This window comes from Pseudomonas sp. BRM28 (genome assembly GCF_002939405.1).
Taxonomy (GTDB): domain Bacteria; phylum Pseudomonadota; class Gammaproteobacteria; order Pseudomonadales; family Pseudomonadaceae; genus Aquipseudomonas; species Aquipseudomonas palmensis.
Window position 1 is genome coordinate 451,272 of sequence record NZ_PEFV01000001.1, and the last position, 57,074, is coordinate 508,345.

Below are 57,074 nucleotides of genomic sequence, written 5' to 3' on the forward strand. Positions count from 1 at the left end.
ATACTATTCAGGCAGCAGCCTTAGCAGCATCTTTCAGCAGTTTTGCAACGCGCTCGGATGGCTGTGCGCCAACGCTCAGCCAGTGAGCAACGCGATCCTGCTTAACGGACAGGCGAACTTCCTGGCCACGAGCGATAGGGTTGAAGAAACCAACCTGCTCGATGTGCGAACCGGTAACCGGGTTACGCGAGTCGGTCACGGTCAGGGTGTAGAATGGGCGCTTTTTGGAGCCGCCACGGGCAAGACGGATGGTTAGCATAGAACATCGTTCCTGTAGTCGGTGCTGCAAATCATAATGCACAGCGGGCACACGGGTGCCCGAAAGGCCGCATATTCTCAAGGAATACACGGACTTTTGCAAATGCCTTTTAACGGCGAGCGACAAGCCGCCGTGCTGATCTGCGAATGAGCCGCTTCTGTATATAGAAGGCGGCACGGGTCCCGCCAGCGGCGGGGTTCCGGTCGGTGCCCCACGGGAGGCACCGGCCTGAATGTGGTTACAGCTTGGGCATGCCGCCGCCAGGCAGCATGCCGCCAAGGCCGCGCATCATCTTCGACATGCCGCCCTTGGTGGAAAACTTCTTCATCATCTTCTGCATCTGCTTGTGCTGCTTGATCAAGCGGCCGATGTCCTGCACCTGGGTGCCCGAGCCCATGGCGATGCGGCGCTTGCGCGAACCGCTGATCAGCTCGGGGTCGCGGCGCTCGGCCGGGGTCATGGAGTTGATGATCGCCTCCATCTGCTTGAACTGCTTCTCTGCCGCGCCCTGGGCATTGCCCATCTGCGACAGGTTGACGCCGCCGATGCTCGGCATCTTGTCCATCAGGCCGCTCAGGCCGCCCATGTTCTTCATCTGCTGCAGCTGGTCGCGGAAGTCCTCGAGATCGAAGCCCTTGCCCTTCTTCAGCTTCTTGGCCAGCTTGTCGGCCTTTTCCTTGTCCAGGGTCTGCTCGGCCTGCTCGATCAGGCTGAGCACGTCGCCCATGCCCAGGATCCGCGAGGCAATGCGGTCCGGGTGGAACGGTTCGAGCGCTTCGCTCTTCTCGCCCATGCCGATGAACTTGATCGGCTTGCCGGTGATCGCGCGTACCGACAGCGCGGCACCGCCACGGGCATCACCGTCGACCTTGGTCAGGATCACGCCGGTCAGCGGCAGCGCCTCGCCAAACGCCTTGGCGGTGTTGGCGGCGTCCTGGCCGGTCATGGCATCGACCACGAACAGGGTCTCGATCGGCTTGACCGCAGCGTGCAGCTGCTTGATCTCGCCCATCATCTCGGCATCGATGTGCAGACGCCCGGCGGTGTCGACGATGACCACGTCGATGAACTTGAGCTTGGCTTCGCGAATCGCCGCCTCGGCGATGGCCACCGGCTTCTGGGTGATGTCCGACGGGAAGAAGGTCACGCCGATGTCGTTGGCCAGGGTTTCGAGCTGCTTGATGGCCGCCGGACGGTACACGTCGGCCGACACCACCATCACGCTCTTCTTCTTGCGCTCCTTGAGAAAGCGCGCCAGCTTGCCGGCGGTGGTGGTCTTGCCCGCACCCTGCAGGCCGGCCATCAGCACCACGGCAGGCGGCGCGCTGTTGAGCGCGAGGTCTTCGTTGGCCGCGCCCATCAGCTCTTCGAGTTCGGCCTGGACGATCTTCACGAACGCCTGGCCAGGCGTCAGGCTGCGCGACACCTCGGTGCCGACCGCGCGTTCCTTGACCTTGTTGACGAAATCCTTGACCACCGGCAGGGCGACGTCGGCCTCGAGCAACGCCATGCGCACTTCGCGCAGGGTGTCTTTAATATTGTCCTCGGTGAGCTTGGCTTTACCGGTGACATGGCGCAGCGTCTGTGACAGACGGTCGGTCAGGTTTTCAAACATGGGGATCCTTTCAGGCTCTGTAGAACCGAGGTTTATCAGCTGCCCCTGGCGCATTCGGCCAGCCTTGGGCAAGGGCAGGCCGGCGATTATAGCGAAGACTCGCGCACGCGCACACCATGGCGTCGGCCACCAGTCTTCCTTGGCAGGCGCGTTGTATGCCAAACTCAGGGCCTTTCGGGCTTGCCTAACAGGACTTATGCTCCCCTTGTCACCCAGCTTGCTACCCAATCTGATCGCCGCCTGCCTGTACGCCGCCGCGATTTTCTATCAAGGCACCCGCCTGGCCCGAGGCACCAAGGCCGACAAGCGGCTGCTCGGAATGCTCGGCGCCTTCGCCGTGGTCGCTCAGGGCACCGCGTTGTGCTGGCAGCTGCTCACGCCGCTGGGCCTGAGCCTGGACTTCTTCAGCGCCGCCAGCCTGATCGCCACCGCAGTGATTGCCCTGACCCTGGTCGCCACCCTGCGCATCCCGGTGGAGAACCTGTTGCTGCTGCTGTTCCCGCTGGGCCTGCTGACCGCGCTGATGGCGCAGTTCGCGCCCTCGGGCACGGTGCCGCTGGTCAACGAGGAGCCCGGCATCCTGGCGCATATCCTGCTGTCGATCCTGGCCTACGGGCTGTTCACCATCGCGGTGTTCCAGGCCTTGCTGCTGCTGGTGCAGGATTACCAGCTCAAGCACAAGCACCCCTCGGGCCTGATCCGCAACTTCCCGCCGCTGCAGACCATGGAGAGCCTGCTGTTCGGCTTCCTGTGGGCCGGCTGGGCGCTGCTGTCGCTGTCGCTGATCTCCGGCTGGCTGTTCCTGGACAACCTGTTCGCCCAGCACCTGGTGCACAAGACCCTGCTCGCCTGCGTGGCCTGGATCGTCTTCGGCGTCCTGCTGTGGGGCCGCACCCGCCTGGGCTGGCGCGGTCACAAGGCGATCCGCTGGACCCTGGCCGGTTTCTGCCTGCTGATGCTGGCGTATTTCGGCAGCAAGCTGGTACGCGAATTCATTCTGCATATCTGACAGGCGACCTATGAACACTCTGCCGTTAGGCCCACAGGTCGCGGTACTGGCACTGACCCTGGTGTGGTCGGCGCTGTTCAGCGCAGTGGATGCCGCCCAGCAGCAACAGGGCGGCACCCGCCGCAATGGCCCCAGAAGCGAACGTGCACTGATGCTGGGCGCCACCCTGGGCAAGCTGCTGGTGTTCGCCCTGGCCTCGCTGCTGGGCTTTGCCCATGCCGGCGAGCGCGGCTTCTGGCTGGCCTGCGCGGCAGCGGCACTGGCCGTGCTGGTGCTCACCGACTACCTCCCCCGCCAGCTGGCCCGACGCTACCCCGACGCCCTGCTGGGCCTGGGCGAGAGCCTGCTCAAGGTGCCGCTCATGCTGCTGCAGCCACTGGCCTGGCTGCTCGATGGCGTTGCACGCCTGTTGCTGCGCCCCTTCGCGGGCAAGGTCACGGCCGTCACCCAGCATGACAATCGCCACGACACCCCCGGCGCCTCCGGTGCGCCGGACGAGGAACATGCCCAGCACAGGAGCGACCTGCTCGGCAGCCTTCAGGCGCTGGACAAGGTGACGGTCAACGACATCCTGGTGCCGCGCAACGATGTCGACGGGATCAACCTCGACGAGCCGATCGAAAAGATCATCGAGCAACTGATCGTCAGCCGTCACACCCGCCTGCCGGTGTTCCACAGTGATATCAACCAGGTCGAGGCGATCCTCAACACGCGCCAGATCAGCCACCTGCTGCCCAAGGCCGAGCTGACCCTGGCCAACCTGCTGGCGGCGTGCTACGAGCCATACTTCGTGCCCGAAAGCACCCCGCTGCAGCTGCAGCTGCTGAACTTTCACAAACAGCAGCGGCGCCTGGGCGTGGTGGTGGACGAATATGGCGAAGTGCAGGGCATCGTCACCCTGGAAGACATTCTTGAAGAGATCGTGGGCGAGTTCGAGGAAGAGCACAGCCTGGACAACCCGCACATTCACCCGCAGCCCGATGGGCGCTACGTGATCGAGGGCAACATTTCGATCCGCGAGCTCAACCGCAGCTTGGGCTGGCACCTGCCCAGCGACGGCCCGAAAACCCTGAACGGCCTGGTGACCGAGGCGCTGGAAAGCATTCCTGCCAGCGCGGTGTGCCTGAAAATGGGCCGTTATCGCATGGAAATCCTCGAAACCGAGGACAATTGCGCCAGCCGCATACTGGTCTGGACCGTTTCCCGCTAGCTATACTCGAGCCCGCCGGCGCTTGCCCGCGGCAGGTGCCGGAGCCTTCGCAGCACTCGACAGGGAAACGTTCATGACGACCAGCAGCACCTATAACAACAACGATGAAACCGCAGCGCCCCCAGTCAACTCGCCCGCCCGGGTAGCCACGGCCAGCTTCATCGGCACCGCCATCGAGTTCTACGACTTCTACGTATACGCCACGGCAGCGGCCCTGGTGATCGGCCCGGTGTTCTTCCCGCAGACCTCGGGCACCGCGCAGATGCTCTCGGCCTTCCTCACCTTCGGCATCGCGTTTCTGGCGCGCCCGCTGGGTTCGGCGCTGTTCGGCCATTTTGGCGACCGCATCGGCCGCAAGTCGACGCTGGTGGCCTCGCTGCTGCTGATGGGCATCTGCACCACGCTGATCGGCGTGCTGCCGGGTTACGACAGCATTGGCGCCTGGGCGCCGATCCTGCTGTGCCTGCTGCGCTTCGGCCAGGGCCTGGGGCTGGGCGGCGAATGGGGCGGTGCAGCGCTGCTGGCCACCGAGAACGCGCCCAAGGGCAAGCGGGCGTGGTTCGGCATGTTCCCGCAGCTGGGCCCTTCGATCGGCTTTCTGGCGGCCAACGGCCTGTTCCTGACCCTGGCCATGACCCTTTCCGACGAGCAGTTCCGCAGCTGGGGCTGGCGCATTCCGTTCCTGCTCAGCGCCGCGCTGGTGATCGTGGGGCTGTATGTGCGGCTCAAGCTCGAGGAGTCGCCGGTGTTCGCCAAGGCCGTGGCGCGCCACGAGCGGGTGAAGATGCCGGTGGTCGAGCTGTTCGCACAGTACTGGGCGCCGACCCTGCTGGGCGCGGCGGCGATGGTGGTGTGCTACGCGCTGTTCTACATCTCGACGGTGTTCTCGCTGAGCTACGGGGTATCGACCCTTGGCTACAGCCGCGAGACCTTTCTGGCACTGCTGTGCTTTGCGGTGGTGTTCATGGCCCTGGCCACGCCGCTGTCGGCCTGGCTGAGCGACCGATACGGACGCAAGCCGGTGCTGATCGTGGGTGGGGTGCTGGCCATCCTGTCGGGGTTCACCATGGAGCCACTGCTGACGTCGGGGTCGACCGCAGGCGTGGCGCTGTTTCTGGCCATCGAACTGTTTCTGATGGGGGTGACGTTCGCGCCGATGGGGGCGCTGCTGCCTGAGCTGTTCCCCACGCACGTGCGCTATACCGGGGCCTCGGCGGCGTACAACCTGGGCGGGATCGTCGGGGCCTCGGCGGCGCCGTTCTTTGCACAGAAGCTGGTGGCCATGGGCGGCTTGAGCTGGGTGGGCGGGTATGTGTCGGCGGCGGCAGTACTGAGCCTGATTGCAGTGCTGTGCCTGAAAGAGACCCGGCATACGGAGCTCTGAAGACAGGCTGCTGCGCAGCTATCGCGGGTCAGGCCAGCTCCCACAGGCATCATCACTGTCCCTGTGGGAGCGGGCCTGACCCGCGATGACGTACTAAAGCCTTACAGCTCTACGCTGACTGCCTGCGAAGCCCGGGTCGCCTTGGCCCGCGCGGCTTCGATCGACTCGTCACGCGCCAGGCACACGCCCATGCGCCGCTGGCCATTCACTTCTGGCTTGCCGAACAGGCGCAGCGCCGTGTCCGGCTCGCTCAGCGCCGCGCCGAGGTTGGCGAAGGCGGTCTGCTGCGAAGTGCCTTCCACCAGAATCACTGCCGAAGCCGACGGCCCGAACTGGCGAATCAGCGGAATCGGCAGGCCCAGGATCGCCCGCGCATGCAGCGCGAACTGCGAAAGGTCCTGGGAAATCAGGGTCACCAGGCCAGTGTCGTGCGGGCGCGGCGAAACTTCGCTGAACCACACCTGGTCGCCCTTGACGAACAGCTCCACGCCGAACATGCCGCGACCACCCAGGGCCTCGGTCACCGCACGCGCCACGCGCTCGGACTCGGCCAGCGCCTTGGGGCTCATCGCCTGCGGCTGCCACGACTCCTGATAATCGCCCTTCTCCTGGCGATGCCCGACCGGCGCGCAGAAGGTGGTGCCGCCCACATGGCGCACGGTGAGCAGGGTGATCTCGTACTCGAAGTCGATGAAGCCCTCGATGATGACCCGGCCCTTGCCGGCACGCCCGCCTTCCTGGGCATAGTCCCACGCGGCCTGCACGTCATCGACGCCCTTGAGCAGGCTCTGGCCCTTGCCCGACGAGCTCATCACCGGCTTGACCACACACGGGAAGCCGAGGTCTTCGACGGCCTTGCGGTAGTCTTCGAAGGTGTCGGCAAAGTGGTACGGCGAGGTTGGCAGGTCCAGCTCCTCGGCGGCCAGGCGGCGGATGCCCTCGCGGTTCATGGTCAGCTGCGCGGCGCGTGCGGTCGGCACCACGGTAAAGCCTTCGGCTTCCAGCTCAACCAGGGTGGCGGTGGCGATGGCTTCGATTTCCGGCACGATGTAGTGCGGCTGCTCGGCCTCGATCACCGCGCGCAGGGCGGCGCCATCGAGCATGTTGATCACGTGGCTGCGGTGCGCCACCTGCATGGCCGGGGCATCGGCGTAACGGTCCACGGCAATCACTTCAACGCCCAGGCGTTGCAGCTCGATCACCACTTCCTTGCCCAGTTCGCCACAGCCACACAGCAGTACTCGGGTCGCGGTCGGCGACAAGGGGGTTCCGATACGGGTCATCTCAGGTCCTCAGAGGGAAGGAATCCAGGGCCGCCCCAGCACGGTGCAACCCGGTGAAAAGAAGCGCCATTTTACATGGCGCAGGCGTTCTTGCGTGCGCGCCAGGCCATCGCCAGCCACACCACCGTCACCCCGGCGAACTTGGAGCCCAGCGCTGTACCGACCACGGCCGGGGTCAGTGCGCCGATCATGCCGAAGAAGATGAAGGTGTCCAGCGGGATGCTCAGCGCCGAGCTGAGCCACAGGCGGTCACGCAACGGGCGCTTGGTGATGCTGAACACCAGCCAGTCGATCAGCTCCGATACCGCGAACGCGGTGGCGCTGGCCAGGGCAATGGCAGGCTCGGAGGTGATATAGGACAGCACCAGGGCGCCAAGCATGGCCAGCAGGGCGCCGTGGCCGAAGCGGGTCTGCACCATGTCGCGCAGGATGAACACCAGCCCGCCCCAGGCGGACCAGATGACGTCCAGGTGCGGGGCACTGGAGAACGCGTAGTTGATCAGCACCACGCTGGCGATATAAGCAATCAGAAAGAACATAGAAACACCGGTTGGCAAGCCGTACAGGGTACTTGAGTGCCCCCGCACGGCCAAGCCCGGGATCAGCCGGCGGCCTTGCCCACCGTCATCACCAGCCCCGCCGCCACGGCGCGCTCATGGCACAGCACCAGCACCTGGCGCCGTTCGTCGTTGGCCATGCGGCCCCAGCGCGTGATCTCGCTGGCGGTGCGCTGGCAGCCGGTGCAGATATCCTGCTCGTCCAGCGCGCAGATGTGCACGCAAGGCGAGGCCACCGGTCGTTCAGGGCTGCTCATCAGTCCTCCTGGGGTACAAGGTCACGGGCATAGCGCTGGGCGTTGTGCACATAGTGGGCAGCACTGGCCTCGAGCAGTTGCTGCTGCGCCGGGGTCAGTTCGCGCACCACCTTGCCCGGCGAGCCGACCACCAGCGACCCATCGGGAATCTCGCGCCCCTCGGGCACCAGCGCATTGGCGCCGATGATGCAGTGCTTGCCGATGCGCGCACCATTGAGGATCACCGCGCCGATGCCCACCAGGCTGTAGTCGCCGACCGTGCAGCCATGCAGCATGGCGTTGTGGCCGACCGTCACGCCCTTGCCCAGGGTCAGTGGCCAGCCCATGTCGGTGTGCATCACCGTACCGTCCTGCACATTGCTGTTCTCGCCGATGTCGATCAGCTCGTTGTCGCCGCGCAGCACCGCGCCGAACCAGACGTTGGCCCCCGCCTGCAGGCGTACCTTGCCGATCAGCGTGGCGGTGGGCGCTACCCAGCTCTGTGGGTGGGTTTCGACGCGCAGGTCGCCCAGACGGTATTTCATGCGTGGTTCCTCACGGTGGGAAGGCGGCGGGTGGGCCCGCTCATCTTGTAGGGGTGCGCTCAGGCGGATGGTGCAGGCTGATGCGCGCATCGTAAAGCAGGTTGACCAGCTCGACGATCATGATCGCCGACAGGCCCCAGATCTTGTACTCGCCGAAACGGTAGCTGGGCACGTACCAGCTGCGGCCCTGGTAGTCGATGCGGTGGGTATGGTCGCGCGGGTCCTGGCGGAAGAACTCCAGCGGCACGCTGAACACCGCGGCAATCTCGGCATCGTTGGCGCGGTACTCGACATAGTCGGGAATCAGCCCGACAAACGGCGTGACCTTCAGCCCGTGCAACGAAACCAGCGGACTCAGCGGGCCGATGACTTCGACCAGCCCGGGCGGCAGGCCGATTTCCTCCTCGGCCTCGCGCAGCGCGGTGAACACCAGGTCCGGATCTTCGGGGTCTCGCCGCCCGCCGGGGAAGGCCACTTCGCCGCCATGGGTCGAGAGCCCCTTGGCGCGCAGGGTCAGCACCAGTTCGGGCGACTCGCTGCGGGTGATGGGCAATAACACGGCAGCCTCGGGGAACCGACGATCGGTCTCCAGGGTGCCCGGCGTGTGACTGCTCATTCGGCGAAGTAACTCGTCCAGCATGGTCTCTCTCGTTCTGTCGGGTCTCTGCATGATGCACCAAAGGCGCAGCCCGCCCAAGCCCCCGCGACAATCGCGCTTGCGGGCCTGCGCGCACTGGCGCGAAGATAGGCGCAGCCACCAGGAAGATAAGCATGAATTACTGCAGTGCGTGCGGCAAACCGGTCACTCATCGCATCCCCGACGGCGACAACCGCCTGCGTCATGTCTGCGATCATTGCCATACCATCCATTACCAGAACCCCAACATCGTCGCCGGCGTGCTGCCCAGCCATGGCAGCCAGGTGCTGCTGTGCCGACGCGCCATCGAGCCGCGACGTGGCTACTGGACCCTGCCGGCCGGCTTCATGGAAAACGGCGAGACCATGGAACACGCCGCACGCCGCGAGGCCGACGAGGAAGCCTGCGCGCGCCTGGGGCCGATGGCCCTGTACCAGCTGTTCGACCTGCCGCACATCAACCAGGTGCACGTGTTCTACCGCGCCGAGCTGGCCGACCTGGCATTTGCGGTGGGCGTCGAGAGCCTGGAAGTGCGCCTGTTCGAGGAAAGCGAGATCCCCTGGGACGAGCTGGCTTTCAGGACCGTGAGTCGTGCCCTAGAATGCTACTATCTCGACCGCCAGGGGCAGCATTACCCGGTACGCACCGAATGCCTGTCCCCGCGGGTCGAACCGCTCACTTGAACCCATACGTCGCCACTTTCAGGGATACCGTTTCATGCGCTGGTTGCTTGCCCTCTTCTGCCTCGGTGTGGCGTCGGTGTCCCAGGCGGCGTTTACCGAAACCATTGTGCGAAAACCGCTTGGCCAGGTGACGCCCTCGACCCCGGCGCCCACCCCCTCCGGCGCCCCGTTGATCGACAAGGTGCTGGTGATCAAGTCCGAACGCCGCCTGCAACTGATGAGCGGCGACACCTCGATGAAGAGCTACCGCATCTCGCTGGGCAAGCAGCCCACCGGTGCCAAGCTGCGCGAGGGCGACAAGCGCACGCCCGAGGGGCTGTACTGGCTCGACTGGCGCAAGGTGTCCGACCGATACAACCTGGCCATCCACGTCTCCTACCCCAATGTCAGCGACTCGGCCCGTGCCCGCCGCGAAGGGGTGAAGCCGGGCAGCATGATCATGATCCACGGCACCCCGGACAGTGCGGACTACCCCGAGGCGCTGTTCCACACCCTGGACTGGACCGAAGGCTGCATCGCCATGACCAACCGCGACATGCGCGAAGTGTGGAACCTGGTCAGCGACGGCACGCTGATCGAGATTCGGCCCTGACCCCTGCCCCGGATCAACAGCCGGCCGCAGTGCCGGCTGTCATCAAAGCGCCCCTAAATCGTCATATTCGCCTTCTAAAGTGCCGGTCTGCATGACGCCACTTCAGCTGAAGGATATGAAGCAATGAGTCGAGACACCGGCGACAACCTGGACCGCAACGCCAGTGGCAACCTGCCGATGACGTCCGTACTGGACATGTATCTGAGCCGCCGCAGCGTGGTGCGCGGCAGCCTGGGCGCAGCCATCGCGATGATTGCCGGTGCAGGCCTAGGTGGCTGTTTCGACAGCTACGCCGCGGACAAAGCCGCCGCCCCTACCGCCTCGTCGCCGCTGGCGCTCGGTTTCGACTCGATCCCCGGCTCGCGCACCGATGCCTGCACAGTGGCCGCCGGCTACAGCGCCTATGTGCTGGCACCATGGGGTACCCCGTTGAACAGCGCCGCTAAACCCTGGCAGGCCGACGGCAGCAACAGCGCCGAAGACCAGGCAAACGCCATGGGCATGCACCACGACGGCATGCATTTCTTCCCCATCGGTGGCAGCTCCGACGACGGTCTGCTGGCAATCAACTTCGAATACATCGATGCCCAGGCCCTGCATTCTGCCGGCCCCACCCTGGACGCTACCGGCAAGCGGCCGCCCGAGGAGGTGCGCAAGGAGATCAACGCCCACGGCGCCGGCGTCGTGCGCCTGAACAAGCGCGGCGGGCGCTGGCAGGTGGTCGACAACGATCCGCTCAACCGCCGCTTCACCAGCGCCAGCGTGATGGACCTGGCCGGCCCGCTGCGCGGCACCGATCACGTCAAGACCGCGTTCTCCAGAAACGGCACGCAGTCGCGCGGCACCAACAACAACTGCGGCAACGGCCACACCCCATGGGGCACCTACCTGACCTGCGAGGAGAACTGGCCAGGTATCTTCATCAATACGACCACTGCGCTGCCGGCCGATCAGCAGCGCCTGGGCGTCAGCACCGGGACAAGCCTGTACAAGTGGGAAACCGCCGCCGGCGCAGCGGACGAAGTGGACGACGAATTCGCCCGCTTCGACATCACCCCACGCGGTACGTCGGCCACCGACGACTATCGCAATGAAGCCAGCACGTTTGGCTATATCGTCGAAATCGACCCGTATGACGCCAGTCGCCGCGCGGTCAAACGCACCGCCCTGGGACGTTTCCGCCACGAGGGCTGCTGCCCCGGCCTGGCGGTGGCAGGCCAACCGGTGGTGTTCTACATGGGTGACGACTCGAACAACGAATACCTCTACAAATTCGTCTCCAGCGCGCCCTGGGACCCGGCCGATGCCACCCCGCACGACCGCCTAGCCATCGGCGCCAAGTACATGGACCAGGGCAAGCTGTACGTGGCGCGCTTCGATGCCGACGGCAGCGGCCAGTGGCTGCTGCTCGATGCTGCCTCGCCCACCATCGATGGCAAGACCCTTGGCGCCCTCTACGGCGACCTGCCGGGCATCATCCTCAATACCCGTGGCGCAGCCGATGCATTGGGCGCCACGCCGATGGACCGCCCGGAGTGGACCACGGTCAACCCGCTCAACGGCGACGCCTACCTGAGCCTGACCAACAACAGCCAGCGCACCCCGACCAGCGTCGACCAGGCCAACCCGCGGGGGCCTAACAAGCACGGTCACATCATCCGCTGGCACGACGGCACGGATCAGCTGAGCTTCACTTGGGACATCTTCGTGTTCGGCGCCAATTCCGCAGCCAGCGCCGACATCAACCGCTCCGGCCTGACCGAACACAACCAGTTCGCCAGCCCCGACGGCATGAGTTTCGATAGCCGCGGTATCCTCTGGTTCGAGACCGACAACAGCGAACCGAGCGTGAGCGACTACACCAACGACCAGGTGCTTGCCGTGATCCCGGACCTGTTGCTCGATGCCCAGGGCAAGCGCAGCCCGATCAATGCGGACAACGCCCTGAACCTGCGTCGCTTCTTCGTGGGGCCCAATGGGTGTGAGGTGACAGGGATTGCGTTCACTCCGGACAACCGCTCGATGTTCGTCAACATCCAGCACCCGGCCAACTGGCCCAGCACCGGTGTAGCGACCACGGCAACGCCGGCCGGCAGCAAGGTGCGACCACGTGCGGCGACGGTGGTGATTCAGCGCAATGATGGGGGGGAGATAGGCGTCTGAGCAGCAGGGGACTGCTCGAAGGGTCGTGGGGCATGCCCCACGACCCTCAGAAATCAGCGAGCTGCCAGACCTCGTAGGCCGGGGTCTCGTAGGGGTGGCTCGCCTTCAGGGCCGCGACTACCGGCCCCACCAGCGCATCGTCCACCACCAGCTCGACCCGCCACTCCTCGACCTGCTCGACCACCCCGCTCTGCCCGATGAACGGCTGGCTGCCGCTCAACGGACGGAACTGGCCCTGGCCCAGCACCTGCCACGCACAGCTGTCGTAGGCGCCGATGCGTCCGCCACCGGCGGCGAACACAGCGGCCTTGACCTGCTCCACATGGCTGGGCGGCACGAAGAAGGCGAGTTTGAACACCCTCAGTTCACCCAGGCCCGCGCGTTGCGGAACATGCGCATCCAGGCGGCGTCTTCGTTCCAGTCATCCGGGCGCCACGAGTTCTGCACCGCACGGAATACCCGCTCAGGGTGCGGCATCATGATGGTGACGCGCCCGTCGCGGCTGGTCAGGCCGGTGATCCCGCGCGGCGAACCGTTCGGGTTGGCCGGGTAGGTCTCGGTGACCTTGCCGTGGTTGTCGACGAAACGCAGGGCCACGCAACCGGACAGGTCGGCTTCCAGCAGTGCCTCTTCGCTGGCGAACTCGGCATGCCCTTCACCGTGCGCGATGGCGATCGGCATGCGCGAACCGGCCATGCCCTGCAGGAAGATCGAGTTGGACTCCTGCACCTGGACCATCGCCACGCGCGCCTCGAACTGCTCGGAGCGGTTGCGCACGAAGTGCGGCCAGAACTCGCTGCCCGGGATCAGCTCGTGCAGGTTGGACATCATCTGGCAACCGTTGCACACACCCAGGGTGAAGCTGTCGCTACGCTCGAAGAAGCCCTGGAAGGCGTCGCGGGCGCGGCTGTTGAACAGCGCCGACTTGGCCCAGCCTTCACCGGCACCCAGCACGTCACCGTAGGAGAAGCCGCCGCAGGCAACCATGCCCTTGAACTCGTTCAGGTCGACGCGACCGGCGAGGATATCGCTCATGTGCACGTCGATGGCGTTGAAGCCGGCACGGTCGAACGCCGCAGCCATTTCCACCTGGCCGTTGACGCCCTGCTCGCGCAGTACCGCCACCTGTGGGCGAATGCCCTTCTTGATGTAAGGCGCCGCGATGTCGTGGTTGACGTCGAAGCCCAGCTTGACGCTCAGGCCCGGGTTGTCTTCCTCGAGCAGGCCGTCGAATTCCTGGTCGGCGCAGTCGGCGTTGTCGCGCAGGCGCTGGATCTGGTAGCTGGTCTCGGCCCACTGGCGCTGCAGCAGGCGGCGGTCGCCGGTGAACAGCACTTCGCCGTTCAGGCTGATGGCCACGTCGGCACAATTGACCGGCTTGCCGATCACCGCCACGCAGTCTTCGCCAAGGCCGGCGGCGCTGAACTGGGCCAGCACGTCCGGGGTGGCGTCCTGGCGCACCTGGATCACCGCACCCAGCTCTTCGTTGAAGAGGATGGCCGCGACTTTCTCGCGCTTGCCGGTCAGGGTGTCCAGTTCCAGGTTCAGCCCGCAATGGCCGGCGAAGGCCATTTCCAGCGCGGTGGCCAGCAGGCCGCCGTCGGAGCGGTCGTGGTAGGCCAGCAGGTGACCGTCGGCGTTCAGGCCCTGGATCACCGCGAAGAACGCCTTGAGGTCTTCGGCGTCGTCGACGTCCGGTGCCTGGCTGGCGAGCTTGCCGTGGGTCTGGGCCAGGATCGAGGCGCCCATGCGGTTCTGGCCGCGACCCAGGTCGATCAGGATCAGGTCGGTTTCGCCCTTGTCCATGCGCAGTTGCGGGGTCAGGGTCTTGCGGATGTCGGTAACCGGGGCAAAGCCGGTCACGATCAGCGACATCGGCGAGGTCACGGTCTTCTCGCGACCTTCATCTTCCCAGCGGGTCTTCATGGACATCGAGTCCTTGCCCACCGGAATGGTCAGGCCCAGCTCGGGGCACAGTTCCATGCCCACGGCCTTGACCGCGTCGTACAGGCGCGCGTCTTCACCGGGGTGGCCGGCAGCCGACATCCAGTTGGCCGACAGCTTGATGTCGGACAGCTTGCCGATGCGCGAGGCCGCCATGTTGGTCAGGGTCTCGCCGATCGCCATGCGCCCGGACGCCTGGGCATCGAGCAGGGCCAGCGGGGTGCGCTCGCCCATGGCCATGGCTTCGCCGGTGTACACGTCGAAGCTGGTGGCGGTGACGGCCACATCGGCCACCGGGACCTGCCATGGACCGACCATCTGGTCGCGGGCGACCAGGCCGGTGATGGTGCGGTCACCGATGGTGATCAGGAAGTTCTTGCTGGCCACGGCCGGGTGGCGCAGCACGCGCTGTACCGAGTCGGCGAGGTCCAGGGTGCTCGGGTCGAAATCGTCGCCCAGCTCGGCTTCGCGGCTGACCGAACGGTGCATGCGCGGGGCCTTGCCCAGCAGCACTTCCAGCGGCATGTCCACCGGGCTGTTGCCGAAGTGGCTGTCGGTGACGGTCAGTTGCGGTTCGGCAGTGGCTTCGCCGACCACTGCGAACGGGCAGCGCTCGCGTTCGCAGATGGCGGTGAAACGCTCCAGGTCCTTGGCGTCGACCGCCAGCACGTAGCGTTCCTGGGACTCGTTGCTCCAGATTTCCAGCGGCGCCATGCCCGGCTCGTCGTTGGGCACGTTGCGCAGCTCGAAACGACCGCCACGGCCGCCGTCGTTGACCAGCTCGGGGAAGGCGTTGGACAGGCCGCCCGCGCCGACGTCATGGATGAACGCGATGGGGTTGGCATCGCCCAGCTGCCAGCAGCGGTCGATGACCTCCTGGCAGCGGCGTTCCATTTCAGGATTTTCGCGCTGTACCGAGGCGAAATCGAGGTCGGCAGAGCTGGCGCCGGTGGCCATCGACGAGGCAGCACCGCCGCCCAGGCCGATCAGCATGGCCGGGCCGCCGAGCACGATCAGCTTGGCGCCGACGGTGATCTCGCCCTTCTGCACATGGCCTTCGCGGATGTTGCCCATGCCGCCGGCGAGCATGATCGGCTTGTGGTAGCCGCGCACTTCTTCGCCATGGGGGGTGTTGATCGACTGCTCGAAGGTACGGAAGTAACCGGTCAGTGCCGGGCGCCCGAATTCATTGTTGAACGCCGCGCCGCCCAGCGGGCCTTCGATCATGATGTCCAGCGCGGTGACGATGCGCTCCGGCTTGCCGTAGGGCTTTTCCCAAGGCTGTTCGAAGCCCGGGATCTGCAGGTTGGACACGGTGAAGCCGGTCAGGCCGGCCTTGGGCTTGGCGCCGCGACCGGTGGCACCTTCGTCGCGGATCTCGCCGCCGGAACCGGTAGAGGCCCCCGGGAACGGCGCGATGGCGGTCGGGTGGTTGTGGGTCTCGACCTTCATCAGGATGTGCACCGGCTCCTGCACCGCGCCGTACTGGCGGGTTTCAGGGTTCGGGAAGAAGCGCCCGGCGGTGGAACCGACGATCACCGAGGCGTTGTCCTTGTAAGCGGACAGCACGCCTTCGCTGTGCATCTGGTAGGTGTTCTTGATCATGCCGAACAGGCTTTTTTCCTGGCTCTGGCCGTCGATATCCCAACTGGCGTTGAAGATCTTGTGGCGGCAGTGCTCGGAGTTGGCCTGGGCGAACATCATCAGTTCGATGTCGTGCGGGTTGCGCTTGAGGCCCTGGAAGCTGGTGACCAGGTAGTCGATCTCGTCTTCGGCCAGGGCCAGGCCCAGCTCGACGTTGGCTTTTTCCAGCGCGGCGCGGCCACCGCCGAGGATGTCGACGGCGGTCAGCGGCTTGGGTTCGGCATGGCTGAACAGGCCGGCGGCCTCTTCGAGCCTGCCCAGCACGATCTGGGTCATGCGGTCGTGCAGCAGCTCGGCGACGGCGGCCACATCGGCCTCGCTCAGTTCACCGCCGACATAGAAGGCAGTACCGCGCTCCAGGCGCTTGACGTTCTCCAGGCCGCAGTTGTGGGCGATGTCGCTGGCCTTGCTCGACCAGGGCGAGATGGTGCCGAAACGCGGCATGACCAGGAACAGGCGACCGCTGGGCTCCTGTACCGGCACGCTCGGGCCGTACTTGAGCAGGCGCGCGAGCACATGCTGTTGGTCGGCACTCAGCTCGCCGTCAACCTCGGCGAAATGGGCGAATTCAGCGTACAAACCACTAACAGCGGGGACTTTCTGGCTCAGTTGCTCGAGTAATTTACCGTGGCGAAAGGCAGAAAGGGCAGGAGCGCCGCGCAGGATCAACATCGTCGGGACAGCCTCAGGAAGGGGGTGTGCTTAGAGGCCGTGCATTCTAGCCTAAACCGCCGCCGACGGCACCCGAAACGCTGCATCGGCGACAGGCCGAATGTCGGCAAGCCGACAAGAGTGCTTCACGAGATGACAAAAACCCGTCCCGACGCGGTTTTATCGGGCTGTGCTAGCAGACAAGCCGGATGTTGTCGAGATATGGCGCGGCAGGTCCTTTGCGTATACTGCACCCTATGTTTGCCCAGACTGCTTTGCGCCAGCGTTGTGCCAAATGGCTCATCGCAACCGGACTCTTCCTGATGCTCGGTGCCTGTGTTGAAAAACCCAGCACCCTGGAGCGTGTCAAGGAGGACGGCGTGCTGCGCGTGATCACCCGCAACAGCCCGGCCACCTACTTCCAGGACCGCAACGGCGAAACCGGCTTCGAGTACGAGCTGGTCCAGCGCTTTGCCGACGACCTGGGCGTGAAGCTGCAGATCGAGACCGCCGACAACCTCGACGACCTGTTCAACCAGCTCGGCCAGCCGAACGGCCCGGTGCTGGCGGCAGCGGGCCTGGTAAGCAGCGAGCAGCGCAAGCAGCAGGTACGTTTTTCCCACCCGTATCTCGAAGTCACCCCGCAGATCATCTACCGCAACGGCAAGCCCCGCCCCACCGACGCCGGCGACCTGGTCGGCAAGCGCATTCTGGTACTCAAGGGCAGCAGCCATGCCGAACAGCTGGCAGAGCTGAAAAAACAGTACCCGGCCCTGCAATATGAAGAATCCGACCAGGTCGAGGTGGTCGACCTGCTGCGCATGGTCGACGAGGGCCAGATCGACCTGACCCTGGTCGACTCCAACGAAGTGGCGATGAACCAGGTGTACTTCCCCAACGTGCGGGTCGCCTTCGACCTGGGCGACGGGCGCGACCAGCGCTGGGCGGTGGCGGCCGGCGAAGACAACAGCCTGCTCAACGAAATCAACGAATTCATCGACAAGGTGCACAAGAACGGCACCCTGCAACGGCTCAAGGACCGCTACTACGGCCACGTGGACGTGCTCGGCTATGTCGGCGCCTACACCTTCGCCCAGCACCTGCAGCAGCGCCTGCCGCGCTACGAGAACCACTTCAAGACCTCGGCCAAGAAGGAACAGGTGGACTGGCGCCTGCTGGCGGCGATCGGTTACCAGGAGTCGATGTGGCAGGCCGAGGTCACCTCCAAGACCGGCGTGCGCGGGCTGATGATGCTGACCCAGCGCACCGCCCAGGCCATGGGCGTGTCCAACCGGCTCGACCCGCGCCAGAGCATCGAGGGCGGGGCCAAGTATTTCATGCATGTGAAGAAGGAGCTCGATGACGACATCGAGGAGCCGGACCGCACCTGGTTTGCCCTGGCCGCCTACAACGTGGGCAGCGGCCACCTGGACGATGCACGCAAGCTGGCCAAGCGCGAGGGGCTGAACCCGAACAAGTGGCTGGACGTGAAGAAGATGCTGCCGCGCCTGTCGCAGAAGCAGTGGTACAGCAAGACCCGCTACGGCTATGCCCGTGGAGGCGAGCCGGTGCATTTCGTGGCCAACATCCGGCGCTACTACGACATCCTGACCTGGGTGACCCAGCCGCAGCTGGAGGGCAGCCAGGTGGCCGAAGGCAACCTGCATGTGCCGGGGGTCAACAAGACCAAGCCGGCCGACGCTTCGCCGCCGCTCTAGTTTGCAGCGCCTGTATCGCGGGCCAAGCCCGCTCCCGCAACAACGGGGGAGCGGGCTTGACCCGCGATGGTCACACCACGGTTATCAGGCCTTGGCCCGCCGAGCCCTGAAGAACTCGGTCAGAATCGCCCCGCACTCCTCGGCCAGCACCCCGCCCTCGAACAGCACCCGGTGGTTCAGAAACCCCTGGGTAAAGAATTGCCCCTGGCTCTGCACGATCCCTGCCTTGGGCTCCAGGGCCCCGAACACCACGCGGTTGACCCGCGAATGCACGATCAGCCCGGCGCACATGCTGCACGGCTCCAGCGTCACATACAGCGTGCTGCCCGGCAGCCGGTAGTTGCTGGCCGCCTGCGCCGCCGCGCGAATGGCCACCATTTCGGCGTGCGCGCTGGGGTCGCTGCCGCTGATCGGGCAGTTGAAGCCCTGCCCGATCACCTCGCCGTGCTGCACCAGCACCGCGCCCACCGGCACCTCGCCCAACGCCGCCCCCTGCGCCGCCAGCTCCAGCGCCAGGCGCATGAAGTGCTGGTCGCGGCTGCGATCGATGATCTGCGGCTGACGCATCACGCCACCTCGATGGCGGCCATCAGGCCGGTTTCCATGTGATCGATCACGTGGCAATGGAACATCCAGGTGCCGGGGTTATCCGCCACCAGCGCCACCTGCGCCCGCTCGTTCTTGCCCAGCAGGTAGGTGTCGGTGAAGTACTGCTCCGGGATCTTGTGGCGATTGGAGCTGAGCACCTTGAAACTCATGCCGTGCAGGTGGATAGGGTGCTGGTACTGGGTCATGTTCTTGAGCTCGAAGATGTAGCTCTTGCCCTTCTTCAAGGTGGCAATCGGCCGGTCGGAACAGGTCTTGTCGGTGATGTCCCAGGCCTGCCCGTTGATCTGCCACAGGCTTGGCGGCTTGCCGTTCTCGGTATTGACCGACACCGAGCCTACCCACTCGAAATTGAAGTTGATCTTCTCGGCGTTGGCCAGGTCCGGCTCGGCGATGGGGTTGGCCGGCAGCGCCGGTGGCCAGTCGCCCGGTGCCTCGCTGCTGGCCACCGAACGCAGGGTGCCCAGGCGCACCGAGCCGTCGCGCAGCGACAGCTCCTCACCGGCTGCCGGCATGCGGATGGCCAGGCAGATGCGCATGCCGGGGCCCAGCCAGTAGTCCTTGCCCAATGGGCGCGGGGTGATCGGGTTGCCATCCAGCGCATAGATGCGCGCCTCGAAGTCGCCCTTGAGGTTGATGCGGTAGGTCAGGGTGTTGTCCAGGTTCAGCAGGCGCACCCGCACGATCTGCCCGGCGGGCATTTCCACCACCGCGTCGGGCTGCCCGTTGATGGTGATCAGGCGCCCTGCGGTGCCGCCACGGGCCGCTTCGCGCGGCACGCTGAACTCGACGAAGTTGCCCTGCTCGTCCACGTGCCAGTTCTTCAGGCTCAGGGTGCGCTCGTGCTTGAAACCGGTGGGCTCGCGCTCCTCCACGATCAGCGGGCCGACCAGGCCGCGGCCCAGCTCTTCGCTGCTGTTGACGTGGGGGTGGTACCAGAAGCTGCCGGCATCCGGCACGCGGAACTTGTAGTCGAAGTACTCGCCCGGCAGCACCGGCAGCTGCGACACGTAGGGCACGCCGTCCATTTCCAGTGGCAGGCGGATACCGTGCCAGTGGATGGTGGTGGCCACCGGCAGGTGGTTGATGAACCGCACCCGCAGCCACTGCCCCTGGCGCACCCGTAGCTCGGTGCCCGGCGCGGACGGGCCGAACGCCCAGGCCTGGGTGGTGTGCCCGGCCACCAGCTCGACGTCCAGCGGCGCGGCGATCAGTTCATAGTCATGCCCGGCCTGCTCGTCCTCGACCTTGCCCATCCAGTAACGTGCGGCGCCCCCGGCGCCCAGGCCAACCACCACCAGGCCAGTCAGCCCCTTGAGCATTTGTCGACGGGTAAAGGACATCGGAACAGGCACCTCGTATCGCGAAAACAGCCTGCCAGCCATGACCGGGCTGGCGGTAAGGGCGAATACGATACACCTGCATTTGCGAAACTTTAAGTGAAGAGTTGCCCCGGCAGCGGCACACGATGCCGCACCCACCCGCGCAGCACTATCTACCGCACCTGCCCGCTGGAGCCAGCCCATCCTGCCATGGCCCAGACCAAGGAAGGATCGCCATGCCCCAGCCCCCCAACCCACAACGCGCACAGCTTCAGGACATTGCGCGCCAGCTCGTCGTCAACTGCCCGGACATGCGCCAGATGGCCCGTGAGGTGGCCGTCGACGCCCTGAAGAAGTTCGCCCGCAGCAGCCTCGATCCGGACACCGTGTACCTGCACCGTTTCAAGGCGGCCCAGTCCAACCCCAGAAGCTTCAGCGGCTGGGAGCACCGTGACCTGCCCTACCAGTCGCTGACGTTGCCGCAACTGGTGATGCAGCGCTTCGACGCCAACGACCAGGACAACGCCGACCTGCTCGGCTACCGCACCGGCTTCTACCGCGAAGGCGCGCATGCCGGGGTGTTCGACGAACGCAACGAAGTCCCCATGGCACCGGCCGATGTGCTGCGCTACTTCTGGCAGATCGACTTCAGCTCGGTCTTCAAGCAGAAGATGCAGGCGTTCTGGGCCAACAGTGCAGAGGCGTTTCGCAGCATGGCCAAGGCCAACTTCCTGAGCAAGGTGGTGGAAGCCTGCGAACACGCAGACCTGCCCGAACAGCGCAAACGCTACCGCCTGCTGGCCCGGGCACTGGCCGGCGTCACCGACTGGCCGCCCACCCTCGAACAACTGCAGCAAACGCATGTTCCCGACCAGGGGGTGCGCCTGCATGCCTTCGACATCGGCGGCTACGTCGCCAGCGACATGCTGCGTGCCGTGCTGCCCGATGGCTACCAGGTGCTGTACATGCCCGGCGAGGTCACGGCCCTGCACCTGTTTGCCAACCCTGCGCAGCTTTACTGGTGGGTGCTGCAGAACACCAATGCCGCAGATAACCGCGCGCGCCTGATGGCCCACTTCGCGTTGTCCAGCCATGCCGAAAACCCCGCCGGGGTCGGGCTCGAGCATCTGATCGACCTGCTGTTCTCCAACTGGGCCGGCAGCGCACACGATGCCATCAACCTGCTGGACAAGCCGGTCGAGCAGGATGCATTCAGCTACCTGCGCGATGCGGCGCGACAGCGCATGAGCGACGACGCGCACTTCGCCCTGCGCTCCAACGCCGACCTGCGCAAACAGATGTGGGTGGCGGACCTGCACGCCTTTACCCGGTTCGCCGGGGCAATGGCCGCCTTCGACTGGCCGGTTGCACTGGCTGCCGTGGGCGCAGGGCTTGGCGAGACCGGCCTGTCCATCGACGAGGCGATCAACGGCCACACCACTGCCGAGCGCCAGGCGGGCGTCATCGGCGCCGTACTGGCCTCCATCGACACGCTGTTCAACGCGACGCTGCTCGGCGAGGAGACCGGTGAAGCGATACGGGTCGACGGCGAGGTGCCCGCCGTCGCCGAGCCCTATGTGGAGGCCGAGGACGAACCCCTTGCCACTGCCGAGGATATTGACGCCCAGGTGCCCGCCCCCCTGCGACCGACACCGGCTTCCCAGCGCCTGGCCACCTTCGAGACCAATGCCCTGCTCGATGGCGAAAAACCCGGGGTTGGCAAGATGCAGGGCATCTACTCGCTGGCCGACGGTTTCTATGTAGCGATCGGCGATTTCGCCTACCAGGTGCGGTACGTGGGCGAGCTCAAGAGCTGGGTGGTGATCGACCCGAATGCGCCCTTTTCGTTCTACCGCAACGTGCCCATCCGGCTCACTGCGCAACAGCAGTGGGAGCCCGTCGCACAGGGCCGCCTTCTGGGGGGTACACCGCGCTTTCGCCTGAAACTGTGGGGCCGCAGCGACTACGCGCCACCCCCTGCCGAACGTATCCCCACGCCCTACGAGCTGCTCCCGCGCCAGCAGGCACAGCTGCGTTCGGTGGATGACGAACAGCTCAGCGGCATTACCTATCGGGCCAATCAGCCACACCTGGAAGAAGCCTGCGACCTGTTTCGCAAGCTGCGCAGCAAGCTGCTGAACGACGCCAGGGAGTATCTGAGCACGGTGGAGCTGCCGCCACGCCCGCAACTGCCGCTGTTCGAAAGCAACCCGGCGCCCAAGCAGATCCTGCGTGGTTGCTACTCCCGCTGCGACGGCGTGGTGATCGGCGAATGCCACGCACACCTGGGCAGCAAACGCTTTCTGATCGACAACATGGCGCAACTGCGCAAGCAGAAGGTCAAGGTGCTGTACCTGGAGCATCTGCTGACGGACTTTCACCAGGCCGACCTCGATGCGTTCAACCGCACAGGCAACATGAGCCAGCACCTGCGCGACTATGTGGCCGAACTGGACCGAAGCCAGGCCACCGACAGCAGCGGACGCTATACCTTCCAGCAGGTGATGCTCACCGCACAGGCCAACCAGGTCCGCCTCCAGGCCATCGACTGCATGGCCAGCTATCGTCAGGCCTGGCTGGCCACCCCGCCGGGCCCGATCCGCCAACAGATGATGAACTTCTTTGCCCATCGGGTCATTGCAGCAGACCAGGCCCTGCACCCCAGCAGGTGGATCGCCTTCGTGGGCAACACCCACACCAACACGTTTGACGGCGTGCCAGGGCTTGCCGAGCTGCAGGGCGCCATCGGCCTGCGCATCGAAGACATCGAGTGCGGGCTGCCTGTTCGATTCGGCGTGGACCCCGGTATCCAACCCGACCAGTCGGCCAACCTGGCGGCGGTCAAATGCGACCTGCTGCTGCAGGTGCCCATTGCTCCCGCACACGGCGTGGCACGCACCCTGGAAGAAAAGCTGCGCGCTGTCGGCTCCTTCAGTTTCACCCAGGTGGAGGGGACCTTGCAGATGATCCACCGCAGCAAGGACCTGACGCTGCACTACACCCCCATCCAACGGGACGGCACGTTCTACTACATCGATCGGGCGAGCTGGCCACGCGTGGACAAGCGCCGCATGCCAAGCCTGGCGCAACTGTCGACCCTGGTGACATCCAACGGGCTGACCTTCGTGCCACTGTAACGGCGCCGCCCAGCTTTGCTTGCTGCCTGAGCGGGCCGGGCTGGCTGGGCGGCCCGCACTACTTACTTACCGCACGCTGCTCGCCGCCCCCGGCCAAGCTGGCCCCTCGCCCCTGACACGGAAGTACCGCCATGCCCCTGACCGCCCAACAGACCCACGACCACGAACAGCTGCAGAACCTGGCCCGACAACTGGTCAAGCATTGCCCCGACATGCGCCAGATGGCCCGCGAAATCGCCAGCCATATCCTGAAGAAACACACCCGCAGCACGCTGGACCCGGACGCGGTGTACCTGCACCGGTTCAACACCGCGCATAGCAGCCCGCGCACCTTCAGCGGCTGGGAACACCTCGGCCCGCCCAGCGAATCGCTGACACTGCCGCAACTGGTGATGCAGCGGTTCGATGTCAACGACCAGGACAACGCCGACCTGCTCGGCTACCGCACCGGCTTCTACAGCCGCGGGCCGGGTACAGGCCTGTTCGATGAGCGCGATGAAGTGCCGATGGCCCCGCGCGAGGTACTCGACGAGCTGTGGAAGGTCGACTTCTGCAGCGCCTTCCACCAGGACCTGACCCGCTTCTGGGCCCGTCATTCGGACAACTTCCGCACCCTGGCCAAGGCCAACTTCCTGAGCAAGGTGCTCGAAACCTGCGCGCACCAGACCGACCCCGCCCGCCTGGCACGCTTGCGGCGGGTGGCCACTGCCCTGGCCGGTGACGCCAGCTGGCCGCCCTCGCTGAGCCAGTTGCAACAACAGGCCAGGCCGGTGGCGGGGGTGCGCCTGTGCACCTTCGACATCGGCGGCCATGTGGCCACCGATATCCTGCGGGTGGAACTCGACGACGGTTACCAGTTGCTCTACATCCCGGGCGAGGTCGACGCCCTGCACCTGTTCGCCAACCACAGCGAGCTGTACTGGTGGGTGCTGCACAACACCAATGCGGCGCAGAACCGCGCACGCTTCATGACCCACTTCGCCCTTGCGGACCGCGGCGAAAAAGCCAGCGCGGTGGGGCTCGAGCACCTGATCGACGTGCTGTTCAACAACTGGGGCGGCAACGGTCACGACGCACTCAACCAGTCGAACGCGACCGTGCATGGCGACGGGTTCACCCACCTGCGCGATGCAGCGCGTCAGCGCATGATCGACGATGCGCACTTCTCGCTGCGCTCCAACGCCGACCTGCGCAAGCAACTGTGGATCGGCTACCTCAAGGCCTTCGGCACCTTCGCCAGTGCCATGGCCGCGGTCGACTGGCCGGTAGCGCTGGCTGCCGTGGGCGCCGGGCTGGCCGAAACCGGCCTGAACATCGATCAGGCGGTCAACGGGCACACCACTGCCCAACGCAAGGCCGGCGTGATCGGCGCCGTGCTGGCGGCCATCAACACGCTGTTCAATGCCACCCTGCTCGCGGGCCCGGCCGTCACCGGTGAAATCGCCGAGATCGAACCCAGCCTGGACGCGGGCACGCACACTGCACCCGTCGAGCCCGAACACACGCCAATGGCCACCCCGGCGGAACTCGCCGAGTGGGCGCCTGCGCCGCTGATACCGGCCGAGCGCTCGCAACTGCTGGCCCCGTTCGAAACCAACGTGCTGCTGGACGGGCACGCCACCGGCAGCGGCAAATTCCAGGGTATCTACACCCTGGACGACGGCTTCTATGCCCAGATAGACGGGTTCCCCTACCACGTGCGCTACATCGGCGAGCTGCGTTCATGGGCGGTGGTCGACCCGCAGAACCCCTACTCGTTCTACCGCAACGTGCCCATTGGCCTGAACGACGAAGGCGTATGGCAACCGCTGGAGCAGGGTCTGAAAGGCGGGGCGCCACGCTTTCGCCTCAAGCTCTGGGGCCAGGCCCAGGTACCCGCGCCCGGCCCGGAACGCGTGCCCACCCCCTATGAAGTCGACAAGGCGCTGCAGCCCGAATTGCTCAAGGCCTCCAACGGTGGCGAGGAGTCGAACCTGAGCGGGCGCACGTTCTCCCCCAACAACCCCGCCCGCGAACAGGCCTACGCGCAATTTCGCACCTTGCGCGACCTGCTGGTCGACGACGCCGAAGCGTTTTTCAGCACCGCAAGCCTGCCGCAGCGGCCACCGCTGCCAACATTGGCTGCCGATGCCAGCGCCAGGCAGATCATTCGCAGCGTGTACGAAAACAGCGAGGGCCTGGTGGTCGGCGAAGCCCATTCACAACTGGGCAGCAAGCAGTTTCTGATCGAGAACATGGCCCTGCTCAAGCAGCAGAAGGTGCGGGTGCTGTACATGGAGCACCTGATGACCGACTTCCAGCAGGCCGACCTGGACCTGTTCAACCAGACCGGGCAGATGCCCCAGGCACTCAAGACCTACGTGACCGATCTGGACCGCGGCTGGCACACCGACCCCGCCCAGCGCTACACCTTCATGCAGGTGCTCAGGAGCGCGCAGAAACAGGGCATCCGGATACAGGCCATCGATTGCATGGCCAGTTACCGCCAGGCATGGATGGGCCCCCGACCACCCGCGATTCGCCAGAAGATGATGAACTTCTTCGCCCACCGCGTGATCGCTGCCGACCAGGCTGCCCATGGCGCCGGCAAATGGGTTGCACTGATGGGCAACACCCACGCCAACACCTTCGAGAGCGTGCCCGGGGTCAGCGAACTGCAAGGTGTGATCGGTGTGCGCGTCGAGGACATCGAAATCGGCAGCAGCGCAAGCGTCGGCCGCGACCCGGGGCTTTACGCAGTGGACGACGGTATCCGCGAAACCCGCGTGCAGGGCGACCTGCGCCTGCAGGTGCCGATTGCCCAGCCGCCCTCGGCCTCGGGCACGCTGGAAAGCCGGCTGGCCAAACCGGGGGCGTTCGGCTTCAAGGGCATCGACGGCAAGATGACCCTGATACACCGCAGCAAGGACCTGGCGCTGCACTACACGCCCATCGCAAGGGACGGTGAGTTCATCTACATCGAACGCGCCAGCTGGCCATGGCTGGACAAGCGACGCCTGCCGGACCTGTCGGAAATGGCCTTCCAGCTGTCCCGGTACGGCTTGAAGTACGTGCCGCTGTGACGCCAGGCAGGCGGCGATGAAAAAAGGGCAAGGCCGCCTGGCCCTGCCCTTGCTTTCGCCTCGCGGCAACCGGGTCGCTAGGCCTGGTGCGTCAACTAGTGCTTGAACATCACATGGCGCACGGTGGTGTAGTCCTCCAGGCCATACATCGACATGTCCTTGCCATAGCCGGAGAGCTTGGCGCCGCCGTGGGGCATTTCGCTGACCAGCATGAAGTGCGTGTTGACCCAGGTGCAGCCGTATTGCAGGCGTGCGGCCAAACGGTGGGCGCGGCCCACGTCGCGGGTCCACACCGAGGAGGCCAGGCCGTAGTCCGAATCGTTGGCCCACGCCAGGGCCTGAGCCTCGTCGTCGAAGGCGGTAACCGTGACTACCGGGCCGAAGATCTCATGGCGCACCACCTCGTCGTCCTGCCGGGCGCCGGCAAGTACGGTCGGCTCGAAGAAGAACCCTGGCCCGGCGACACGCTGGCCACCGGTCACCACCTCGATGTGCGACTGCTCGCGGGCGCGCTGCACAAAGCCTTCCACGCGCTCCAGATGCTGCTGGGTGATCAGCGGCCCGAGCTCGGTGTCAGGGTCGTCCTGCAGGCCGTAGCGGATGCTGGCCACCGCCTCGCCGAGCTTCTTCACGAACGCCGCGTACACGCCCTTCTGCACATACAGGCGGCAGGCGGCGGTGCAGTCCTGGCCGGCATTGTAGAAGCCGAAGCTGCGCACGCCTTCGACCACGGCATCGATATCGGCATCATCGAACACGATCACCGGGGCCTTGCCGCCCAGCTCCATGTGCATGCGTTTCACGCTGTCGGCGGTGCCGGCGATGATGCGGCTGCCCGTGGCCACCGAGCCGGTCAACGACACCATGCGCACCTTGGGGTGCGCGGTCAGGGGCTTGCCGACACTCGGGCCGCGGCCGAAGACCACGTTCACCACGCCTGCCGGGAAAATCTCCGCCATCAGTTGCGCCAGCTTGAGGGTGGTCAGCGGCGTCTGCTCGGACGGTTTGAGCACCACGGTATTGCCTGCGGCCAGGGCCGGCCCGAGCTTCCAGGCGGCCATCATCAGCGGGTAGTTCCACGGTGCGATGGAGGCCACCACGCCCACCGGGTCGCGGCGGATCATCGAGGTGTGCCCTTCCAGGTACTCGCCGGCGGCACTGCCTTGCAGGCAGCGGCTGGCACCGGCAAAGAAGCGGAACACGTCGGCCACGCCCGGCAGCTCGTCGTTGAGCGCCGCCGCGTAGGGCTTGCCGCAGTTGTCCGCTTCCAGGCGCGCCAGCTCCGGGGCGTGAGCGTCGATCGCATCGGCCAGTTTGAGCAGCAGCAGCGAACGGTCCTTGGGGGTGGTCTGCGACCAGCTGTCGAACGCCGCATCCGCAGCGCACACCGCGGCATCGACCTGGGCCAGGCTGGCCTCGGGGATCTCCACCAGCGTGGCCCCCAGGGACGGGTTGAGCACCGCCAGGGTTTCGCCTTCACCGGCGATGAGTTGTCCATTGATCAGCAGGCAGGTTTGCATGGGTTCTCCTGTGCGGCGAGGTTGGCCGCCGCCATAAAAAAGTCGCAAGCGCCCCGTGCCCGCAGCCGGGCTGCGCACAGGGGGAGCATTACAGGGGGGGCAGGCGCCGGGCGCCCGCAGGTTCAGAGTGCGGCTTCAGGCACTGCCGTGCTGAACAGCCGGGTGCGCCAGGCCAGGTACACCAGCCCCAGCAGCACCCAGCAACAGCCGAGAATCAGCGCGTCGGCATCCAGGCTGATCAACATCCAGCCCGAGGTGAAGGCGCCGGCCAGGGGGAAGATCACCCCGCGGACCACGCCGGCCTTGTCGCCGATGCTGCGGTCGAAGGTCAGTTTCAGTGCGCACAGGTTGACCGAGGTGAAGGCCAGGAAGGCGCCGAAGTTGACCAGCGAAGTAGCCGTGGCGATGGTCAGGCCGAACCCGACGAAACCGAAGGCCCCGCACAGGGCGATGTTGAATACCGGGGTCCTGTAGCGCGGGTGCAGCACGCCGAACAGCTTCTGCGGCAGCTGGTTGTCGCGGCCCAGGGCATACAGCAGACGCCCCACGCTGGCCTGGAACGACAGGCCGGCGGCGAAGTGGGCAATGATGATGCCGGTGAGTACCACGCCGAAGAACAAGTCGCCACCGATGGTCTTGGCGATTTCGAAGGCCGCGCCGTCGATGTTCTCGAACAGGCCCGCCGGGTGCGCCAGGTACATGAAGTACGAGGAGCCCACGTACAGGCTGCCGCCGATCAGGGCCACCAGCAGGATGGCACGCGGGATGGTGCGCTCGGGCTCGACGGTTTCTTCGCTCAGGGTCGACAGCGCGTCGAAGCCCAGGAACGAATAGGCGGCGATCGCGGCCCCGGCCATGGTGGCCGAGAACGGCACGTCGGCATTGAAGAACGGCTTGACCGAGAGCAGACCGCCCGGGCCGTTGATGGCCGACACGTAGTGCCAGCACAGCGCGATGAACACCGCGATGATGGTCAGCTGGATCAGCATCAGGATGATGTTGAAGCGGTTGGCGACCTGGATGCCGAGGATGTTGAGCAAGGTGGTGGAAACGATGAAGCCGGTGATCCAGCACCACTGCGGTACATCCGGGAACGCCAGGCTCAGGTAGCTGGCCCCCAGCAGCCAGATCAGCATCGGGATGAAGAAGTAGTCCAGCAGCGCGGCCCAGCCGACCATGAAGCCGATGCCAGGGTTGAACACCTTGCGGGTGTAGGTGTAGGCGGAACCGGCCGCCGGGAAGATCCGCACCAGGCGCCCGTAGCTCAGGGCGGTGAAGATCACGCCGATGGAGGCCACCACATAGGACAGCGCCACGGTGTTCTGGCTGGCCTGGGCGATCACGCCATAGGTGCCGAACACGATCAGCGGGGCGATGAAGGCCAGGCCGAACAACAGCACGGACACCGGCCCGAGGGTCCGGCGCAGGTGCGCGGAGGAAGTCGATGCGCTCATGGTTAGGGCCTCAGGCTGCGTAGGTGTAGGCGGCGCGGATCACGTCGAGGTAGCTCTCGACTGACATCTCCTTGGCGTTGCTCGCATCGGAAATGTTGCTCTTGGACTTCTCTGCGATGGCCAGGAAGTCCTCCTCGCGCACCCCGGCCACATCGGCGAAACGCGGAATACCCAGCTCGCGGTTCATGCGGAACAACTGCTCCACGCCCGCTTCGGCGGCAGCGCTGGCGCCAAGATTGGGGTCGATGCCCAGGGCATAGGCGACATCGGCATGGCGGCGCAGGTCGGCGTCGCGGTTATGGCTGAACACGAACGGCAGGAAGATCGCGTTGCCCACCCCGTGCGGGGTGTCGTACATGCCGCCGATGGCTTCGGAGATGCAGTGCACGCTGGCGATGTCGGCATTGCCGAAGGCCATGCCGGCAATCAGGCTGGCGATCAGCATCTGTTCGCGGGCCTCGCGGTTGTCCGGCTCCTGCACGGCGGGCTTGAGGTACTGCGCGATCAGGCGAATGGCATGCAGGGCCAGGCCGTCGCTGATCGGGTTGGCCGGCTTGCCGGTGTAGGCCTCGATGGCGTGGGTCAGCGCGTCCATGCCGGTGGCGGCGGCGATGTGCGGCGGCAGCGTGGCGGTGATGTCCGAGTCGAGCAGCGCCAGAACCGGGCCGATGCGGTAGTCCAGGATGCTCATCTTGAACTGGCGGCGGGTGTCGGTGATCACCGAGAAGAACGTGACCTCGCTGCCGGTGCCTGCGGTGGTCGGGATCGCCACGATTGGTAGCACCGGGCCCTTGAGGGTGAAGGCACCTTCGTAGTCCTCGACCTTGCCGTCGTGGGTCAGCAGTACGCTGATCGCCTTGGCCGCGTCCATCGCACTGCCGCCACCCACTGCCAGCACGCCGTCGATGCCCTTGCCGCGATACAGCTCGGCGGCGCGGTTGACGTCTTCGCTGCGCGGGTTGGGCTTGACGTCGACGATCTCGTCATAACGCACGCCGGCCTTGTCCAGGCTGGTATAGATGCTGTCGAGCAGGCCGGCGTTCTTCACGCCCGGGTCGGTGACCAGCAGCACGTGGCGCAGGCCCAGGTCGGTCAGGTGCTCGCCGGTACGCTGGCGCAGGCCAGGTTCCATGACGATCTTGGTAGGTAACAGAAACTGGAATTGCATCGGTAGGTTCCTCTCGCACTGGGGCGCACTTGCAATGTTGTAGTTATGGCAGACGAGTCAGAGGGGCCGCCTGGGCGGTGGGTGTCTGGTTATTGTTGTGGCGGTAGCCGATCGCCGAAGCCGATGGACCGCTTGTCCAGGCGCTGCACGGTGGGCACAGGCCGGTATGGGGCCAGACACTAAGACACGGGTAGCGGATCGACAATTACTAAAAACTCAAGGGAGCATTCGATTAAATCGAATGCTCCCCGTGCACCGGGGGTAGCGGCCTACAGGTGCTGCCCGTGGCGCGCCATGATGTGCCGCACCACGCTGTAGTCCTGCAGCGAGTCGCTGGACAGGTCCTTGCCGTAGCCCGAGCGCTTGAGCCCGCCGTGGGGCATTTCGCTGACCAGCATGAAATGGCTGTTGATCCAGGTGCAGCCGTACTGCAGGCGCGCCGCCACCTGCATGGCCTTGTCCAGGTTCTGGGTCCACACCGACGAGGCCAGGCCGTATTCGGAGTCGTTGGCCCAGTCCACGGCCTGGGCCAGCTCGTCGAAACGGGTCACGGTGACGACCGGGCCGAACACCTCGCGCTGGACGATCTCGTCGGTTTGCCGGCAGCCTGCCAGCAGTGTCGGCTGGTAGTAGAACCCGGGCCCGGCATGCATCGCCGCACCCGTGACGCACTCCACGTGCGGCTGGCTGAGGGCGCGCTCGACGAAGCTGGACACCCGGTCGCGCTGGCGCGTGCTGATCAGCGGGCCGATCTCGTTGTCGGCATCGTGCGTGCCGGCATAGCGAATGCTGCTGACCGCAGCCCCGAGTTCGGCCACCAGCCGGTCGTGGATGCCGGCCTGGGCGTAGACCCGGCACGCCGAGGTACAGTCCTGCCCGGCGTTATAGTAGCCATAGGCACGCACGCCCTCGACCACCGCCTGCAGGTCGGCATCGTCGCAGACGATCACCGGGGCCTTGCCGCCCAGTTCCAGGTGGGTGCGCTTGAGGGTTTTGGCCGCTGTGGAGAGGATCTTCTGCCCGGTGACGATATCGCCGGTCAGCGAGACCATGCGGACCTTGGGGTGGCCGACCAGGTGAGCGCCGACGTTCTCGCCACCGCCGCAGATGATGTTGATCACCCCGCGCGGCAGGATCCGCGCCAGCGCCGGCGCCAGGGCCAGGATCGACAGCGGGGTGTGTTCGGACGGCTTGAACACCAGGGTGTTGCCTGCGGCCAGGGCCGGCGCGATCTTCCAGGCGGCCATCATGATCGGGTAGTTCCACGGCGCGATCGATGCCACCACCCCGATCGGGTCGCGGCGCACCATGCTGGTGTAGCCGGGTACGTATTCGCCACTGAGCTGACCGGTCTGGCAGCGCACCGCGCCGGCGAAGAAGCGGAACACATCGACGGTGGCGCTCAGATCATCCTTGCGCGCCAGGTGCAGCGGCTTGCCGCAGTTCAGCGCTTCGAGCCGGGCGAAGGCGTCGGCGTGCTGCTCGATGGTACTGGCGATCTCCAGCAGCAGGTTGGAGCGCTGCTGCGGCGTGGTGCGGGCCCAACCGGCGAACGCGCGGTGGGCGGCCAGGATCGCGGCCTCGGTCTGCTCGGCGCTGGCTTCGGCGATAGGGGTCAGCACCTGGCCGGTGGCCGGGTTGAGGATCGGCTCGACGACGCCCTCGCCTGCGACTAGTTCGCCATCGATCAGGAGTGCGGTGGACAACGGGGTCTGCGCGACTGGCATGTGCAGGGTTCCTTCTTGTGGTGTGGCCATGCGGCTAAAGGGATGACTTGCGCCCGCCGTGGGGCTGCTCGCGGGCGACCGTCAGAAACGGGTCGACCAGCGCCGGGCGCGCCGTGCCGCGGCGCCAGGCCAGGCCCACGTCGAGGGTCTGGGTCAGGTCGGCAATCGGGCGGGCCTCGATGATGTCGCCTTCCAGCGACCACGGGCGGTAGGTCATGTCAGGCTGTATCGACACCCCCAGGCCCGCTGCCACCAGGCTGCGCACCGCCTCGGTCGAGGCCGTGCGCAGGGTGATGCGCGGCTGCAGCCCGGCCTGCGCCCACTGGCGCTGGGCGGTGTGGTCCATCTCATCGACGTTCAGCTGGATCAGCGACTCCCGGGCCACGTCGCCCAGGTTGATGCTGTCGTGTTCGAGCAACGGGTGCTGGGCCGGCAGCCACAGCCGGTAGGGCGAGTGGGTCAGCACCTCCGATTGCAGGGCGTGACGGTCTTCAAGGTTGGAGAGTATCAGCACGCCCACATCGATTTCGCCGCTGACCAGCAGGTGCTCGATGTACGGTCGCTCGTCTTCCATCACGCGGATTTCGACGTTGGGGTAGGCACGCTGGAAGCGCGTGAGCAGGTCGGCCAGGTAGTAACCCGCCACCAGGCTGGTCACCCCCACCACCAGCTGGCCGGCGACCTGGTCGGTGCTCTGCTGCAGGCTGCGCTTGGCGTTGTCCACCGTGGCCAGGATCAGGTGCGCCTGGCGCAGGAACTGATGGCCCTGGTGGGTCAGGTGCATGCCCTTGGCGTGGCGATTGAACAGGCTCACGCCGATTTCCTGTTCCAGCTGCTGGATGGCCAGGGTCAGGGTGGACTGGGAGATGTACACCGCCTGGGCCGCAGCCGAGATCGAACCGGTCTCGGCCACGGCAATGAAGTGGCGGATCTGACGCAGAGTCATCATGGGCATTACCCGGTACGTTGTTTTTATAGATGCAGGCGAGTGTATATCTTTTTTATCGATGGCTTGCTGAAAACCGCCGCGCCTGCGGTTCAACGTGAAACCGCGTGGGCGGCCCCGGGTGGTTACAAAAAGGTGCGTACTTGTGGGGATCTGGCGCCCGCCCTAGATTGCCCGCCTCAATCAATGGAGTCCCGAGCCATGCGCACCCTGATCATTCTCGCCCACCCCAACCTGGAAAAATCCGTGGTCAACCAGGCCTGGTTGAAAGCCCTTGAAGCCAGCGACATGAACGTCACCCTGCACCGCCTGTACGAGGTGTATCCCCTGGGCGGCGCGCTGGACGTGGAAGCCGAGCAGGCACTGGTTCGCGCCCATGACAGCATCGTGTGGCAGTTCCCGTTCTACTGGTTCAGCACCCCGCCGCTGCTCAAGCAATGGCAGGACGAAGTGCTCACCCACGACTTTGCCTACGGCCACGGCGAAGGGCAGCGCCAGCTGGCGGGCAAACGTGTTGGCATGGCGATTTCTGCCGGCATCAGGCAAGACGATTACAGGGCCGGCGGGCGTTACAGCTACAGCCTGGACGAACTGCTGCGCCCGCTGGAAGTCACCCTCCGCTACATCGAAGCACTGCCGGTACGCCCGTGGGTGTTCTATGGCGCCGAGTACGCCATCGACCCGGCGGAGCTGGAGGCCAACGCCGAAGGTTACCTGGATTACCTGCGCCAATTTGCCCAGGCAGCCTGAGTTCAGCCTTCGGCGGGCGCCGGCGGTGTCTCGGTGGCCAGCGCATTACCTGAATGCAGGGCACCCCACTGGCACATCGCATCGATGATCGGCTGCAAGGTGCGGCCGTGCTCGGTCACCCGATACAGCACCTTGGGCACCTTGCCAGGGAAGGCTTCGCGCTCGACCAGCAGATCGCCCTGCAACTCCTTGAGTTGCTCGGTGAGCACCTTCGACGACAAGGGGCGCATCAGGCGCAGCAGCTCGCCTGTGCGCTTGGGGCCTTCCATCAGGTGGCACAGGATGGAGCACTTCCAGCGCCCGCCGATGGCCTCGATGGTAGCGTCGATGGGAAAGTTGAACACGCGGTTGACCATGACCGGTTTCTCCTGGCTGGGGCGCAAAGGCGTGCAGGATAGCAAGCGCACCTGCGGCCGGGGCAACTTGAGGCTAATCGACGCCTGGATACACCGCCAACGGATCACAGCGCTGCGACGCCCGCCTTGGCGACCTGCGCATCCTGCTGCGCCTTGACTCCGGACACCCCCACTGCACCGACCACCTGGCCGTCGACGATGATCGGCACACCGCCTTCGAGCGGCGTGATCAACGGGGCACCAACAAACGCCGTGCGCCCACCGTTGACCATGTCTTCGTAGCCTTTGGTCTCGCGCCGCCCCAGCGCCGCGCTCCGGGCCTTTTCCGATGCGATGTAGGCACCGATCGGAGCGCACCCGTCAAGGCGCGCAAGCGCGAGCGGATGGCCACCGTCATCGACGACCGCGATGGCGACCTCCCAATCGTTCTGTCGAGCCTGCGCGCAGGCGGCGTCCAGGATCCGGCGAACATCTGTGTGGCTCAGTACGGCTTTGTGCTGCATGTCTGGATTCTCGTCTGGTCATGTTGAGGCAGCCACGCACCTGATGCGCGATGCCCGAAAATGCTTGAGCTACGCCCGCGATCAGGAATGGGATACCCGGCGCAGGAAGTCCTTCATGCGCTCGTTGGTCGGGTTGCTCAGGATCTGCGCCGATGGCCCTTCGGCGACGATCGAGCCGCCTTCAAGGAACAGCGTGCGGGTCGACACGGCGCGTGCGAAGCCCATCTCGTGGGTCACCACCACCATGGTCATGCCTTCCTGGGCCAGGCTCTTCATGACGGCCAGGACCTCACCGACCAGCTCGGGGTCGAGCGCCGAGGTGGGCTCATCGAACAGCATGGCCCTGGGTTCCATGGCAAGTGCCCTGGCAATCGCCACGCGCTGCTGCTGGCCGCCGGAAAGCTGCGGCGGATAGGCGTTGTACTTCGCGGCCAGGCCGACACGGTCGAGCAGTTCCTTGCCACGCTTGCGGGCCTTGTCGACGGGTTCACCCTTTACGTACACCGGGCCCTCGATCACGTTTTCCAGGACGGTGCGATGGGGGAAAAGGTTGAACCGCTGAAACACCATACCCACCGAGCGACAGATCTGGCGGATGTTCCCGGAGCTGGCGTCGACCGTGACGCCGTCAATGCTGATCACGCCGCCGTCGTAGCGCTCCAGGCCATTGATGCAACGCAGCACCGTGGACTTGCCCGAGCCCGAAGGGCCGATCAGGCAAACCACTTCGCCCTGACGGATCTCTGCACTGATGCCATGGAGCACCTGGTGCGGACCAAACGACTTGGTGATGTTGTCGATGCGGATCATCGGGCACTCCTTTTGTATTTGCGTTCGAGCCAGCCGGCCAACCCCATCAGAGGCAGGCTCAGGCACAGGTACATCAGGGCAACCAGGGTGAAGATGTTGGCGTTGTTGAACGATGCTGCCGCGATCAGCTTGCCCTGCATCGACAGCTCGACCACGGTGATGATCGAGGCCTGGGAGGAGTCCTTGAGCAGCATGATCATGTTGTTGCTGTATGGCGGCAGCGCGATCTTCAACGCCTGGGGCAGGATCACCCGGCGCATGGTCATTGCGCGGCTCATGCCGATGGAGTGCGCCGCCTCGTTCTGACCGGGGTCGATGGCCTGGATACCCGAGCGAAACACCTCGGCCATGTAGGCGGAATAGGCAAGCCCGAGCCCCATGGCACCGGCCTGGAACGCACTCATGTCCACGCCCATTTCCGGCAACACGAAGTACAGGTAGAACAGAATGACGATGATCGGGATGCCGCGAATGGCATTGGTCAGGTAGCGCGAGCCTTCGGCCAGCCAGCGCACGCTGCTGACCCGCAACAGCGCCCAGAACAACCCCAGCAAGGTACTGATGAGCAGCGCGCACAGGGTGATGCCGATCGTTGTCCAGGCACCTTCCATCAGTATCGGAAAGTACTCGACTGCCTGGCTGAAAAAACCTTCGAACATAGGATTGCATCCTCACATGCGGGCACCGTCGGGCGGTGGCCGTGATCACGAATCAGAGTTTCTTGACGTTCCATTTGGTGAGGATCGCGTCGAGCGTACCGTCGGCCTTGAGCTTGGCTACACCGCCATTGATTCGGGCGAGCAGCTCGCTGTTGCCTTTGCGCACCGCCACGCCGATCGCGATACGGATCTGCTTCTGGTAGTCATCGGCAACGCGCAGCTTGCTGGAGCCGGACTGCTGCACGGTGTAGAGCATCACCGGGCCATCGCCTACGGCAACATCGATACGCCCCAGGGCCACCTCGCGAATCATGTCGGACATGCTGTCGTACATCCGCAGCTCCTTGATGCCCTGCTGGGCTTTCATCGGTTCCACCGACACGGTGCCAGTCTGCACGCCGACCTTCTTGCCGGCGAAGTCGGCGCTGCTGTGGTACGCCGTCGTGTCCTGGCTGTTGGCAATCACCTCCTCGCTGTAGGCGAACAGTTCGTCGGAGAAGTCGACCACCTGGGCGCGCTGGGCATTCATGGCGAAAGCAGAGCTGATCATGTCTATCTTGTCCGTCTGCAACGACGGCACCAGGCCACCGAAGGGGATCGGACGCAGCTCGGGCGTGAAACCAAGCTCCTTGCCCAGCGCCTGGGTGATATCGATCATCACGCCCCGAAGCGTGTTGGTCCTGGTGTCCAGGAAGTTGAAGGGCACCGCAGTGGGTGTGGCGCCGACGCGCAGTGTGTCCTGGGCCTGGGCAGTGCCCAGCAGTACGGGAAGAGTCAGTGCCGCACAGGTGGTCAGTTTGATCAATCGGGTGAGCATGGGACGTCTCCTGTTGTTCGCAGAGTGAAGGTCACACAGCTGCGGTAACGATGATTTCCACGAGCATGTCGGGGGCACCCAGCAGGGCCTGGCAAGTGGCGCGGGTGGGCGCGCAGCCATGCGGTACCCACGCATCCCAGGCCTCGTTCATGCCCTGGAAGTCGGTGGCGATGTCCTTGAGCCAGATCTGCGCAGTGAGCAGTCGGGTGCTGTCACTGCCGACAGAAGCGAGCAACGCGTCGATGCGCTTGAGAACCTCGGTCGTCTGGGCCTTGATATCGCCACTTCGCTCGGCGGCGACAACCCCGGCAAAGTAGGCGGTGCCCGCATGCACGACAATGCGGCTCATGCGGGCGTTGGTCTGGTGGCGCGTGATGGCGTTGTTCATGGTCATCTCCTGGGGTGTGAGTAGGTCAGAAACGGCTGATCGAAAAGGGCAACAAGTCGCGTTGGGCATCGACAGACCCTGACATGGCCAGAGCCAGCAAGCGTCCCGTGCCCGCCGATCCGGTCAACCCGAGGTGGCCGTGGCCGAACGCGCACCACAGGCCCGTGTGCCCGGGAAGCTCGCCAATCACCGGAAGCGAATCGGGGAGACACGGACGGTGGCCCATCCACTCGGTGGCAGCACGAATGTCCAGGCCTGGAAGCCCTGCCTTGGCGTGAGCGGCGAGCAACTGCGCGCGAGGGCTGCTTGGCGCTCGCTGCAGGCCGCCGAACTCGACGGTGCCGGCAACCCGCAGCCCTTGCTGCATGGGCGTCATGAACACCTTGCGGTCTGCGAGAACCACGATGCGCTGAAGCTCCACGCCGCCGTGGGGAAAACGCAGGTGGTAGCCGCGTTGTGTTTCCAGCGGAACCTTCACCCCCAGCGGGCGCAGCAGTTGAGCAGACCAGGCACCTGCAGCGACAACCACCTGCACCGCACAGTAGTCCCCGGACTGGGCGCCAACGCGCCAGCCGCTGGTATCCCGTGCCAGGCGTTGCACTCGATCGCGGATGAACCTCACGCCGCGCGTCTTCAGATGCTCTGCAATGACTGTGGCGTAGCGCTGCGGCTCCCGGACCCACAGCTGATCGGGCAGGTAGTAGCCGGTTTGATAGATCGGCCCGAGCGCAGGCTCCAGCGCTCGGATCTCTTCGCCCGTGACATGCCGGGCGTCGAGCCCATGCTGTTTTTTCAGGGCCCAGCCGGCGTTGTCTTTCTCCAGGCTGGCCTGATCGGGGTAAAGGTGCAGTTGACCCGTTTCCGCGATCAGTTCACGGCAGCCAGCCTTGGCGGCGATGGCCTTGTGCTGGGTTGTCGCATCCCCCAGCAATGCATGCAGGGCCTGGGCAATCTGCGCAACCCTGGCCGGTCGCGAGGCGGCAACAAAGCGCGCCATCCACGGCGCCACCGTGAGCAGGTAACTGGCGGGAAGGTACAACGGCCCCGTGGGGTCGAGCAGCATGCGCGGCGCCTGCTTCAACACGCCGGGCATGGCCAGGGGGGCCACGGCACCGGAGGCAATCGAGCCGGCGTTGCCGGACGAGCACTCCGCCCCCGGAGCACCGGGATCGATGACGGTTACCGAAACGCCCGTCGCAAGCAGATGGTAGGCGGTACACAGGCCGACTATTCCGGCGCCGATGACGATCGCTTCGGGTTTGCGAGCTTGAGTAGTGGGCATCTTGTACAGGGCTCTTGATGGATGAGTCCCCGAGAGGATGCAGAGCCTGTACCGAATCTGATATCAATGTATCGCACAGCAATACGAGCAAACTCGAGTGTGATATTTCACAACGGTATGAGCGGTTAGACTTGCTTCGTCAGGCAGCCCCCTCGGCGGGCCATTTTTCACCGTTACGCCCCAATTCAGTGCTCGGCACGCCACTGCTGCACCACGTTGGTCTGGAGAGTTTCATGGAGCCAAACGAGTCCCCCCTGTTTGTCCAGGCCCTGGCCACCGGCCTCGGCGTCCTCGATGCATTCACGGCCGAACGGCCGACGATGAACCTGAAAGAAATTTCAGAAGCTGCGGGTGTTACCAAAAGTGCGGCTCAGCGCTTCACTCATACCCTGGTCACATTGGGCCTGTTACGAAAGGACGCAGCATCCAAGCGCTACTCGCTGTCGCCTCGCACCCTGGATACCGGCTACCGCTACCTACAGGCGCACGTGCTGCTGGAGCGAGCCAACCCTTACCTGCTGGACCTGAACCGCCAGACCGGCGAGACGGTCAACCTGGCCGAACGCGATGGGCACGAGATGGTGTACATCGGGCGATTCCCCAGCCCGCATCGCGCCGTCGTGCACATGCCCGTCGGTAGGCGACTGCCGATCTTCTGCTCGTCGGCAGGCCGCGCCTTTCTCTCGGCGCTGCCCGATGAGCAGATCAGGCACATTCTCACCGGTGTGGATCGGCCCAGATTCACACCGCACACGATTACCGACGTCGAAACGCTAACGAGCATCATCGCCAAGGTTCGGGAGACTGGCTTCGCCTACAGCATCGAGGAGTTCTACCTCAGCGACCTGGCCTTTGCCGTGCCGGTGTACAACATTCGTGGCGAGGCGGTGGCGGCGGTGAACCTGTCGGTGTCGACGGCCTACTGGAGCTTCGAGCGAGCGGTTGCGGAGCTTGTGCCGAAGCTGATCCACACCGCCAGGATGATCTCCACGACGCCGCCTACCTTCCGTGCGATGGAGCCGTTCCAGATCGGCTATGGCAAGGTGCGGGATGTTCCTTATGACAAGCCGTGAATGAAGCGCATGGTGCAGATGCCGCCAGCCAGAAAGCCAAAAGCCCGCTATTAGGCGGGCTTTTGGCTTTCTGGCTGGCGGGTGCCGGTCAGTTCAGGGCGTGCATCATTCCCACTCGATCGTCGCAGGCGGCTTGCTCGATACGTCGTAGGTGACGCGCGAGATGCCTTCGATCTCGTTGATGATGCGGCCGCTGACGGTTTCCAGCAGTTCGTATGGCAGGTGCGCCCAACGCGCGGTCATGAAGTCGATGGTCTCGACCGCACGCAGCGCCACCACCCAGGCGTAACGACGGCCGTCACCGACCACGCCCACCGATTTCACCGGCTGGAATACCACGAAGGCCTGGCTGACCTTGTGGTACCAGTCGGCCTTGCGCAGCTCTTCGATGAAGATGTGGTCGGCACGACGCAGCAGGTCGGCGTATTCCTTCTTCACTTCACCCAGGATGCGCACACCCAGGCCCGGGCCCGGGAACGGGTGACGGTAGACCATGTCGTACGGCAGGCCCAGCTCCAGGCCCAGACGACGGACTTCGTCCTTGAACAGTTCGCGCAGCGGCTCGACCAGCTTGAGGTTCATTTCCTCCGGCAGGCCACCGACGTTGTGGTGCGACTTGATCACGTGGGCCTTGCCGCTCTTGGCACCGGCCGACTCGATCACGTCGGGGTAGATGGTGCCCTGGGCCAGGTACTTGATGTTGTGCAGCTTGTTCGACTCGGCATCGAACACGTCGATGAAGGTACGACCAATGATCTTGCGCTTCTTCTCGGGGTCCGCTTCGCCGGCCAGGTTGTTCAGGAACTGGTCCTCGGCGTTGGCACGGATCACCTTGACGCCCATGTTCTCGGCGAACATGGCCATCACCTGCTCGCCTTCGTGCAGGCGCAGCAGGCCGTTGTCGACGAACACGCAGGTCAGTTGGTCACCGATGGCCTTGTGCAGCAGCGCCGCAACCACCGAGGAGTCCACGCCGCCGGACAGGCCCAGCAGCACGTTGTCGGTGCCGACCTGGGCGCGCACCTGGGCGATTGCGTCTTCGGCGATCTTCGACGGGGTCCACAGTGCTTCGCAGCCGCAGATGTCGAGGATGAAGCGCGACAGGATGCGACCGCCCTGCTTGGTGTGGGTCACTTCCGGGTGGAACTGCACGCCGTAGTAGCCGCGATCATCGTTGAACATGCCGGCGATCGGGCAGCTTGGGGTGCTGGCCAGGATGTGGAAGTCTTCCGGGATGCGGGTGACCTTGTCACCGTGGCTCATCCACACGTCCAGGCCGAATACGCCGTCAGCGTCGACGTGGTCTTCGATGCCGTCGAGCAGGCGGCTCTTGCCGACCACATCGACACGGGCGTAGCCGAACTCGCGCAGCTCGGAACCTTCAACCTTGCCGCCCAGTTGCTCGGCCATGGTCTGCATGCCGTAGCAGATACCGAATACCGGTACGCCCAGGTCCCATACGGCCTGTGGCGCGCGCGGGCTGTCGGCTTCGTGCACCGACTCGGGGCCGCCGGCGAGGATGATCCCGCGGGGGGCGAATTCGCGAATCGCCTCGTCGTCCATGTCGAACGGGTGCAGTTCGCAGTACACGCCGATTTCGCGCACGCGGCGGGCGATCAGCTGGGTGTACTGGGAACCGAAGTCGAGGATCAGGATACGGTGAGCGTGAATGTCGAGGGCCATGACTCAATCTCGTCAGTGGTAATCGGAAACGACGCGGGGCTGTCGTGAACAGCCCCGCTTACAGGTATTGCCAGGAGCATCAACCTACGCGGTAGTTTGGCGCTTCCTTGGTGATCTGCACGTCATGCACGTGGGACTCGGCCATGCCGGCACCGGTGATGCGCACGAACTCGGGCTTGGTACGCATTTCTTCGATGTTGGCGCTGCCGGTGTAACCCATCGAGGAACGCAGGCCGCCCATCAGCTGGTGGATGATCGCGGTCAGGGTGCCCTTGTACGGCACGCGACCTTCGATACCTTCCGGTACCAGCTTCTCGGCACCGGCCGAGGAGTCCTGGAAGTAGCGGTCCGAGGAACCCTGGGCCTGGGACATCGCACCCAGCGAACCCATGCCGCGGTAGGCCTTGTAGGAACGACCCTGGAACAGCTCGATCTCGCCCGGGGCCTCTTCGGTACCGGCGAACATCGAACCCATCATCACGGCGCTGGCGCCGGCGACGATGGCCTTGGACAGGTCACCGGAGAAGCGGATGCCACCGTCGGCGATCAGCGGTACGCCGGTGCCTTCCAGCGCGGCAGCCACATTGGCGATGGCGCTGATCTGCGGCACGCCGACGCCGGCGACGATACGGGTGGTGCAGATCGAGCCAGGGCCGATACCGACCTTGACCGCGTCGGCGCCGGCTTCGGCCAGGGCCTTGGCGGCTGCGCCGGTGGCGATGTTGCCGCCGATCACCTGCACGTCGGGGAAGTTCTGCTTGACCCAGCGCACGCGGTCGATAACGCCCTTGGAGTGGCCGTGGGCGGTGTCGACCACCACCACGTCGACGCCGGCAGCAACCAGTGCGGTCACGCGGTCGCCGGTGTCCTTGCCGGTACCCACTGCAGCACCGACGCGCAGGCGACCCTGGTCGTCCTTGCTGGCCAGCGGGTAGGCCTTGGCTTTCTCGATGTCGTTGACGGTCATCATGCCCTTGAGGGCGAACTTGTCGTCGACGATCAGTACGCGCTCGATGCGGTGCTTGTGCAGCAGCTCGCGGGCCTCGTTCTTGTCGGCGCCTTCGCTGACCGTGACCAGACGCTCTTTGGGCGTCATCACTTCACGCACGGTGGCGTCGAGGCGGTTTTCGAAGCGCACGTCACGGGAGGTGACGATGCCGACCAGGTCGCCGTTGTGCAGCACCGGCACGCCGGAGATGTTGTGCAGGCGGGTCAGTTCGAACAGGTCGCGTACGGTGGCGTCGGCCTCGATGGTGATCGGGTCCTTGACCACGCCGGCCTCGAACTTCTTGACCTTGCGCACTTCGGCAGCCTGCTGCTCGATGGTCATGTTCTTGTGGATGATGCCGATGCCGCCTTCCTGGGCCATGGCAATGGCCAGACGGGCTTCGGTCACGGTGTCCATGGCGGCGGAAACCAGTGGAATGTTCAGCTCGATGCCACGGGTCAAACGGGTCTTGAGACTGACTTCGTTAGGTAGCACCTCGGAGTAACCGGGTACTAGGAGAATGTCGTCGAAGGTCAGGGCTTCTTGGCTGATACGCAGCATCGCGGGGGCTCCCGGGCGGGAAAATGGAAGCGCGCCATTATACTCATGCGCGCCGTGTGACTCAATGTAAAGATGGGCCTTCGGTCAGTTGTCTTGCAGCTTTACCTGCACCACTGCCACCGGCTGGTCGAGCCAGTCGGCAAAGGCATCGATGAAAGACGGCTTGAAACCGGCCTCGCCCCAGTTGTTGAAGATGAACCCCAGGTTGGAAAAGGCACAGGGCTGCAGGTAAAGGAAGCCGTTGATGTCGTCTTCATGGCCGCAGCGCGGGCAGGTGAAGTTGTCGCTGATGCCGGGCATCCACTCTTCCAGGCTGGCGAACAGCTCCACCCCCACTTCCCGGCGGCACTCGGCGCAGCCGGCTTCTTCGAGAAAGCCTTCGGTAGGTGTATAGATGCAGCGCTTGTAGATGACTTCCAGGCCATTGACGGGCTGGCCGTACGGTAGCAACTGCGGCCGCTCGACCACCTTGCGCGCACCCTCGGCGATGGCATAGCCCATGCGGTTGCCGGTGCGTCCGCAGGTGCTGAGCTGTTCCTCGATCACCTTTTCGCGTACCAGCCAGCGCAGGATCGCGCGGGCGCGCGGCTCGTGCACCGGCACGGTGGAGATCTTGGGGACGATGATGCTCTGGAATGTCATGAAGGCGGCCGAACAGGTTAAAGGTGCCAGTTTACCTCACTCAGGTAGCGCGCGATCAGCGCGATGCCGCTGGCCAGCACCAGCCAGGTGACCAGCCGCACGAAGGTTTCTCGGGACATCTTCAGGGTCAGCCGGCGCCCCACCCACAGGCCGGCGAACATCATCGGCAGCAGGCACAGGGCAAGCAGCAGCAACGGCAGGTCGGCGTATACCCCGGCAATCAGGAACAGGCTCAGGCGCACCACGGTGCTGCAACTGATCAGCGCGCTCTGGGTCGCGCGCACCTGCTCCTTGGCGTCGAGCCGGGCATTGAGGTAGATGGCATAGAGGAAGCCGCCGCTGCCGAACAGCGCACCGAACAGGCCGCCGGTGATGCCCATCGGCACCGACCAGCCGGCATTCAGGCGCGCCGGCTTGACCTTCACCGCCAGGCTGTAGAGCGCATAGGCGCTGATGAACAGGCCCATCAGCAACAGCAGCAGGTCGGACTTGAGGTTGAGCAGGAACACCACGCCCAGGGTGCAGCCGATGGCCATGCACGGCAGCAGTCGCAGCAGTTCGCCGCGCACCACGGCCTTGCGCGCCGGCAGCCAGTTGCCGAAGGCAGCGACGAAGTCCAGCAGCACCAGCAACGGGATGATGCGCGACAGCGGCATGAAGTTGATCAGGACCGGCCCGGCGACCAGCGCGGTGCCGAAGCCGGCGATGCCGAACACGATGTAGGCGACGCCGATGCCAAGCAGTATCGGCAGCCATTGGAGCGCAGTGAAAGGGAGCGAGTCGAGCAGTGTGGAGAGCATGGTGTATGCCTGAGTCGTGAGTGAGGCAGCGTTCAGACGAACTTTAGCCATTGGCCAGCCATGCCGACTAATATGCAATTGCGCCATCAGCCATCTCGAAAAGGCATCCCTCATGATCTCCACCCGACAATTGCGCTACTTCGTCGAGATTGCCGAGTCCGGCAGTTTCAGTGCTGCCGCCGAGCGCCTGTTCGTCGCGCAGTCGGCGCTGAGCCGGCAGATAAAGGAGCTGGAGAGTCAGCTGGCCACCCCGCTGTTCGAACGCACCGCCCGCCAGCCGCGCCTGACCGCAGCGGGCCTGGCGTTTCTGCCGCGGGCCCGCAACCTGCTGGGCGAGCTGGAAAAGGCCTGCCGCCTGGCCACCGAAATCGGTCAGGGCCTGCGCGGCAGCCTGCGCCTGAGCCATTCGAGCACGGTGCCGCTGACCGGCGCGTTGCTGGATCGGCTCACGGGCTACCTGCAGCACAACCCCGGCGTGTCGATGGACATCGCGCAGCTATCTTCCGAGGCGCAACTGGAGGAACTGGCCGAAGGTCGCCTGGAGTTCGGCCTGCTGCGCCTGCCGGTGCTGCGCCAGCACGAAGGGCTGTGCGTGCAGCCGCTGTTCGACGAGCCGCTGCTGCTGGCGGTGGCCGCAGACCACCCGCTGGCCGATGAGCCCAGCGTGTACCTGGCGCAGTTACGCGACGAGGCGTTCATTTCCATCCCGCACCGCCAGCGCGGTGGCTTGAGCTACCTGTCGGCCGAGCTGTGCATGCGTGAAGGGTTCTTCCCTCGGGCTGCGCGGGTGGTGTCGCGCAAGACCACGCAGTTGCAGTTGATCCAGGCCGGGTTCGGGGTGGCCTTGCTGCCACGGTGCATGCGCGATATCGCGCCGGCGGCGCTGCGCTTCGTGCCGCTGGCCGACGCGGGGTGCGTGAGTACGGTGGCGCTGGCCTATCGACGCGATGCCGGGCCGTTGGTGCATCAGTTTGTGGAGCACATGCAGGGCTGAGCCGGCAACGTCGGCTCCTGCAAGAGACCGCGCATGACCTGTAGGAGCCGGCAAGCAGCGCCGCCGCCTGCCGGGACTGCAAAGACCGCACGATTCCCTTTATGATGCCCCGCATGATCAGAGACCCTTTCGAAAGACTCGGCCTGGACCGCGAGGTCCTTACCGTCAGCCAGCTCAACGGCCGCGCCCGCGTGCTGCTCGAGGACGTGTTCAGCAACATCTGGGTCGAGGGCGAAATCTCCAACCTCGCCCGGCCCGCCTCCGGCCACGTCTACTTCACCCTCAAGGACAGCGGCGCCCAGGTGCGCTGTGCACTGTTTCGCAACAACGCCGCCCGCGTGCGCCAGGCATTGCGCGACGGCCTGGCGGTCAAGGTGCGTGGCAAGGTCTCGCTGTTCGAGGGGCGCGGCGACTATCAGCTGATCCTCGACACCGTCGAACCGGCCGGTGACGGCGCCCTGCGCCTGGCCTTCGACGCGCTCAAGGAAAAGCTCGGCAACGAGGGCCTGTTCAGCAGTGAACGCAAGCGCGCCCTGCCCGCCCACCCGCAGCGTATCGGCATCGTCAGCTCGCCCACTGGCGCGGTGATCCGCGACATCATCAGCGTGTTCCGCCGCCGCGCCCCGCAGGTGGAGCTGACCCTGATACCCACCGCCGTGCAGGGCCGCGAAGCCATCAACCAGATCGTACGGGCCCTGCAACGCGCCGATGCGCAAGGCTTCGACGCGCTGATCCTGGCCCGTGGCGGCGGCTCGCTGGAAGACCTCTGGTGCTTCAACGAAGAAGCCATCGCCCGTGCCATCGCCGCCTGCGTCACGCCCATCGTCAGCGCCGTGGGGCATGAAACCGACGTGTCGATCAGCGACTTCGTCGCCGACGTACGCGCCCCCACCCCTTCGGCCGCCGCCGAACTGCTGGCCCCCGACAGCAGCGACCTGGGCCGACGCCTGGAAAGCCTGCAACGCCGCCTGCTGCTGCGCATCCAGAACCGCCTGGCCCATGACCGGCTGCGCCTGGACAGCCTGGCGCGGCGTCTGCGCCACCCCGGCGAACGCCTGCGCCAGCAGGCCCAGCGCCTCGACGACCTGGACATGCGCCTGCGCCGCGCCTTCGAGCAGCGCCTGAACCAGCGCCGCGAACGCCTGGCACGCCTGGAGACCCGCTTGGCCGCGCAGCACCCCGGGCGTGCCCTGGCGCTGCTCAAGCAACGCCTGGACAACCTCGCCGAGCGCCTGCCGCGAGCCATGCGCCAGACCCTCGCCACCCGCCGCCAGCACCTGCAGGTGCAGGTGCAGACACTGCAGGTGGTCAGCCCGCTGGCCACCCTCAGCCGTGGCTACAGCATCCTGCTCGACGAGCGCGGCCAGGCCATCCGCAGCGCCGCGCAGACCCGCAACGGCCAGCGCCTGACCGCCCGCCTGGGCGAAGGCGAGCTGCAGGTGCGGGTCGAAGACAACCACCTGACTCCGGTCACGCTCTCTCTACTGGACTGACTCATGCCCCGACTGTTTGCCCCGCTGCTCGCCCTCTGCCTGGCCTTCGCCGGCACCGCCCAGGCCAGCTACATCACCCGCCAGTTGAACAAGCCGGTGCCCGGCGGCGTCGCGGTGGTCGACCTCGGCCCCGCCGCCCAGGCCCCTCAGGCACGCTTCGACGGCAAGCCGGTGCTGGTGGTACGCGAGCAGGACACCTGGCTGGCCATTGTCGGCCTGCCGCTGACCCAGAAGCCCGGCACCGCCAGCCTGACCCAGGGCGAGCGCACCCTGAGCTTCACGGTCGCCAGCAAGAAGTACCCCGAGCAGCGCATCACCCTGAAGAACCAGCGCCAGGTCAACCCCAACCCGGCCGACCTCAAGCGCATCGACGCCGAGCTGGCCGAGCAGCTCAAGGCCTACCGCAGCTTCAGCCCCAACCTGCCGAGCAACCTGCTCCTCGACAAGCCGGTCAACGGACCGCTGTCGAGCAAGTTCGGCGTGCGCCGCTTCTTCAACGGCGAGGAACGCAACCCGCATGCCGGCCTGGACTTCGCCGTGCCCGCCGGCACCCCGATCAAGACCCCGGCCAACGGCAAGGTGATCCTGATCGGCAACTACTTCTTCAACGGCAACACCGTGTTCGTCGACCACGGCCAGGGCTTCATCAGCATGTTCTGCCATATGTCGAAGATCGACGTGAAACCCGGCCAGCAACTGAGCCGTGGCGCCATCGTCGGACGGGTGGGCTCCACCGGCCGCGCCACCGGGCCGCACATGCACTGGAACGTCAGCCTGAACGACGCACGGGTCGATCCGGCGATCTTCATCGGGGCCTTCCAGCCCTGATCAGCGTCTTGCGCCAATCAAAAAGACCGCGCAACTGGCGCGGTCTTTTTGATTGGTAGGCGCTATAAAATCACGACATTCTTCAGTTTTTAAGCATTCCTCTCAATTTTTTTGCAGTGCTTGCCATCGTTCAGCCCACTGGTTAGGGTTGAACCCATGAAAACCACGCACACCCTCATCCTGCTTCGCCAACATCGCAGCCTTTGCCTGGTCAGTGCCCGACTACCAAGCTGAATCGCGTCGCCTCGCCCATTCATCACTTGTACGTTCGGCGGGCCCCTTTCAAGGCCGCACAATAAGGATTGCTTTCATGACCATGCTCAAAGACCCTTCGAAAAAATACCGTGCCTTCGCTCAGGTAAACCTGCCTGACCGCACCTGGCCCTCGAAGACCATCACGGCCGCGCCGATCTGGTGCAGCTCGGACCTTCGCGACGGCAACCAGTCGCTGATCGAGCCGATGGATGCGGTCAAGAAGCTGCGCTTCTGGAAGACCCTGGTCAGCGTGGGCGTGAAAGAAATCGAGGCCTCCTTCCCATCGGCCTCGCAAACCGACTTCGACTTCGTGCGCACCCTGATCGAAGACGGCCACATCCCGGACGACACCACCATCCAGGTGCTGACCCAGGCCCGTGAAGACCTGATCGCACGTACCTTCGAATCGCTGCGCGGGGCCAAGAAGGCCATCGTGCACCTGTACAACGCCACCTGCCCGGCATTCCGCCGCATTGTCTTCAACCAGGACAAGCAGGGCGTCAAGGACATCGCGGTGAACGCGGCCAAGCTGTTCGTCAAGTACGCCGCCCAGCAGCCGGAAACCCACTGGACGTTCCAGTACTCGCCAGAGACCTTCAGCGCTACCGAACTGGAGTTCGCCAAGGAAGTCTGCGACGCGGTGATCGAGGTGTGGAACCCGACCCCCGAACACAAGGTGATCCTCAACCTGCCAGCCACCGTGGAAGTTTCCACCCCGAACATCTATGCCGACCAGATCGAGTGGTTCGGGCGCAACGTGTCGCGCCGTGACAGCGTGATCATCAGCCTGCACACCCACAACGACCGTGGCACCGGCGTGGCTGCCACCGAGCTGGGCCTGATGGCCGGCGCCGACCGTGTCGAAGGCTGCCTGTTCGGCAACGGCGAGCGTACCGGCAACGTCGACCTGGTGACTCTGGCGCTGAACCTCTACACCCAGGGCGTGGACCCGGAGCTGGACTTCTCCGACATCGACGGCGTGCGCAAGGTGGTCGAAGAGTGCAACCAGATCCCGGTACACCCGCGTCATCCGTATGTGGGCGACCTGGTGCACACCGCGTTCTCCGGCTCGCACCAGGATGCGATCCGCAAGGGCTTCACCCAGCAGAAAGAAGACACCCTGTGGGAAGTACCGTACCTGCCGATCGACCCGGCCGACATCGGCCGCAGCTACGAGGCGGTGATCCGCGTCAACAGCCAGTCGGGCAAGGGTGGCATCACCTACCTGCTCGAACAGGAATACGGCATCAGCCTGCCACGCCGCATGCAGATCGAGTTCAGCCAGGTGGTACAGGGCGAGACCGACCGCCTGGGCCTGGAAATGACCGCCCAGCAGATCTACAAGCTGTTGCAGAGCGAGTACCTGCAAGCCAACGCCCCGTATGCGCTGGTCAGCCATCGCCTGCAGGAAGAGAACGGCCACAGCGCCGTGGAAGTGGAAGTGGCCGGTGAAGGCGAAACCACCCTGCACTGGCGCGGCAAGGGCAACGGCGCCCTCGAGGCCCTGGTGGCCGGCCTGCCGGTAGCCGTGGAAATCATGGACTACAACGAGCACGCCATCGGTGCCGGCACCCACGCCAAGGCGGCGGCCTACATCGAACTGCGCGTGGCTGGCGGTCGTCCGGTGCACGGCGTGGGTATCGATGAAAACATCACCACCGCCAGCTTCAAGGCGCTGTTCAGCGCACTGAACCGCTCGCTGAGCCAGCAGGCTGCTAAGGCGGCGTAAACGCCAACTGACCCGCTGCTGCATGCAATGCCCGCCTCTGATACGGAGGCGGGCATTTTTTTGGTTGTGCGAAAGCCTGCGGGGCGCTGGCGTGCTCGGTATACTGCCGGCCTCATTATTTTTGCCACACCTGTAAGGACACTCAATGAGCCACTACCTGGAACGGGCACTCACCAGCCTGCGCACCATCGGCATCAACTTCATCCAGCCCGTTCAGGATGCCCCGGTTCTGGTACTGCTGGACCGCGTGGCCCACTACGACACCACCAAGGTCACCTCCATCGCCACCGTGCTGCAGCAGGCCACCAGCTTCAACAGCATGGTGCGCGAGCAGATCGAAGGCATGGACATCTCCACGCGCTTCATGGACATCACGCAGAGCTTCACCTCCATCCGCGAGGACGCCGCCGCCATGGCCGGCTGGATGGATGACGGGCGCCTGGACGCGATGGAAAAGATCAAGCTGACCTGGATGAACGTGCGTCGCGGCTCCATCCCCAGCCGCTTTGCCGATATCCGCGAAAACTACCTGAAGGTGTGCAAGTCGGCCAACAACCAGATCGCCCGCGAGAGCGTGATCCTGGAGTCGTACATGGACTTTCGCATGGCCATGAAAGCCGCCGAGGTGGAAGCCCAGCAGGTGCTGGCCATCGCTGGCGAGGCCCTGCAGCAGCGCACCCTGGCCCTGAACGAGGCCAACGCCCGGGTCGCCGACGCCGAAAGCGCCGAGCCCGCCGCACGCGCCGCGCTGGAACTGGGCCGCGATGAAGCCGTGCGCGCCCTGCAGGACGAAGACAAGCGCTACCAGATCATCAAGGACATCGCCGATGACCTGAAGGTCGGCTACAACACCGCCGAAATGGTCTTTGCACGTATCAATCAGGTGCACGTGATCAAGGAGCGTCAATACCAGCGCATGGTGTCGTTCTTTTCCACCAACGAAGTGGTACTCACCGGGCTTGCCGTGTCGTTCACCGCCAACAGCGGCCTGGCCGAAGCCACCCACACCCTCAATGCCACCACCGACGGCATCAGCCAGGGCCTGGAGTCGCTGGGCAGCACCGGCAACCAGCAGCTCGAAGCCGCGGTCAAGGCCAGCTACGGCTCGACCATCAAGGTCGACTCGGTGCGCGCCCTGGCTGACGCCACGCTGTCGTTCCAGACCGACATGAAGCAGATGGCCGACACCTACCGCGCAGAGTCGAGCAACGCCGCCCGGGATATCGCCGAAGCCGTCGAAGAGGCCAAGCGCAAGTTCGCCGCCCTGCTGACCAAGGCCGCCTGATGAGCAGTGTTCCTCTGTCCGAACAGCTGGGCGCGATGGCGGTGGTCGACCAGCTGCGCCATCAGCAGATGCAGGTGCAGGAGCACCTGAACCTGCCGCAGCGCCGCGCTGAAGTCGCCGAGCGTATCCGCACCTACTACCAGGCCCAGGGCATCGCCTATGACGATGCGCTGATCGAACAGGGTGTGCGGGCGTTCTTCGCCCGGCGCCTGGCCTTCGAGGCGCCCGAACAGACCGCACTGCAACGCCTGACCACGCGCCTGCTGCTCAACCGCAGGAAGCTCATGCGCATCCTGCAACTGATCGTCGTCGCGCTGCTGGCCGTACAGTGCACCCGGGTGGTGAACGACACCGCCAAGACCTCCAAGGTGCAGGACAACGTCCGTACGGCCGAGTATCGCAGCAGCGATCTGAGCGCCGACCTTGCGCAGCACCAGTCGCGCTTCGATGCGCTGCAGCAAGCCGTCGCGCAACAGCCCGAGCCCGCGGTCACGCGCCTGCTGGTGCCGCTTGCCGAGCGGCTGACGCAGGTTCAGACACTGCTGACGCACCGACCGTGGCCGCAACTGATCGACAGCGACAACCGCGACAGCGTGCAGCAGGACCTCGATACCTACGAACGCAACACCCAGTCGGCGCGCGCGCAACTGAGGCAGGCCGACAAGGGCCTGAACGACGTCCAGGCCATTATCGATGCCCGCAGCCGCCTGCAGGCCGTACTGCACAACCCGGCGTTCACCGCAGGCGCCAAGCGTTTCGGGGTGATGGCGCAGCAGGCCCGGGTGGCCGACCAGGCCATCGGCAACGCCGACACCCAGGGCATCGAGGTGGTCGACCGTGAAGTCGGTGAGCTCGAAAGCCAGCTCGATCGCATTCAGCAGGTCCAGCCGCTGATCCGGCGCCTGGACGAAATCGAGCAGCAGTTGCCCGCCCTGCGCCTGCCGCCGAACGACCTGCGGGTGGTGCGTGCCCAGGCCGCCCAGGTCGACAAGGCCATCGACGCCCTGCAGGCACGCCAGGCCAGCGGCCACCTGTCGACGCTTGACAGCCTGCTGGTGTTCGCCCGTCAGGCACTGGAGCTGCGGGTGGTGGACCGCTACGGCGTCAAGTCGGGGGTCGAGCGCTGCTATGACCAGGCGCTGTGCAACCAGGGCGGTGACTCCCTGCAGGGCAAGAGCTGGTACCTGGTGGTCGAGGCCGTGGACGCCGCCGGCAACCCGATCAGCGTGCCGGTCACCAGTTCGGAAACCGGCGAATCGCGCTGGGCGTCCTACTTTGGTGTACGGGTCAGCCAGGCCGAGTACCTCAAGGTCAAGGAAGACAAACTCAGCGACGGCCACATCGACGACCTCGCCATGGGCAGCAAGCCTGCCAACATGCTGAGCCTGAAATTCAACCAACGTGTCGCCAAACCCGACATGATCCTGGACTGGTGATGACATGAGACCCAGCAAGCTCATCGGTATCGTCGCCGACAATGCACGCAGTTTCGAGCACGTGCTGCGCGACGCAGAACAACAACTGGCCAGTGCCACCGAGCGCCAGATGGCGCTCGAACAGGACATCCTGACCCGCCTGCGCAGCATCGCGACCCTGCAGCTGGAGCACGCCCCGTCGCTGCAGGACGAGGTGGTTCAGGCCCTGCACGAACGCCAGCTGGCCCAGGGGCAGTTGCGCCAGCAGCTGCTGGAGGTCGAGCAGCGGATCGCCCAGTCGCTGGAGGCGACCGCGCAGGTACAGGAGCGCCTCGACGACCTCGACCGCCAGGCCCGCGACCAACTGGCCCAGGACCCGACCTACACGGCGCAGATGCACCAGCTGGAACAGGCCATCGCCGCCAACCTCGAAACCGTCACCGGGTATGCCGACATTCGCCAGGAGTGTGCCGACAAGCTGCCGATGTTCGGCCGCAACCCGATCTACCACTTCCTGCGTGATCGTGATTTCGGTACCGAACAGTATCGGTTGGGCCGCATCAGCCGCTGGCTCGATGGCTGGCTGGCCAGGCAGGTCGACTACAGCGGCAACCGCAGCAACGAGCTGAACCTGCTCAACATGCAGCAGCGCAACGAGGCACTGCAGCTCGAACGCGACGCGCACATTGCCGCGCTGGAGCAAAGCACCGGCCAGCAACTGGCCGACGCCCAGCAGCAGGCAGGCATGGAGCCGCTGCGCGAAGCGCACAAGGCGCTGTACAAGCAGACCGTGGCCAGCAAGCAGCAGGCCAACGACATTCACGCGCAACTGACCGCATTCACCCACAACCAGGACCCGCACTACCTGCGTGCCCGCCAGTGGCTCACCGACCAGTTGCAGGCCAAGAGCATCGAGCAACTGCTCGAGCAGGTGAAGAAGACCCCCGATACCGCAGACGACCAGATCGCCTTGCAGCTGCAGCGGCTGTACCCGCAGGTCGACGGTGTGGAACGGGCACTGGCCGAGGCGCGCCAGACCCATGGCCTGGCCCAGCAGTCCTATGACCGGGCCAAGGAGCTGGAGCGCGCGCTGCGCACCGACTTCTTCCGAGACGACGGCTATCAGTACAAGGCAACGCTGGGCATCGAACGTCTGCTGTCGGACTACATGACCCGCGATGTCACCCTGGGCTATCTGGTCGGGACCATCCGCGAACACCGCGAACTGGTGCCGCGCGTCGCCGTCGAGCGCAGCTCGTACAGCAGTAGCAGCTCGGGGTCGAGCTGGAGCAGCTCCAGTTCCAGCAGTTCGAGCAGCAGCTCCAGCAGCAGTGGCGGCTTCTCCAGCTCCGACAGCAGCGGGGGCGGCGGCTTCAGGACCTCGGACAGCTTCTGATGGCATGCCCGCTGGCCTGCCGACGCAGGCCAGCGCGGCGCATCACCCGCGCGGGTAGCGCTCGTTCACGCTGAAATCGAAGCGCCAGCAGCCCGCGTTCTTCCGGGAACTGTAGTGCTCGAACAACACCTTTTTCTGCAGTTCGTCCCAGCCGAGCGGGTCCACCGAGGCCTCCTCCAGCACCGTGACCAGCGTGTCGGTGGCAACCGACGACAGGTAGATCAGGTCTTCGCGCATCACCTGCGCGTTGGCATCGAGAATCGGCAGCACCTTGTTGTGCTCGAAGTAGTAATCGATCTCCGACGCGCCCATCACACAGTGCGCATACAGGATGTGCACCTGATAGGCATAGAACACCCCGGGGCCGACCAGCTTGCGGGTGTGCTTCTGGGTGGTGGAGTCGTTCCAGCTTTGCGCAGCCTGGAACGATACCCGGACCTCTGAACTCACCCCCACGCCCTTGAATTCCAGCTGCACGCCACCAGACACTTCGGTGGTACGGCTGAAGCTTCGGGTAAAGCCATGGGTGACCTCGAAGGTGCGTTCATCCTCGCCGTTGCTCGGCACCTGAACGGTGCCGACATGCTCCACGTAAGCGGCAACCGGCACCGAATACATGTCCCACCACCGCTTGCCGTCGTACATCTGGCCGAACTCGGTGGCATCCTTTATCCAGCAGGCCTGGCGTACCTTGTCACCGCCAAAGAGGTACTTGTCGATGTGGTAGCTCCCGCGCTGTGCGGGGGAGTCGGCGCCAAACACGTTGTCTTCACTCATGACGGTTCCCTCAGTACTTGTAGTGAATCTTCTGGCTTGCGGAAAAATCGAACGACCAGGCGCCGGCATTGCATTCAACCTCGTAACCTTCGGTCAGCACCTTGCGCTGCAGGGCATCCCAGGCAATCGGAGGGGTGGCCGCGGCATCGGCCACCGCCACATACACGGCCGTGCTGATGGCCGACAGGAAGTACAGGTCGGTACGCCCCTGCGTGGCCAGCGTCTTGCTGGTGCGAAACGCCTTGCTCAGCTGTCCGGCCGAGGTCGCGCAATGGGCATACACCAGGTTCATCTGGTAGATGGCGAACACTCCGCTGCCGGGCAGCAGCAGCGTCAGGCGGTTGTCGTTCGGCGCCCCCCAGGCGATGTCGTCGACAAAGCCGGTGTGCAGGCTGGAGAGGATATTGACCCGCTCGATGGCCGACGACACCGAATAGGGCGCGTCCACTTCACGGATGAACTGCTTGCTGTGGCCCTGGGCAAAGGTGATGGCATGGCGCTGGTTGCTCAGGCCGTTGAGCCGCAGGGTATCCACCGCTGACAGGTAGGCGAACACCGGTCGGGTGTAGGTGGCCCAGGCACTGGAGCCAATGCGGATATCGCCGTAGACGGTCTTGCCGTTGACCCAGCAGCCGGGTGCCAGGCGCTTGCCGCCGATCAGGTGGCGCTCGAGCGAATAGGACCCGGTCTTGACCGCGTAGCCGCTGAGTCGCGGATTTGTAGCGTGTTCGATTTCGTCGTCCAAGGTATGCACTCCCTGCAGAAAACCCATGAGTTTTCGATACTAGGGAGGCCGCGACAGGCTCGGCAGCGGGACGTGCTTCCTGGATGGGCAGCGGCCTTGCCGGTCAATGGCGCCGGCAAAAAAAAAGGTGCGCCGACCAAGCGCACCTCAAAGCCGTACAGCACACAACGAATTCTCTAGTCCAGCAACGCCAGCGCCTGGGCACTGCACGCCTGCACGCGTGCCCACTCGCCGTTCTTGATCCAGCTGCTGTCGAGCATCCAGGTTCCGCCCACGCACATCACATTGGCCAGGGCCATGTACTGCTTGACGTTGCCCGGGTTGACCCCGCCGGTGGGGCAGAAACGCACCTCGCCGAACGGCCCGCCGAATGCCTTGATCGCCGCCGCCCCGCCGCTGATCTCGGCCGGGAACAGCTTGAAGCGCCGATAGCCCAGCGCGTAGCCCATCATGATCTCCGAGGCGCTGCTGATGCCCGGCAACAGTGGCAACGGGCTCTCGACCCCCGCCTCCAGGATGTCCTGGGTGCACCCCGGCGTGACCACGAACTGCGCACCGGCCTGTTCCACCGCCGCCAGCATGCTGCGGTCGAGCACCGTACCGGCTCCGACGCACAGCTCCGGGCGCTGTTCGCGCAGCAGGCGGATGGCGGTCAGGCCGTGTTCGGAACGCAGCGTCACCTCGAGCGTCTTCAGCCCCCCGGCCGCCAGCGCATCGGCCAGCGGCAGGATGTCCTGCTCGCGGGCGATGGTGATCACCGGCAGAATGCGCGCCTGGCCGCAGATGCGGTCGATCAGGGCAATCTTGTCGGCCATGGAAATGCCCGGCTGTGAAGGTTCAAGGGTTGTCATAACGGCGTGTCCTTGGTTCATGGGCACCAGTAGATTTCCAGGGGGTCTTGAAGAAAGGCGCGAATCGGCATCTGCGCCGGGTCGTCACCGCCCAGCGCGGCGCGCAGGGTAGCGAGTTTGCCTGGCCCTTGCACCGACAACAGTGTCGCACCTGCACCGGCCAGCACACGCCGGGTCAGGGTCAGGCGCTGATGCGGCACGCTCGGCGCCAGCATCGGCAGTACCCGGCGCTGGCTCTGGGCCTGCAGGCCCTCGGCCAGGTTGGGGCTGCCCGGAAACAGCGAGGCGGTGTGACCGTCATCGCCCATGCCCAGCACCAGCACATCGATCGGCGGCAGCTGGGCAAGCGCCTGGTCCGCCTGCTCGGCAGCGGCTTCGAGGCTCGCGGCGGGACGGTACAGGCCGACGAACCGCGCCTTGGCGGCCTCGCCCTGCAACAGGTGCTGCGCCACCAGGCCGGCATTGCTGTCGGCATGTTCCACCGGCACCCAGCGCTCGTCCGCCAGGCTGACCACCACCCTGGACCAGTCCAGCGGCTGCCTGGCCAGGCGCTGGAAGAACGCCACCGGGCTGCGCCCGCCCGACACCACCAGGGTGGCCTGGCCGTTTTCGTCCATCGCCGTGCGCAACCGCTGCGCCACATCCACAGCCAGGCCCTCGGCCAGGCGCGCCGCATCGGCAAACTCATGTGCCGTCACGCTCGCCGGCAGTTGCAGTTCAGATATCGCCATACCATGCCCTCCCATCGCGGGTAATCAGTGCTATCGAGCTCATCGGCCCCCAGGTGCCCGCCGCATACGGCTTGGGCGCATCACCGGCGTGTTTCCAGCCGGCGATCAACTGGTCGCACCATTTCCACGCATATTCGATTTCGTCCTTGCGTACAAACAGGTTCTGGTTGCCGCGCATCACTTCCAGCAGC

51 protein-coding genes (2 of these 51 cut by a window edge) are annotated in these 57,074 nt (G+C 65.2%); 18 read left to right on the forward strand and 33 right to left on the reverse strand.

The genetic code is table 11. The annotated features are described in order from the left end of the window. The 3 genes from rimM to ffh form a co-directional block, all read right to left on the reverse strand. Nucleotides 1-2 carry a 2-nt sliver of a ribosome maturation factor RimM gene (gene rimM, locus CR917_RS02145; RefSeq protein ID WP_043863184.1) on the reverse strand. Its footprint begins 535 nt before the window's first position, so a 2-nt sliver of its 537-nt coding sequence is all that appears in the window; only part of the start codon is in view: it crosses the left edge, with 2 bases visible at nt 1-2; the stop codon falls past the left edge of the window. Between the two features lie 5 nt (nt 3-7). Further along, nucleotides 8-259 (reverse strand): 30S ribosomal protein S16, encoded by a 252-nt coding sequence (rpsP, locus tag CR917_RS02150; protein ID WP_028942918.1) that lies wholly within the window; start codon nt 257-259, stop codon nt 8-10. A gap of 238 nt (nt 260-497) precedes the next feature. Further along, a complete protein-coding gene (gene ffh, locus CR917_RS02155; protein WP_043863183.1) occupies nt 498-1,874 on the reverse strand; it encodes a signal recognition particle protein in 1,377 nt (458 codons plus the stop codon). A gap of 196 nt (nt 1,875-2,070) precedes the next feature. On the opposite strand from ffh, the gene CR917_RS02160 reads away from it, so the two are divergent. The 3 genes from CR917_RS02160 (at nt 2,071) to CR917_RS02170 (ending at nt 5,477) form a co-directional block, all read left to right on the forward strand. Beyond that, complete coding sequence (locus tag CR917_RS02160; RefSeq protein ID WP_043863182.1) at nt 2,071-2,883, forward strand: inner membrane protein YpjD; 813 nt, start codon at nt 2,071-2,073, stop codon at nt 2,881-2,883. Between the two features lie 10 nt (nt 2,884-2,893). Then, nucleotides 2,894-4,093, forward strand: coding sequence for a transporter associated domain-containing protein (locus CR917_RS02165; protein ID WP_088514564.1), 1,200 nt, complete (start codon nt 2,894-2,896; stop codon nt 4,091-4,093). Nucleotides 4,094-4,166: 73 nt separating this feature from the next. Beyond that, the gene (locus tag CR917_RS02170; protein WP_043863180.1) at nt 4,167-5,477 is read left to right on the forward strand and encodes an MFS transporter; all 1,311 of its coding nucleotides are present in this window, start codon (nt 4,167-4,169) and stop codon (nt 5,475-5,477) included. A 101-nt stretch (nt 5,478-5,578) separates the two neighbouring features. Here the strand turns inward: CR917_RS02170 and purT are convergent, their stop codons facing one another. From purT to CR917_RS02195, 5 genes are all read right to left on the reverse strand, one after another. Continuing rightward, nucleotides 5,579-6,760: a formate-dependent phosphoribosylglycinamide formyltransferase gene (gene purT / locus CR917_RS02175; RefSeq protein ID WP_043863179.1), complete on the reverse strand. Its 1,182-nt coding sequence runs from the start codon at nt 6,758-6,760 to the stop codon at nt 5,579-5,581. A 71-nt stretch (nt 6,761-6,831) separates the two neighbouring features. Next, on the reverse strand, nt 6,832-7,299 hold the full coding sequence (locus CR917_RS02180; protein ID WP_104571845.1) for a VUT family protein: 468 nt from the start codon (nt 7,297-7,299) through the stop codon (nt 6,832-6,834). A gap of 62 nt (nt 7,300-7,361) precedes the next feature. After that, the gene (locus CR917_RS02185) at nt 7,362-7,574 is read right to left on the reverse strand and encodes a DUF1289 domain-containing protein (protein WP_043863177.1); all 213 of its coding nucleotides are present in this window, start codon (nt 7,572-7,574) and stop codon (nt 7,362-7,364) included. Next, a complete protein-coding gene (locus CR917_RS02190) occupies nt 7,574-8,098 on the reverse strand; it encodes a gamma carbonic anhydrase family protein (RefSeq protein ID WP_054915036.1) in 525 nt (174 codons plus the stop codon). The genes CR917_RS02185 and CR917_RS02190 overlap by 1 nt, the downstream gene beginning before the upstream one ends. 40 nt (nt 8,099-8,138) lie before the next feature. Next, on the reverse strand, nt 8,139-8,738 hold the full coding sequence (locus CR917_RS02195; RefSeq protein ID WP_043863175.1) for a CoA pyrophosphatase: 600 nt from the start codon (nt 8,736-8,738) through the stop codon (nt 8,139-8,141). Between the two features lie 131 nt (nt 8,739-8,869). On the opposite strand from CR917_RS02195, the gene CR917_RS02200 reads away from it, so the two are divergent. The 3 genes from CR917_RS02200 to CR917_RS02210 all read left to right on the forward strand — a co-directional run bounded on the left by CR917_RS02200 (nt 8,870) and on the right by CR917_RS02210 (nt 12,173). Then, a complete protein-coding gene (locus CR917_RS02200; protein WP_043863174.1) occupies nt 8,870-9,418 on the forward strand; it encodes an NUDIX hydrolase in 549 nt (182 codons plus the stop codon). A 34-nt stretch (nt 9,419-9,452) separates the two neighbouring features. After that, a complete protein-coding gene (locus CR917_RS02205) occupies nt 9,453-10,010 on the forward strand; it encodes a murein L,D-transpeptidase family protein (RefSeq protein WP_054915039.1) in 558 nt (185 codons plus the stop codon). A gap of 123 nt (nt 10,011-10,133) precedes the next feature. Beyond that, a complete protein-coding gene (locus tag CR917_RS02210; RefSeq protein ID WP_104571846.1) occupies nt 10,134-12,173 on the forward strand; it encodes a PhoX family phosphatase in 2,040 nt (679 codons plus the stop codon). Between the two features lie 46 nt (nt 12,174-12,219). On the opposite strand, the gene CR917_RS02215 is transcribed toward CR917_RS02210, so the two are convergent. Next, a complete protein-coding gene (locus CR917_RS02215) occupies nt 12,220-12,531 on the reverse strand; it encodes a YqfO family protein (RefSeq protein ID WP_054915053.1) in 312 nt (103 codons plus the stop codon). Between the two features lie 2 nt (nt 12,532-12,533). Next, nucleotides 12,534-16,433, reverse strand: a complete 3,900-nt coding sequence (gene purL, locus CR917_RS02220) for a phosphoribosylformylglycinamidine synthase (protein ID WP_043860639.1) — start codon at nt 16,431-16,433, stop codon at nt 12,534-12,536. Nucleotides 16,434-16,669: 236 nt separating this feature from the next. On the opposite strand from purL, the gene mltF reads away from it, so the two are divergent. After that, nucleotides 16,670-18,130, forward strand: a complete 1,461-nt coding sequence (mltF, locus tag CR917_RS02225; protein ID WP_043860640.1) for a membrane-bound lytic murein transglycosylase MltF — start codon at nt 16,670-16,672, stop codon at nt 18,128-18,130. A gap of 84 nt (nt 18,131-18,214) precedes the next feature. Here the strand turns inward: mltF and tadA are convergent, their stop codons facing one another. Beyond that, a complete protein-coding gene (tadA, locus tag CR917_RS02230) occupies nt 18,215-18,697 on the reverse strand; it encodes a tRNA adenosine(34) deaminase TadA (RefSeq protein WP_054915054.1) in 483 nt (160 codons plus the stop codon). Then, entirely contained in the window at nt 18,697-20,079 is a 1,383-nt protein-coding gene (locus CR917_RS02235) for a multicopper oxidase family protein (protein ID WP_043860642.1), read from the reverse strand. Before CR917_RS02235 ends, tadA begins: the two co-directional genes overlap by 1 nt. Before the next feature lie 215 nt (nt 20,080-20,294). Here CR917_RS02235 and CR917_RS02240 point away from each other — a divergent pair, with 215 nt between their 5' ends. Both CR917_RS02240 and CR917_RS02245 read left to right on the forward strand, forming a co-directional pair. Beyond that, on the forward strand, nt 20,295-23,195 hold the full coding sequence (locus CR917_RS02240; RefSeq protein ID WP_104571847.1) for a membrane-targeted effector domain-containing toxin: 2,901 nt from the start codon (nt 20,295-20,297) through the stop codon (nt 23,193-23,195). Between the two features lie 131 nt (nt 23,196-23,326). Next, nucleotides 23,327-26,257 (forward strand): membrane-targeted effector domain-containing toxin, encoded by a 2,931-nt coding sequence (locus tag CR917_RS02245; RefSeq protein WP_104571848.1) that lies wholly within the window; start codon nt 23,327-23,329, stop codon nt 26,255-26,257. A gap of 95 nt (nt 26,258-26,352) precedes the next feature. On the opposite strand, the gene CR917_RS02250 is transcribed toward CR917_RS02245, so the two are convergent. From CR917_RS02250 to CR917_RS02270, 5 genes are all read right to left on the reverse strand, one after another. Beyond that, the gene (locus CR917_RS02250; protein ID WP_104571849.1) at nt 26,353-27,777 is read right to left on the reverse strand and encodes a gamma-aminobutyraldehyde dehydrogenase; all 1,425 of its coding nucleotides are present in this window, start codon (nt 27,775-27,777) and stop codon (nt 26,353-26,355) included. 122 nt (nt 27,778-27,899) lie between these two features. Then, nucleotides 27,900-29,231, reverse strand: a complete 1,332-nt coding sequence (locus CR917_RS02255) for an APC family permease (protein WP_043860646.1) — start codon at nt 29,229-29,231, stop codon at nt 27,900-27,902. 10 nt (nt 29,232-29,241) lie between these two features. Next, nucleotides 29,242-30,399 (reverse strand): iron-containing alcohol dehydrogenase, encoded by a 1,158-nt coding sequence (locus CR917_RS02260; RefSeq protein ID WP_043860647.1) that lies wholly within the window; start codon nt 30,397-30,399, stop codon nt 29,242-29,244. Between the two features lie 269 nt (nt 30,400-30,668). Next, nucleotides 30,669-32,126 carry a gamma-aminobutyraldehyde dehydrogenase gene (locus CR917_RS02265; RefSeq protein ID WP_104571850.1) on the reverse strand — a complete coding sequence of 486 codons (1,458 nt, stop codon included), beginning with the start codon at nt 32,124-32,126 and terminating at the stop codon, nt 30,669-30,671. A gap of 34 nt (nt 32,127-32,160) precedes the next feature. Beyond that, the gene (locus CR917_RS02270; protein WP_058541552.1) at nt 32,161-33,075 is read right to left on the reverse strand and encodes a LysR family transcriptional regulator; all 915 of its coding nucleotides are present in this window, start codon (nt 33,073-33,075) and stop codon (nt 32,161-32,163) included. Nucleotides 33,076-33,273: 198 nt separating this feature from the next. Here CR917_RS02270 and CR917_RS02275 point away from each other — a divergent pair, with 198 nt between their 5' ends. Continuing rightward, nucleotides 33,274-33,822 carry an NAD(P)H-dependent oxidoreductase gene (locus CR917_RS02275; RefSeq protein ID WP_104571851.1) on the forward strand — a complete coding sequence of 183 codons (549 nt, stop codon included), beginning with the start codon at nt 33,274-33,276 and terminating at the stop codon, nt 33,820-33,822. Nucleotides 33,823-33,824: 2 nt separating this feature from the next. On the opposite strand, the gene CR917_RS02280 is transcribed toward CR917_RS02275, so the two are convergent. The 7 genes from CR917_RS02280 to CR917_RS02310 form a co-directional block, all read right to left on the reverse strand. Continuing rightward, nucleotides 33,825-34,178 (reverse strand): helix-turn-helix domain-containing protein, encoded by a 354-nt coding sequence (locus tag CR917_RS02280; protein ID WP_043860650.1) that lies wholly within the window; start codon nt 34,176-34,178, stop codon nt 33,825-33,827. Nucleotides 34,179-34,282: 104 nt separating this feature from the next. Continuing rightward, entirely contained in the window at nt 34,283-34,681 is a 399-nt protein-coding gene (locus tag CR917_RS02285) for a heme-binding protein (RefSeq protein ID WP_058541451.1), read from the reverse strand. Nucleotides 34,682-34,762: 81 nt separating this feature from the next. After that, complete coding sequence (locus CR917_RS02290) at nt 34,763-35,491, reverse strand: amino acid ABC transporter ATP-binding protein (protein ID WP_054915062.1); 729 nt, start codon at nt 35,489-35,491, stop codon at nt 34,763-34,765. Beyond that, the gene (locus tag CR917_RS02295; protein ID WP_054915063.1) at nt 35,488-36,150 is read right to left on the reverse strand and encodes an amino acid ABC transporter permease; all 663 of its coding nucleotides are present in this window, start codon (nt 36,148-36,150) and stop codon (nt 35,488-35,490) included. Before CR917_RS02295 ends, CR917_RS02290 begins: the two co-directional genes overlap by 4 nt. A 52-nt stretch (nt 36,151-36,202) precedes the next feature. After that, nucleotides 36,203-36,967, reverse strand: a complete 765-nt coding sequence (locus CR917_RS02300) for an ABC transporter substrate-binding protein (protein ID WP_054915064.1) — start codon at nt 36,965-36,967, stop codon at nt 36,203-36,205. Between the two features lie 31 nt (nt 36,968-36,998). Beyond that, a complete protein-coding gene (locus CR917_RS02305; protein WP_104571852.1) occupies nt 36,999-37,355 on the reverse strand; it encodes a RidA family protein in 357 nt (118 codons plus the stop codon). A gap of 25 nt (nt 37,356-37,380) precedes the next feature. Next, nucleotides 37,381-38,637, reverse strand: a complete 1,257-nt coding sequence (locus tag CR917_RS02310) for an FAD-binding oxidoreductase (protein WP_054915066.1) — start codon at nt 38,635-38,637, stop codon at nt 37,381-37,383. Between the two features lie 233 nt (nt 38,638-38,870). Between CR917_RS02310 and CR917_RS02315 the strand changes: the two genes are divergently transcribed. Continuing rightward, entirely contained in the window at nt 38,871-39,710 is an 840-nt protein-coding gene (locus CR917_RS02315) for an IclR family transcriptional regulator (protein ID WP_054915067.1), read from the forward strand. Between the two features lie 105 nt (nt 39,711-39,815). Here the strand turns inward: CR917_RS02315 and guaA are convergent, their stop codons facing one another. From guaA to CR917_RS02335, 4 genes are all read right to left on the reverse strand, one after another. Continuing rightward, on the reverse strand, nt 39,816-41,393 hold the full coding sequence (guaA, locus tag CR917_RS02320; protein ID WP_043860651.1) for a glutamine-hydrolyzing GMP synthase: 1,578 nt from the start codon (nt 41,391-41,393) through the stop codon (nt 39,816-39,818). Nucleotides 41,394-41,472: 79 nt separating this feature from the next. Next, nucleotides 41,473-42,942 carry an IMP dehydrogenase gene (gene guaB / locus CR917_RS02325; protein ID WP_043860652.1) on the reverse strand — a complete coding sequence of 490 codons (1,470 nt, stop codon included), beginning with the start codon at nt 42,940-42,942 and terminating at the stop codon, nt 41,473-41,475. A gap of 84 nt (nt 42,943-43,026) precedes the next feature. Further along, the gene (locus CR917_RS02330) at nt 43,027-43,584 is read right to left on the reverse strand and encodes a hypothetical protein (RefSeq protein ID WP_054915068.1); all 558 of its coding nucleotides are present in this window, start codon (nt 43,582-43,584) and stop codon (nt 43,027-43,029) included. Between the two features lie 17 nt (nt 43,585-43,601). Continuing rightward, entirely contained in the window at nt 43,602-44,384 is a 783-nt protein-coding gene (locus CR917_RS02335; protein ID WP_370408961.1) for a sulfite exporter TauE/SafE family protein, read from the reverse strand. Between the two features lie 112 nt (nt 44,385-44,496). Between CR917_RS02335 and CR917_RS02340 the strand changes: the two genes are divergently transcribed. The 7 genes from CR917_RS02340 to CR917_RS02370 all read left to right on the forward strand — a co-directional run bounded on the left by CR917_RS02340 (nt 44,497) and on the right by CR917_RS02370 (nt 53,779). Next, nucleotides 44,497-45,378 carry a LysR family transcriptional regulator gene (locus CR917_RS02340; protein ID WP_058541449.1) on the forward strand — a complete coding sequence of 294 codons (882 nt, stop codon included), beginning with the start codon at nt 44,497-44,499 and terminating at the stop codon, nt 45,376-45,378. A 113-nt stretch (nt 45,379-45,491) separates the two neighbouring features. Next, nucleotides 45,492-46,871, forward strand: a complete 1,380-nt coding sequence (gene xseA / locus CR917_RS02345) for an exodeoxyribonuclease VII large subunit (RefSeq protein WP_104571853.1) — start codon at nt 45,492-45,494, stop codon at nt 46,869-46,871. Between the two features lie 3 nt (nt 46,872-46,874). Continuing rightward, complete coding sequence (locus tag CR917_RS02350) at nt 46,875-47,699, forward strand: M23 family metallopeptidase (protein WP_104571854.1); 825 nt, start codon at nt 46,875-46,877, stop codon at nt 47,697-47,699. A 310-nt stretch (nt 47,700-48,009) separates the two neighbouring features. After that, the gene (gene leuA, locus CR917_RS02355) at nt 48,010-49,683 is read left to right on the forward strand and encodes a 2-isopropylmalate synthase (protein ID WP_043860402.1); all 1,674 of its coding nucleotides are present in this window, start codon (nt 48,010-48,012) and stop codon (nt 49,681-49,683) included. 145 nt (nt 49,684-49,828) lie between these two features. Beyond that, nucleotides 49,829-50,968 carry a merozoite surface protein 3b gene (locus CR917_RS02360; RefSeq protein WP_104571855.1) on the forward strand — a complete coding sequence of 380 codons (1,140 nt, stop codon included), beginning with the start codon at nt 49,829-49,831 and terminating at the stop codon, nt 50,966-50,968. Continuing rightward, a complete protein-coding gene (locus CR917_RS02365) occupies nt 50,968-52,404 on the forward strand; it encodes a DUF6384 family protein (protein WP_104571856.1) in 1,437 nt (478 codons plus the stop codon). The genes CR917_RS02360 and CR917_RS02365 overlap by 1 nt, the downstream gene beginning before the upstream one ends. Before the next feature lie 4 nt (nt 52,405-52,408). Further along, a complete protein-coding gene (locus tag CR917_RS02370; RefSeq protein ID WP_104571857.1) occupies nt 52,409-53,779 on the forward strand; it encodes a hypothetical protein in 1,371 nt (456 codons plus the stop codon). A 42-nt stretch (nt 53,780-53,821) separates the two neighbouring features. On the opposite strand, the gene CR917_RS02375 is transcribed toward CR917_RS02370, so the two are convergent. The 5 genes from CR917_RS02375 to zwf form a co-directional block, all read right to left on the reverse strand. Then, entirely contained in the window at nt 53,822-54,556 is a 735-nt protein-coding gene (locus CR917_RS02375) for a monalysin family beta-barrel pore-forming toxin (protein ID WP_054915074.1), read from the reverse strand. A 10-nt stretch (nt 54,557-54,566) separates the two neighbouring features. Beyond that, complete coding sequence (locus CR917_RS02380; protein ID WP_157811420.1) at nt 54,567-55,301, reverse strand: monalysin family beta-barrel pore-forming toxin; 735 nt, start codon at nt 55,299-55,301, stop codon at nt 54,567-54,569. A gap of 176 nt (nt 55,302-55,477) precedes the next feature. Beyond that, nucleotides 55,478-56,152: a bifunctional 4-hydroxy-2-oxoglutarate aldolase/2-dehydro-3-deoxy-phosphogluconate aldolase gene (locus CR917_RS02385; RefSeq protein ID WP_043860397.1), complete on the reverse strand. Its 675-nt coding sequence runs from the start codon at nt 56,150-56,152 to the stop codon at nt 55,478-55,480. Between the two features lie 17 nt (nt 56,153-56,169). After that, nucleotides 56,170-56,883, reverse strand: a complete 714-nt coding sequence (pgl, locus tag CR917_RS02390) for a 6-phosphogluconolactonase (protein WP_054915075.1) — start codon at nt 56,881-56,883, stop codon at nt 56,170-56,172. Then, on the reverse strand, nt 56,870-57,074 hold the 3' portion of the coding sequence (gene zwf, locus CR917_RS02395) for a glucose-6-phosphate dehydrogenase (protein WP_043860395.1). 1,262 nt of this gene lie beyond the right edge of the window; only the last 205 of its 1,467 coding nucleotides appear in the window; the start codon falls outside the window, past its right edge; the stop codon is at nt 56,870-56,872. Before zwf ends, pgl begins: the two co-directional genes overlap by 14 nt.

Excerpts from the sequence above, each read along its gene's own strand:
- CR917_RS02180 (WP_104571845.1), bottom strand. The coding sequence starts at position 7,299 with ATGTTCTTTCTGATTGCTTATATCGCCAGCGTGGTGCTGATCAACTAC.
- CR917_RS02210 (WP_104571846.1), top strand. The coding sequence starts at position 10,134 with ATGAGTCGAGACACCGGCGACAACCTGGACCGCAACGCCAGTGGCAAC.
- CR917_RS02260 (WP_043860647.1), bottom strand. The coding sequence starts at position 30,399 with ATGCAATTCCAGTTTCTGTTACCTACCAAGATCGTCATGGAACCTGGC.
- CR917_RS02315 (WP_054915067.1), top strand. The coding sequence starts at position 38,871 with ATGGAGCCAAACGAGTCCCCCCTGTTTGTCCAGGCCCTGGCCACCGGC.
- CR917_RS02245 (WP_104571848.1), top strand. The coding sequence starts at position 23,327 with ATGCCCCTGACCGCCCAACAGACCCACGACCACGAACAGCTGCAGAAC.
- CR917_RS02375 (WP_054915074.1), bottom strand. The coding sequence starts at position 54,556 with ATGAGTGAAGACAACGTGTTTGGCGCCGACTCCCCCGCACAGCGCGGG.
- CR917_RS02330 (WP_054915068.1), bottom strand. The coding sequence starts at position 43,584 with ATGACATTCCAGAGCATCATCGTCCCCAAGATCTCCACCGTGCCGGTG.
- ffh (WP_043863183.1), bottom strand. The coding sequence starts at position 1,874 with ATGTTTGAAAACCTGACCGACCGTCTGTCACAGACGCTGCGCCATGTC.
- CR917_RS02185 (WP_043863177.1), bottom strand. The coding sequence starts at position 7,574 with ATGAGCAGCCCTGAACGACCGGTGGCCTCGCCTTGCGTGCACATCTGC.
- CR917_RS02350 (WP_104571854.1), top strand. The coding sequence starts at position 46,875 with ATGCCCCGACTGTTTGCCCCGCTGCTCGCCCTCTGCCTGGCCTTCGCC.
- tadA (WP_054915054.1), bottom strand. The coding sequence starts at position 18,697 with ATGCGTCAGCCGCAGATCATCGATCGCAGCCGCGACCAGCACTTCATG.
- CR917_RS02305 (WP_104571852.1), bottom strand. The coding sequence starts at position 37,355 with ATGAACAACGCCATCACGCGCCACCAGACCAACGCCCGCATGAGCCGC.
- CR917_RS02370 (WP_104571857.1), top strand. The coding sequence starts at position 52,409 with ATGAGACCCAGCAAGCTCATCGGTATCGTCGCCGACAATGCACGCAGT.
- CR917_RS02170 (WP_043863180.1), top strand. The coding sequence starts at position 4,167 with ATGACGACCAGCAGCACCTATAACAACAACGATGAAACCGCAGCGCCC.
- purL (WP_043860639.1), bottom strand. The coding sequence starts at position 16,433 with ATGTTGATCCTGCGCGGCGCTCCTGCCCTTTCTGCCTTTCGCCACGGT.
- CR917_RS02360 (WP_104571855.1), top strand. The coding sequence starts at position 49,829 with ATGAGCCACTACCTGGAACGGGCACTCACCAGCCTGCGCACCATCGGC.
- CR917_RS02195 (WP_043863175.1), bottom strand. The coding sequence starts at position 8,738 with ATGCTGGACGAGTTACTTCGCCGAATGAGCAGTCACACGCCGGGCACC.
- CR917_RS02295 (WP_054915063.1), bottom strand. The coding sequence starts at position 36,150 with ATGTTCGAAGGTTTTTTCAGCCAGGCAGTCGAGTACTTTCCGATACTG.
- purT (WP_043863179.1), bottom strand. The coding sequence starts at position 6,760 with ATGACCCGTATCGGAACCCCCTTGTCGCCGACCGCGACCCGAGTACTG.
- CR917_RS02280 (WP_043860650.1), bottom strand. The coding sequence starts at position 34,178 with ATGGTCAACCGCGTGTTCAACTTTCCCATCGACGCTACCATCGAGGCC.
- CR917_RS02365 (WP_104571856.1), top strand. The coding sequence starts at position 50,968 with ATGAGCAGTGTTCCTCTGTCCGAACAGCTGGGCGCGATGGCGGTGGTC.
- CR917_RS02385 (WP_043860397.1), bottom strand. The coding sequence starts at position 56,152 with ATGACAACCCTTGAACCTTCACAGCCGGGCATTTCCATGGCCGACAAG.
- CR917_RS02270 (WP_058541552.1), bottom strand. The coding sequence starts at position 33,075 with ATGATGACTCTGCGTCAGATCCGCCACTTCATTGCCGTGGCCGAGACC.
- rpsP (WP_028942918.1), bottom strand. The coding sequence starts at position 259 with ATGCTAACCATCCGTCTTGCCCGTGGCGGCTCCAAAAAGCGCCCATTC.
- pgl (WP_054915075.1), bottom strand. The coding sequence starts at position 56,883 with ATGGCGATATCTGAACTGCAACTGCCGGCGAGCGTGACGGCACATGAG.
- CR917_RS02300 (WP_054915064.1), bottom strand. The coding sequence starts at position 36,967 with ATGCTCACCCGATTGATCAAACTGACCACCTGTGCGGCACTGACTCTT.
- CR917_RS02160 (WP_043863182.1), top strand. The coding sequence starts at position 2,071 with ATGCTCCCCTTGTCACCCAGCTTGCTACCCAATCTGATCGCCGCCTGC.
- CR917_RS02205 (WP_054915039.1), top strand. The coding sequence starts at position 9,453 with ATGCGCTGGTTGCTTGCCCTCTTCTGCCTCGGTGTGGCGTCGGTGTCC.
- CR917_RS02165 (WP_088514564.1), top strand. The coding sequence starts at position 2,894 with ATGAACACTCTGCCGTTAGGCCCACAGGTCGCGGTACTGGCACTGACC.
- CR917_RS02275 (WP_104571851.1), top strand. The coding sequence starts at position 33,274 with ATGCGCACCCTGATCATTCTCGCCCACCCCAACCTGGAAAAATCCGTG.
- CR917_RS02200 (WP_043863174.1), top strand. The coding sequence starts at position 8,870 with ATGAATTACTGCAGTGCGTGCGGCAAACCGGTCACTCATCGCATCCCC.
- xseA (WP_104571853.1), top strand. The coding sequence starts at position 45,492 with ATGATCAGAGACCCTTTCGAAAGACTCGGCCTGGACCGCGAGGTCCTT.
- CR917_RS02235 (WP_043860642.1), bottom strand. The coding sequence starts at position 20,079 with ATGTCCTTTACCCGTCGACAAATGCTCAAGGGGCTGACTGGCCTGGTG.
- CR917_RS02290 (WP_054915062.1), bottom strand. The coding sequence starts at position 35,491 with ATGATCCGCATCGACAACATCACCAAGTCGTTTGGTCCGCACCAGGTG.
- CR917_RS02190 (WP_054915036.1), bottom strand. The coding sequence starts at position 8,098 with ATGAAATACCGTCTGGGCGACCTGCGCGTCGAAACCCACCCACAGAGC.
- guaB (WP_043860652.1), bottom strand. The coding sequence starts at position 42,942 with ATGCTGCGTATCAGCCAAGAAGCCCTGACCTTCGACGACATTCTCCTA.
- mltF (WP_043860640.1), top strand. The coding sequence starts at position 16,670 with ATGTTTGCCCAGACTGCTTTGCGCCAGCGTTGTGCCAAATGGCTCATC.
- CR917_RS02240 (WP_104571847.1), top strand. The coding sequence starts at position 20,295 with ATGCCCCAGCCCCCCAACCCACAACGCGCACAGCTTCAGGACATTGCG.
- CR917_RS02285 (WP_058541451.1), bottom strand. The coding sequence starts at position 34,681 with ATGCAGCACAAAGCCGTACTGAGCCACACAGATGTTCGCCGGATCCTG.
- leuA (WP_043860402.1), top strand. The coding sequence starts at position 48,010 with ATGACCATGCTCAAAGACCCTTCGAAAAAATACCGTGCCTTCGCTCAG.
- CR917_RS02310 (WP_054915066.1), bottom strand. The coding sequence starts at position 38,637 with ATGCCCACTACTCAAGCTCGCAAACCCGAAGCGATCGTCATCGGCGCC.
- guaA (WP_043860651.1), bottom strand. The coding sequence starts at position 41,393 with ATGGCCCTCGACATTCACGCTCACCGTATCCTGATCCTCGACTTCGGT.
- CR917_RS02340 (WP_058541449.1), top strand. The coding sequence starts at position 44,497 with ATGATCTCCACCCGACAATTGCGCTACTTCGTCGAGATTGCCGAGTCC.
- CR917_RS02250 (WP_104571849.1), bottom strand. The coding sequence starts at position 27,777 with ATGCAAACCTGCCTGCTGATCAATGGACAACTCATCGCCGGTGAAGGC.
- CR917_RS02265 (WP_104571850.1), bottom strand. The coding sequence starts at position 32,126 with ATGCCAGTCGCGCAGACCCCGTTGTCCACCGCACTCCTGATCGATGGC.
- CR917_RS02335 (WP_370408961.1), bottom strand. The coding sequence starts at position 44,384 with ATGCTCTCCACACTGCTCGACTCGCTCCCTTTCACTGCGCTCCAATGG.
- CR917_RS02255 (WP_043860646.1), bottom strand. The coding sequence starts at position 29,231 with ATGAGCGCATCGACTTCCTCCGCGCACCTGCGCCGGACCCTCGGGCCG.